The sequence below is a fragment of the Rhodoferax sp. GT1R46 genome, from assembly GCF_056521285.1.
This window is the reverse complement of sequence record NZ_JBWMBC010000001.1, coordinates 971,459-1,029,129: the sequence shown is the minus strand read 5'-3', so window position 1 is coordinate 1,029,129 and position 57,671 is coordinate 971,459. Positions and strand designations below refer to the sequence as shown.

General features: G+C 57.3%; 43 protein-coding genes and 1 pseudogene (2 of these 44 running past the window's edge). 20 read left to right on the top strand and 24 right to left on the bottom strand.

The features are described from left to right. The 12 genes from AC097W_RS04805 to moeA all read left to right on the top strand — a co-directional run. Positions 1 to 325 carry the end of an NADPH:quinone oxidoreductase family protein gene (locus AC097W_RS04805; protein WP_479601159.1) on the top strand. 653 nt of this gene lie to the left of the window's left edge, so 325 of the gene's 978 nt are visible here — the last part of the coding sequence; the start codon falls outside the window, past its left edge; it ends in the stop codon at positions 323 to 325. Between the two features lie 28 nt (positions 326 to 353). Then, positions 354 to 1,298 carry a LysR family transcriptional regulator gene (locus tag AC097W_RS04800; protein WP_479601158.1) on the top strand — a complete coding sequence of 315 codons (945 nt, stop codon included), beginning with the start codon at positions 354 to 356 and terminating at the stop codon, positions 1,296 to 1,298. Between the two features lie 138 nt (positions 1,299 to 1,436). Further along, a complete protein-coding gene (locus AC097W_RS04795) occupies positions 1,437 to 2,981 on the top strand; it encodes a methyl-accepting chemotaxis protein (RefSeq protein ID WP_479601157.1) in 1,545 nt (514 codons plus the stop codon). A gap of 184 nt (positions 2,982 to 3,165) precedes the next feature. Continuing rightward, on the top strand, positions 3,166 to 4,809 hold the full coding sequence (locus tag AC097W_RS04790; protein ID WP_479601156.1) for an OFA family MFS transporter: 1,644 nt from the start codon (positions 3,166 to 3,168) through the stop codon (positions 4,807 to 4,809). 60 nt (positions 4,810 to 4,869) lie between these two features. After that, positions 4,870 to 6,693 (top strand): NADH-ubiquinone oxidoreductase-F iron-sulfur binding region domain-containing protein, encoded by a 1,824-nt coding sequence (locus AC097W_RS04785; protein WP_479601155.1) that lies wholly within the window; start codon positions 4,870 to 4,872, stop codon positions 6,691 to 6,693. Beyond that, positions 6,690 to 9,566, top strand: coding sequence for a formate dehydrogenase subunit alpha (gene fdhF, locus AC097W_RS04780; RefSeq protein ID WP_479601154.1), 2,877 nt, complete (start codon positions 6,690 to 6,692; stop codon positions 9,564 to 9,566). Before AC097W_RS04785 ends, fdhF begins: the two co-directional genes overlap by 4 nt. A gap of 118 nt (positions 9,567 to 9,684) precedes the next feature. Next, a complete protein-coding gene (locus AC097W_RS04775; protein ID WP_479601153.1) occupies positions 9,685 to 10,917 on the top strand; it encodes an ABC transporter substrate-binding protein in 1,233 nt (410 codons plus the stop codon). A 102-nt stretch (positions 10,918 to 11,019) separates the two neighbouring features. Further along, positions 11,020 to 11,895, top strand: a complete 876-nt coding sequence (locus AC097W_RS04770; RefSeq protein WP_479601152.1) for a branched-chain amino acid ABC transporter permease — start codon at positions 11,020 to 11,022, stop codon at positions 11,893 to 11,895. Between the two features lie 2 nt (positions 11,896 to 11,897). Beyond that, positions 11,898 to 13,841, top strand: a complete 1,944-nt coding sequence (locus AC097W_RS04765) for a branched-chain amino acid ABC transporter ATP-binding protein/permease (RefSeq protein ID WP_479601151.1) — start codon at positions 11,898 to 11,900, stop codon at positions 13,839 to 13,841. 20 nt (positions 13,842 to 13,861) lie between these two features. Then, the gene (locus AC097W_RS04760; RefSeq protein WP_479601150.1) at positions 13,862 to 14,581 is read left to right on the top strand and encodes an ABC transporter ATP-binding protein; all 720 of its coding nucleotides are present in this window, start codon (positions 13,862 to 13,864) and stop codon (positions 14,579 to 14,581) included. Positions 14,582 to 14,589: 8 nt separating this feature from the next. Further along, complete coding sequence (mobA, locus tag AC097W_RS04755; RefSeq protein ID WP_479601149.1) at positions 14,590 to 15,174, top strand: molybdenum cofactor guanylyltransferase MobA; 585 nt, start codon at positions 14,590 to 14,592, stop codon at positions 15,172 to 15,174. Positions 15,175 to 15,183: 9 nt separating this feature from the next. Beyond that, positions 15,184 to 16,470 (top strand): molybdopterin molybdotransferase MoeA, encoded by a 1,287-nt coding sequence (gene moeA / locus AC097W_RS04750; RefSeq protein ID WP_479601148.1) that lies wholly within the window; start codon positions 15,184 to 15,186, stop codon positions 16,468 to 16,470. Positions 16,471 to 16,485: 15 nt separating this feature from the next. Here moeA and soxB read toward each other — a convergent pair whose 3' ends face one another. From soxB to AC097W_RS04700, 10 genes are all read right to left on the bottom strand, one after another. After that, the gene (gene soxB / locus AC097W_RS04745) at positions 16,486 to 18,222 is read right to left on the bottom strand and encodes a thiosulfohydrolase SoxB (RefSeq protein ID WP_479601147.1); all 1,737 of its coding nucleotides are present in this window, start codon (positions 18,220 to 18,222) and stop codon (positions 16,486 to 16,488) included. A gap of 64 nt (positions 18,223 to 18,286) precedes the next feature. Next, a complete protein-coding gene (soxX, locus tag AC097W_RS04740; RefSeq protein WP_479601146.1) occupies positions 18,287 to 18,940 on the bottom strand; it encodes a sulfur oxidation c-type cytochrome SoxX in 654 nt (217 codons plus the stop codon). A gap of 17 nt (positions 18,941 to 18,957) precedes the next feature. Continuing rightward, the gene (gene soxA / locus AC097W_RS04735) at positions 18,958 to 19,755 is read right to left on the bottom strand and encodes a sulfur oxidation c-type cytochrome SoxA (RefSeq protein WP_479601145.1); all 798 of its coding nucleotides are present in this window, start codon (positions 19,753 to 19,755) and stop codon (positions 18,958 to 18,960) included. A gap of 81 nt (positions 19,756 to 19,836) precedes the next feature. Next, on the bottom strand, positions 19,837 to 20,148 hold the full coding sequence (gene soxZ / locus AC097W_RS04730) for a thiosulfate oxidation carrier complex protein SoxZ (RefSeq protein ID WP_479601144.1): 312 nt from the start codon (positions 20,146 to 20,148) through the stop codon (positions 19,837 to 19,839). A gap of 47 nt (positions 20,149 to 20,195) precedes the next feature. Next, positions 20,196 to 20,654, bottom strand: coding sequence for a thiosulfate oxidation carrier protein SoxY (gene soxY / locus AC097W_RS04725; RefSeq protein WP_479601143.1), 459 nt, complete (start codon positions 20,652 to 20,654; stop codon positions 20,196 to 20,198). A 69-nt stretch (positions 20,655 to 20,723) separates the two neighbouring features. Next, entirely contained in the window at positions 20,724 to 21,851 is a 1,128-nt protein-coding gene (locus AC097W_RS04720; RefSeq protein WP_479601142.1) for a c-type cytochrome, read from the bottom strand. Then, on the bottom strand, positions 21,835 to 23,187 hold the full coding sequence (soxC, locus tag AC097W_RS04715; RefSeq protein ID WP_479601306.1) for a sulfite dehydrogenase: 1,353 nt from the start codon (positions 23,185 to 23,187) through the stop codon (positions 21,835 to 21,837). The genes AC097W_RS04720 and soxC overlap by 17 nt, the downstream gene beginning before the upstream one ends. 140 nt (positions 23,188 to 23,327) lie before the next feature. Continuing rightward, the gene (locus tag AC097W_RS04710) at positions 23,328 to 23,597 is read right to left on the bottom strand and encodes a hypothetical protein (RefSeq protein ID WP_479601141.1); all 270 of its coding nucleotides are present in this window, start codon (positions 23,595 to 23,597) and stop codon (positions 23,328 to 23,330) included. A 73-nt stretch (positions 23,598 to 23,670) separates the two neighbouring features. After that, the gene (locus AC097W_RS04705) at positions 23,671 to 25,005 is read right to left on the bottom strand and encodes an OmpP1/FadL family transporter (RefSeq protein ID WP_479601140.1); all 1,335 of its coding nucleotides are present in this window, start codon (positions 25,003 to 25,005) and stop codon (positions 23,671 to 23,673) included. A gap of 42 nt (positions 25,006 to 25,047) precedes the next feature. Next, entirely contained in the window at positions 25,048 to 25,620 is a 573-nt protein-coding gene (locus AC097W_RS04700) for a DUF302 domain-containing protein (protein WP_479601139.1), read from the bottom strand. Between the two features lie 219 nt (positions 25,621 to 25,839). Between AC097W_RS04700 and AC097W_RS04695 the strand changes: the two genes are divergently transcribed. After that, positions 25,840 to 26,160, top strand: a complete 321-nt coding sequence (locus AC097W_RS04695) for a metal-sensitive transcriptional regulator (protein WP_479601138.1) — start codon at positions 25,840 to 25,842, stop codon at positions 26,158 to 26,160. Positions 26,161 to 26,209: 49 nt separating this feature from the next. Here AC097W_RS04695 and AC097W_RS04690 read toward each other — a convergent pair whose 3' ends face one another. The 10 genes from AC097W_RS04690 to AC097W_RS04645 form a co-directional block, all read right to left on the bottom strand. Continuing rightward, entirely contained in the window at positions 26,210 to 26,518 is a 309-nt protein-coding gene (locus AC097W_RS04690) for a c-type cytochrome (RefSeq protein WP_479601137.1), read from the bottom strand. Between the two features lie 40 nt (positions 26,519 to 26,558). Continuing rightward, positions 26,559 to 27,596: a class II fructose-bisphosphate aldolase gene (fba, locus tag AC097W_RS04685; protein ID WP_479601136.1), complete on the bottom strand. Its 1,038-nt coding sequence runs from the start codon at positions 27,594 to 27,596 to the stop codon at positions 26,559 to 26,561. A gap of 103 nt (positions 27,597 to 27,699) precedes the next feature. After that, positions 27,700 to 28,914, bottom strand: coding sequence for a phosphoglycerate kinase (locus tag AC097W_RS04680; protein ID WP_479601135.1), 1,215 nt, complete (start codon positions 28,912 to 28,914; stop codon positions 27,700 to 27,702). After that, positions 28,911 to 29,918 carry a type I glyceraldehyde-3-phosphate dehydrogenase gene (gene gap / locus AC097W_RS04675; RefSeq protein WP_479601134.1) on the bottom strand — a complete coding sequence of 336 codons (1,008 nt, stop codon included), beginning with the start codon at positions 29,916 to 29,918 and terminating at the stop codon, positions 28,911 to 28,913. Before gap ends, AC097W_RS04680 begins: the two co-directional genes overlap by 4 nt. A gap of 58 nt (positions 29,919 to 29,976) precedes the next feature. Then, a complete protein-coding gene (locus AC097W_RS04670; protein WP_479601133.1) occupies positions 29,977 to 30,648 on the bottom strand; it encodes an HAD-IA family hydrolase in 672 nt (223 codons plus the stop codon). 9 nt (positions 30,649 to 30,657) lie between these two features. Next, complete coding sequence (tkt, locus tag AC097W_RS04665) at positions 30,658 to 32,739, bottom strand: transketolase (protein WP_479601132.1); 2,082 nt, start codon at positions 32,737 to 32,739, stop codon at positions 30,658 to 30,660. A 20-nt stretch (positions 32,740 to 32,759) separates the two neighbouring features. Further along, on the bottom strand, positions 32,760 to 33,635 hold the full coding sequence (locus tag AC097W_RS04660; RefSeq protein WP_479601131.1) for a phosphoribulokinase: 876 nt from the start codon (positions 33,633 to 33,635) through the stop codon (positions 32,760 to 32,762). Positions 33,636 to 33,655: 20 nt separating this feature from the next. Beyond that, on the bottom strand, positions 33,656 to 34,759 hold the full coding sequence (locus AC097W_RS04655) for a class 1 fructose-bisphosphatase (RefSeq protein WP_479601130.1): 1,104 nt from the start codon (positions 34,757 to 34,759) through the stop codon (positions 33,656 to 33,658). Between the two features lie 31 nt (positions 34,760 to 34,790). Further along, positions 34,791 to 35,492: a ribulose-phosphate 3-epimerase gene (gene rpe / locus AC097W_RS04650; RefSeq protein ID WP_479601129.1), complete on the bottom strand. Its 702-nt coding sequence runs from the start codon at positions 35,490 to 35,492 to the stop codon at positions 34,791 to 34,793. Between the two features lie 9 nt (positions 35,493 to 35,501). Then, positions 35,502 to 36,251 (bottom strand): HAD-IA family hydrolase, encoded by a 750-nt coding sequence (locus AC097W_RS04645; protein WP_479601305.1) that lies wholly within the window; start codon positions 36,249 to 36,251, stop codon positions 35,502 to 35,504. A gap of 134 nt (positions 36,252 to 36,385) precedes the next feature. On the opposite strand from AC097W_RS04645, the gene AC097W_RS04640 reads away from it, so the two are divergent. From AC097W_RS04640 to AC097W_RS04620, 5 genes are all read left to right on the top strand, one after another. Then, positions 36,386 to 37,297 carry a LysR family transcriptional regulator gene (locus AC097W_RS04640; RefSeq protein ID WP_479601128.1) on the top strand — a complete coding sequence of 304 codons (912 nt, stop codon included), beginning with the start codon at positions 36,386 to 36,388 and terminating at the stop codon, positions 37,295 to 37,297. A 170-nt stretch (positions 37,298 to 37,467) separates the two neighbouring features. Further along, the gene (locus tag AC097W_RS04635) at positions 37,468 to 38,847 is read left to right on the top strand and encodes a ribulose-bisphosphate carboxylase (protein ID WP_479601127.1); all 1,380 of its coding nucleotides are present in this window, start codon (positions 37,468 to 37,470) and stop codon (positions 38,845 to 38,847) included. Then, positions 38,847 to 39,623 (top strand): AAA family ATPase, encoded by a 777-nt coding sequence (locus tag AC097W_RS04630; RefSeq protein WP_479601126.1) that lies wholly within the window; start codon positions 38,847 to 38,849, stop codon positions 39,621 to 39,623. Before AC097W_RS04635 ends, AC097W_RS04630 begins: the two co-directional genes overlap by 1 nt. A gap of 12 nt (positions 39,624 to 39,635) precedes the next feature. Beyond that, a complete protein-coding gene (locus AC097W_RS04625) occupies positions 39,636 to 41,948 on the top strand; it encodes a nitric oxide reductase activation protein NorD (RefSeq protein ID WP_479601125.1) in 2,313 nt (770 codons plus the stop codon). 256 nt (positions 41,949 to 42,204) lie between these two features. Then, positions 42,205 to 45,582: an alkaline phosphatase family protein gene (locus AC097W_RS04620; RefSeq protein WP_479601124.1), complete on the top strand. Its 3,378-nt coding sequence runs from the start codon at positions 42,205 to 42,207 to the stop codon at positions 45,580 to 45,582. 436 nt (positions 45,583 to 46,018) lie between these two features. Here the strand turns inward: AC097W_RS04620 and AC097W_RS04615 are convergent, their stop codons facing one another. The 3 genes and pseudogenes from AC097W_RS04615 to AC097W_RS04605 form a co-directional block, all read right to left on the bottom strand. Continuing rightward, positions 46,019 to 51,667 carry a beta strand repeat-containing protein gene (locus AC097W_RS04615; RefSeq protein WP_479601304.1) on the bottom strand — a complete coding sequence of 1,883 codons (5,649 nt, stop codon included), beginning with the start codon at positions 51,665 to 51,667 and terminating at the stop codon, positions 46,019 to 46,021. 411 nt (positions 51,668 to 52,078) lie between these two features. Next, positions 52,079 to 52,987 (bottom strand): annotated as a pseudogene (locus AC097W_RS04610) (two-partner secretion domain-containing protein); the annotation flags it as partial. Between the two features lie 8 nt (positions 52,988 to 52,995). After that, positions 52,996 to 54,726, bottom strand: a complete 1,731-nt coding sequence (locus AC097W_RS04605) for a ShlB/FhaC/HecB family hemolysin secretion/activation protein (protein ID WP_479601123.1) — start codon at positions 54,724 to 54,726, stop codon at positions 52,996 to 52,998. A 254-nt stretch (positions 54,727 to 54,980) separates the two neighbouring features. Here AC097W_RS04605 and AC097W_RS04600 point away from each other — a divergent pair, with 254 nt between their 5' ends. Beyond that, positions 54,981 to 55,670 (top strand): response regulator, encoded by a 690-nt coding sequence (locus AC097W_RS04600; protein ID WP_479601122.1) that lies wholly within the window; start codon positions 54,981 to 54,983, stop codon positions 55,668 to 55,670. Next, complete coding sequence (locus tag AC097W_RS04595; protein ID WP_479601121.1) at positions 55,663 to 57,573, top strand: sensor histidine kinase; 1,911 nt, start codon at positions 55,663 to 55,665, stop codon at positions 57,571 to 57,573. The genes AC097W_RS04600 and AC097W_RS04595 overlap by 8 nt, the downstream gene beginning before the upstream one ends. Here the strand turns inward: AC097W_RS04595 and AC097W_RS04590 are convergent. Next, on the bottom strand, positions 57,551 to 57,671 hold the end of the coding sequence (locus AC097W_RS04590; protein WP_479601120.1) for a hypothetical protein. It continues 428 nt past the right edge of the window; only the last 121 of its 549 coding nucleotides appear in the window; the start codon falls outside the window, past its right edge — the gene reads right to left on this strand; it ends in the stop codon at positions 57,551 to 57,553. The genes AC097W_RS04595 and AC097W_RS04590 overlap by 23 nt on opposite strands.

Below are 57,671 nucleotides of genomic sequence, written 5' to 3'. Positions count from 1 at the left end.
CGACTTCGCCGAGCCTGCGTTCCGCTCCATTGCCTGGCGTGGCCGTTATCTGGTGGTGGGATTTGCCTCAGGCCCCATCCCGGCGCTGCCTTTCAATCTGGCGCTGCTCAAGGGCGCATCCATCGTCGGCGTGTTCTGGGGCGACTTTGCCAAGCGCGAACCCAAAGCCAATGCGGCCATGATGATGGAGCTGGCGCAGTGGTACGGCCAAGGCAAGATCAAGCCCGTGATTGACCGGACCATGCCGATGGCGGAACTCAAGGCCGCCTTCGCCCACATGGGCTCGCGGGGCGTCATGGGCAAACTGGTCATGGTCAACGAATAGACTTGGGGTTCTTTACTGGAACCCTTACATGAACCTGTTGTCGTCGCTGCGCTACTTAGTGGCGCTCAATGAGCACCGCCATTTCGGTCGCGCAGCCAAGGCTTGCCACATCACACAACCCGCGCTCTCCAATGCGTTGCGGGCGCTGGAGAGTGAATTCAACGTCGTGATTGTTAAGCGGGACCGAACCTTTGCCGGCCTGACACCCGAGGGCGAGCGGGTGTTGGTTACCGCGCAGGTCATGCTGCATGAAGAAGCGCTGTTGCAACAAGAACTGCACAGCGAAACCCATTTACCAAGAGGCGGCGTTCGCATCGGCGCGGTTCCAACGGCAATGCCGATTGTGGCGCGTTTCGCAGCCATGTTGCAGGCGCGCCATCCAGGCATATTGCCCACGGTGCTATCACTTAGTTCTGCGGCTCTTGAGAAGGGTCTCGAGGATCTTTCGCTTGACCTCGCGTTGGGCTACACCGAGCGAATGGGGCTGCATGACACGCGGTTGGCAGCTTGGCCCCAATACACAGAGCACTATTTTTTGCTGCGTCGTGCCGCCAAACCGCACCCCGATTATCTTCAAATTGGTCCCAGCGTACGTTGGGAGGAAGCCGCCCACCTGCCCTTGTGCCTGCTGACACCTGACATGCACAACCGCTCCATCGTGGATGCCGCATTCACCATGGCAGGCACTCCCGTCAAGCCGGCGATAGAGACCAACTCTATTCTGACGATGGCTCTCAGCGTGGTGGCAGGCAGCGTCTGCAGTGTCATGCCAGGTGCGCTGGTGGGTGCGGTGCGGGGCTATCGGGAGCTGGAGGCCTTGCCTTTGACAGGCCCGGATGTCCGTACGCCCATCGGGTTCATGTCCCATGCTTCAGTCCGACCGTCACGGGCACTGGAAGCTGCGCTGGCCCTGGCGCAGGACGGCGCCTGGCTGCGCCATGCCGCCGCACACAGTGGACTGCTTTCCGCCTGACGAGCAGGCGCCCTGCTGCGCTGCCGCATTTATTTTTTGAATAGTCCGATTACTTCACGCAATTAGACGGACTACCGTTTGCACCGGATACTGACTGCTCATCCAGAGGTAGCAGTATGAAGAAGCAAAGGACAACCCGTGGATTTTTTTAGATTGCAGTCTCGCAAGCAGCGCATTGCGACAAGCGCCGGGATTTTGGCGAAGACCATGGCCCAGCCGTTTTCAATCGATTTGGCACAGCGCGTGGACATCGAAGGCAGCAACACGCCGACATTGCGCAACGGAAACAGGGTGCTGAACCTGGATTTCTCTATCCCTGATGATTTCACCGACCGCACGGGTCTGTTGGCCACCATCTTCGTTCGCATGGATGACGATTTCACCCGCATTACGACGTCGGTGCGCAAGCAGAACGGCCAAAGGGCGATTGGCACCCATCTGGATCGGTCCCAACCAGCCTACCGATGCGCGTTGGAGGGGAAACCCTACGTCGGCTACGCGACGATTTTTGGCAAGCAATGCATTACCCGCTACGACCCGGTGCGGGACCGGTCCGGCCACGTTGTGGGCATCCTGTTTGTCGGCCTTGATGTGAGTAGCAATCCCGCGATGAGCATGGCCGCGGCCATGGCATGGAAGCTATCCATCTTCAATGCAACCCTTTGCACACTATTCTCCTTGCTGACAAGTCGACTGACAGATCCAGCCCAATGGGCATTTGCAGGACTCTCCACCGTTTCTATCGGAATCATCACCTATATCCTGATGAAGCACCAAGTGATGCAACCGGTCATGCAGGGCCGCCACGCCGCGCTGCGGCTGGCTGCTGGTGACTTGACCAACCAGGTTCATGTGCATGAAGGGGACGACATCGGCCAGATGTTGCTTGCCATCAACGGCATCAGCGTGGGCTTGACGGGTCTGGTGGGAAATGTCCGCCAGGCGGCCTCGATGGTGACTGATGGAACACGTGAGATCGCCGATGGGAATATGGATCTCGCCAACCGCACCGAGCAGCAGGCCGGCGAGGTCAACGCGGCTGCGTCAGCCATGCATGAATTAACCATCAAGGTGAGCCAAAACGCGGACAGGGCCAACCAGCTCAACGGTCTGGTGGCGTCTGTATCAGAGCTGGCCATGACAGGCGGCGCCGTCGTGGGACAGGTGGTGGACACCATGGGGCAAATCAAATCCAGCGCGCAACGGATCAACGACATCATTGGCCTGATTGATGGCATCGCGTTTCAAACCAATATTCTGGCGCTGAACGCGGCGGTGGAAGCAGCCCGCGCAGGTGAACAAGGCCGCGGATTTGCCGTAGTCGCCACTGAAGTGCGTAGTTTGGCGCAGCGCAGCGCAAGCGCTGCTCGTGAAATAAAAGTCCTGATCGACACGTCAGTTCATACCGCCAACGCCGGCAGTAACCTGGTCGAAAAAGCCAGTTTGGCCATGACACAGATCACACAATCGGTGCAGGAGGTCGTTGGTTTCATCGACAGCATCGCGCTGTCCAGCAACGAACAACGCGCAGGTATTGAGAGCGTGAATCACAGCGTAGGGCAAATTGATCAAATGACCCAGCAAAACGCAGCACTGGTAGAGCAGTCGGCAGCAGCGGCCATGAAAATGCGCGATCAGGCGACGCAACTTGAATCGGCAGTGGACATTTTTAAAACCCCCTGAAATAGTGCAAGAAAGGACTAACCGACGCAGACATAGAGAACCACCCGAAATGCTGCAATGCCGCATTTAATTTTCGAATCAACCCATATTTCGATTCAATTGGACACACCCATCCAATCAACCTGATACTGCGACGCCGTTGGACCAGGTTCATGGCAGACATCAAATAATTAAGGAGACAACAATGTCGGACTCAAACGCTGGATTTTTGGACAAGGAGCGGATCATCGCCGGTCCGGGCTTCAACCGATGGCTGGTACCGCCCGCGGCACTGGCCATCCACCTCTGTATCGGTATGGCCTATGGATTTTCCGTCTTCTGGCTCCCACTGTCCAAAGCTCTGGGCATCAAGGAAGCCATCAAGTGCGGACCTGAAGTCGGATTTTTCGGGCAATTGTTCACGACCACTTGTGACTGGCAGATCTCCACCCTGGGATGGATGTACACCCTGTTCTTTGTGTTGCTCGGCTCATCCGCGGCCATCTGGGGTGGCTGGCTGGAACGCGTTGGCCCCCGCAAGGCAGGCGTCGTCTCTGCACTGTGCTGGTGTGGTGGCATGCTGCTGTCCGCCTTGGGGGTCTACCTGCACCAGTTCTGGCTGATGATTCTGGGTTCCGGCGTCATCGGTGGTATCGGACTGGGTCTGGGTTACATCTCGCCTGTGTCGACGCTGATCAAATGGTTCCCGGACCGTCGTGGCATGGCAACCGGCATGGCGATCATGGGCTTCGGTGGTGGCGCCATGATTGGCTCACCCATGGCTGCTGACCTGATGAAATACTTTGCGACCCCAACCAGCGTGGGCGTGATGCAAACATTCGTGGTGATGGCCATCGTCTATTTCGTTTTCATGATGGCAGGCGCCCTGACCTACCGTGTCCCTGAAACCGGCTGGAAGCCAGCCGGCTGGACGCCCCCTGCCGCCCAAGTGAACAACGCGATGATTACCCAGCGCCACGTTCACGTCAAAAAGGTCTGGGGCATTCCCCAATTCTGGCTCATCTGGATGGTGCTGTGCATGAACGTGAGTGCTGGTATTGGCGTGATCGGCATGGCCTCTCCCATGTTGCAGGAAGTCTTTGGTGGATCCCTGATTGGTGTGTCCCAAAAATTTGGTGAGCTTGACAAGATCCAACTGGCAGCCATTGCGTCTGTGGCTGCGGGCTTCACTGCGCTCTTGAGCCTGTTCAACATCGGTGGCCGCTTCTTCTGGGCAAGTCTGTCAGACAAACTCGGTCGCAAGATGACCTATGTTGTGTTTTTCGTGCTGGGCGGCGTGCTGTATTTCAGTGTGCCAGGCAGTGCGGCAGCGGGCAGCATTGTGCTGTTTGTGAGCGCCTTCTGCATTATCCTGAGCATGTATGGCGGTGGTTTCGCAACGGTGCCAGCCTACCTCGCAGACTTGTTTGGCACTCAAATGGTGGGCGCCATCCACGGCCGACTGCTCACCGCCTGGGCCACAGCCGGGGTGCTCGGCCCTGTGGTGGTGAACTACATGCGTGAGTACCAGCTGGGCCTTGGAATTCCGCGTGAGCAGGTCTATAACCAGACCATGTACATCCTGACGGGCATGCTGGTTGTCGGTTTAATCTGCAATCTGATGGTGCGCCCATTGGCCGATAAATGGTTCATGACGGACTCCGAGCTGGCGGAAGAAAAACGACTGGCCCATGAGAAAGCATCTGCTGCGACTCTGCAAAGAAGCGGTGCAGGTGGTGCTGACTCGGTGAGCCCGGTGTTGGTTGCCGCAGCGTGGCTGGCCGTTGGCCTTCCACTGGCGTGGGGCGTTTACCGCACCTTGCAGAGCGTTGCCAAGTTTTTCAACTAAACCTTCCCATCCAAAAGACTGTGGGTCGTGCCATTCACGGCACGCCCGCAGGATGACCACATGACACTTTCTGCACATTCCAGCGACATAAAAGCCGTAGCCATTGCAACGGTGGATGAAATGCGTGAGCGCATCCGAAAAAAGAGCCGGCTCAAAGGCCGACAGGCGGATGACGCATCCCTGCAGCAAGTGCGCGCATTGGTCGGTATGGCTCCGCATCGGCGCGACCTGCTGATAGAGCACCTGCACAAGCTCAATGATGCTTACCGCTGCCTGCACGACCGCCATTTGGTGGCGCTGGCCAAAGAGATGAATATTCCCATGGCCGAGGTGTACGAAGTGGCCACTTTCTACCACCACTTTGAGGTGGTGCGGGCTGATGGAAACAACGACGGGAAGGCCCCTGGCCTGACGGTGCGGGTGTGCGATGGGTTGTCATGCGAGATGGCTGGAGCGAAAGACTTGCTTGCCCGCTTGCCTTCCCTGCTGGGTAATCAAGACGTGCGGGTGATTTCGGCACCCTGCATTGGCCGCTGTGAGCAGGCACCCGCAGCATTGGTGCACCAGCACCCGGTACCTTTTGCCACGACAGAGGCCATCGTTTCACTGATAAATCAGGCTGTAGCCCTCCACCCTGCTGCGCAGGCAGCTACTGATTTCATAGCATCCGACTATTCGGAAAAGAGTATTTCGCCTCTAGAGCACCTGCACCATGTGGCCCCTGCATATGTCGGCTATGAAGCCTACCGGGCCAATGGCGGCTATGCACTGGCAGCATCCGTGCACACAGACGACGCCAGCACCGAGCCCACCATTCAGGCGATGGAAGACTCCGGTCTGCGCGGTTTGGGCGGTGCCGGGTTTCCGGCTGGCCGCAAGTGGCGCATCGTGCGTGATCAACCAGCCCCTCGCCTGATGGCCGTGAACATTGACGAAGGCGAGCCGGGTACTTTCAAGGACCGCACCTATCTGGAACGCGATCCGCATCGCTTTCTGGAGGGGCTCCTGGTGGCAGCGCGCGTGGTGGGCATCGACGCCTGCTACATCTATCTGCGTGACGAATACCATGGCTGCCGTGCAATTCTGGAAACGGAGATTGCAAAGCTTCAAGCAAATCCACCCTGCCCTTTGCCACACATTGAGTTGCGGCGGGGTGCCGGTGCCTATATTTGCGGCGAAGAGTCCGCCATGATTGAAAGCATTGAGGGCAAGCGTGGAGAACCGCGTATGCGCCCACCTTACATCGCACAGGTGGGCCTGTTTGGTCGCCCCACGCTGGAGCACAATTTCGAGACCCTTTACTGGGTGCGTGACATTATCGAAAAAGGCCCGCAGTGGTTCAGCGGCTTTGGTCGCAATGGCCGCAAAGGGCTGCGCAGTTTCAGCGTCAGCGGTCGTGTCAAGCACCCGGGCGTGAAGTTGGCGCCTGCAGGCATCAGCGTGCGGGAGTTGATTGATGAGTATTGCGGCGGCATGCTGGATGGCCACACCCTCTACGCCTACCTCCCCGGCGGCGCTTCGGGTGGCATCTTGCCAGCCAGCCTCAAGGACGTTCCGCTGGACTTCGACACCTTGCAGCCGCATGGAAGTTTTATTGGTTCAGCGGCAGTCATCGTTCTGGGGCAGAACGATCGGGCACGGGACGCCGCATTGAACATGATGCGCTTCTTCGAGCATGAAAGCTGCGGCCAATGCACGCCTTGCCGCGTAGGTACGGCGAAAGCCGCGAAACTGATGCAGTCCGAAAAGTGGGATAACGAGACACTGGAAGATCTCAACCAAGTCATGACCGATGCGTCCATCTGCGGGCTGGGGCAAGCGGCTCCCAACCCGATACGCTGCGTCCAGAAATACTTTCCACACGAAATTGGAGGCAACGCATGAACGCCCCGACAAAACAGGTGGAAGTGACGCCACAAATCATTCATTTCACGCTCGATGGCAATGCCATCCAGGCGTTCGACGGAGAAACAATCTTCAAGGCAGCGCAGCGCCACGGCGTTGATCTCCCTCATCTTTGCTACAAAGACGGTTACCGGGCTGATGGCAATTGCCGCGCCTGCGTGGTCGAGATCAAGGGCGAGCGAACCCTCGCCCCCAGCTGCTGTCGCAATGTGACCGCGGGCATGGAAGTGCAAGCCACCAGTGAGCGCGCCGTCAAGAGCCAAAAGATGGTTCTTGAGATGCTGCTCTCCGACATGCCGGATACCGGCTACAAGTGGAATGAGGCTGACGAATCGCTGCAGCATGGCGAGCTGAGCGAATGGGCGTCCCGCATGAACGTCCGGGTGCGCCCCGAACTCAAGGCGCTGCGCCGTGAACAACCCAAAGCGGACTTCTCCCACCCTGCCATGGCGGTGAATCTTGACGCCTGCATTCAGTGCAACCGCTGCGTGCGGGCGTGCCGCGAGGAACAGGTCAACGACGTCATTGGCTACGCCATGCGCGGGTCCCACAGTGAGATCGTCTTCGACCTGAAAGACCCGATGGGTGACAGCACCTGTGTGGCCTGCGGCGAATGCGTGCAAGCCTGCCCAACCGGGGCACTCATGCCAAAAACACAGATCGGCTCACAGGTTGTGGACAAGAAGGTCGATTCGGTTTGCCCGTTCTGCGGCGTCGGCTGCCTGTTGACCTACAACGTGAAGGACAACGTCATTGTCAGCGTGGATGGCCGTGATGGACCTGCCAACCACAACCGCCTGTGCGTCAAAGGACGATTTGGCTTTGACTATGCCCACAGTCCCCAGCGCCTGACCATGCCACTGATCCGCAAAGCCGGAGTCCCCAAGGACCCGCAGGCACTGGAACACCTCAATCGTGACTCCGCCGATTGGTCCTCGGTTTTCCGGGAAGCCACGTGGGAAGAGGCCCTGGAACTGGCGTCCGGCAAGCTCAAGCACTTGCGTGACACGAAAGGAAAGAAATCACTGGCCGGCTTTGGCTCTGCCAAGGGCAGCAACGAGGAAGCATATTTGTTCCAGAAATTGGTGCGAACGGGTTTTGGCTCCAATAACGTGGACCACTGCACGCGCCTGTGCCATGCATCCAGCGTAGCGGCGCTACTGGAAGGCGTAGGCTCTGGTGCGGTGAGCAACCAGGTCAATGACGTCGAACATTCAGACCTGATTTTTGTCATCGGTTCCAACCCTACGTCCAATCATCCGGTGGCCGCGACCTGGATGAAAAACGCAGCCAAAAATGGCGCGAAGATCGTTTTGGCTGATCCGCGCGTTACAGACATTGGCAAGCACGCTTGGCGCACTCTGCAATTCAAGGCCGATACCGATGTGGCCATGCTCAACGCGTTGATTCACACCATCATTGAAGAAGGTCTGACCGACCTGGACTTCATCAGCCGGCGCGCTAACAACTTTGAAGCGTTGCGTGAAAATGTCAAGGGTTACAGCCCAGAGGCCATGGAACCCATCTGCGGAATTCCCGCAGAAACACTGCGCGAAGTGGCACGGGCTTATGCCAAGGCAAAAGGCGCGATGATTCTGTGGGGCATGGGTGTAAGCCAGCACGTGCATGGCACCGACAATGCACGCTGCCTGATCGCGCTGGCAACCGTGGCAGGGCAGATTGGAAAACCAGGTTCTGGTCTGCACCCTTTGCGTGGGCAGAACAACGTGCAGGGCGCGAGCGATGCGGGCCTGATCCCCATGATGTATCCCAACTACCAGCGCGTGACCAACAAGGCGGCACATGACTGGTTCGAGAACTTCTGGGGAATGAAGCTGGATGATCAGCCCGGTTACACCGTGGTGGAGATCATGCACAAGGCGCTGGCACCCGACACCGATCCGCATAAAGTGCGTGGCATGTACATCATGGGCGAGAACCCCGCGATGAGTGACCCCGATCTGAATCACGCACGCCATGCACTGGCCAGCCTGGAGCATTTGGTGGTGCAGGACATCTTCATGACCGAAACCGCCTGGCTTGCCGACGTGGTTTTTCCCGCTACGGCGTGGCCAGAAAAAACCGGCACTGTCAGCAACACCGACCGCATGGTTCAGCTGGGCAAACAGGCCATCACACCGCCGGGCGATGCCAGGGCGGACCTCTGGATCATCCAGCAACTGGCGACAGGTCTTGGCCTGAACTGGAATTACGAAGGCGACCACCACGGTGTGGCTGCCGTGTATGAAGAGATGCGACAGGCCATGCATGCGGCCATTTCAGGCATCACATGGGAACGTCTGGAGCGCGAATCGAGCGTGACCTACCCGTGCCTGAGTGCCGATGATCCCGGTGCACCTACGGTATTCATGGACCACTTTGCCACCGACGACGGACGTGTGCATCTGGTTCCTGCAGATATTATTCCGGCAAACGAACGGCCCGACGCCGAGTTTCCCTTTGTCTTGATTACGGGCCGACAGCTCGAACACTGGCACACTGGCAGCATGACACGCCGGGCGACCGTGCTCGACAGCATCGAACCCATGGCCACAGCATCGCTTTGCGGTGACGACCTCGCAGTGCTGGGATTGGAAACGGGTGACGTGATTACGGTGCAGTCACGCAGAGGTGAAGTAGCCATTCGCGTGCGCCGGGACGACGGTACACCCCGCGGTGCGGTGTTCATTCCATTTGCGTACTATGAAGCAGCAGCCAACCTGATGACCAACGCTGCATTGGACCCTTTCGGAAAAATACCTGAATTCAAATACTGCGCCGTTGCCATCCGTCGCGGTGGCAATCTGGCCGCAGCCACTGGCTACGGAACCGGCGTGGGAAGCAGTCAGTGATTTGACAGGAAAAAGTGTGTTGAAGAGGGTTATGCCTGATGACAACCCGAAAGACATGCTCTACATTAATTTGGTCGTTTATAAGTAATCAGCAATATTTACAACAGGAGACATTGAAATGAATTTGAAATCAAAGTTGACAGCCGTGGCCCTCGTGTGGACCACATTGGGTGCGATCGCGGCAGACCCCATCAAGATTGGCGTATCTGGACCCTTCACCGGAGGCTCTTCATCGATGGGCGTCAGCATGCGTGATGGCGTTCGAATGGCTGCAGACGAAATCAACAAATCCGGCGGCGTGCTGGGTCGCCAGCTTCTCTTGGTCGAACGGGACGATGAGGCTAAAAATGAGCGCGGTGTGCAGATTGCACAGGAAATGATCAACAAAGAAAAAGTCGCCGCAACGGTGGGCTTCATCAACAGCGGTGTCGCACTGGCCGCAACGCGCTTCTACCAGGATGCCAAAATTCCGGTCATGAACAACGTGGCAACAGCCACCATCATCACGCGCCAGTTTGATGATCAGCCTGAAAACTATATCTTCCGCAATGCAGCTGCTGACAGCATTCAGGCAAAGATGATCGTCGAGGAAGCTGTGTTGCGTCGCGGCTACAAGAAAGTGGCGATCTTGTCCGACTCCACCAACTACGGCCAACTGGGTCGCGACGACCTCGAAAAAGCATTGGCGGCAAAGAGCGTAAAAGCCGTTGCAGTTGAAAAATTCAACATCAAGGATGTGGATATGACTGCGCAACTATTGAAGGCAAAGGAAGCCGGTGCCGAAGTTATTTTGACCTACGCAATTGGCCCTGAACTCGCGCAAATAGCCAATGGAATGACCAAGCTGGGCTGGAAAGTTCCAATGATTGGTAGCTGGACCCTGTCTATGGCCAACTTCATTGACAACGCAGGCCCTGGTGGTGAAGGTGCGCGCATGCCCCAGACCTTCGTTCAGGAGCCAACGACACCCAAACGTCAGGCCTTCATCATTAACTACCTGAAGACCTTTAGCCCAAAAAATGCACGCATTGACTCTCCAGTTTCTGCTGCACAAGGTTATGACTCCATCTATCTGCTTACAGCAGCCATGAAGCAGGCCGGCAGCACGGAGGGGCCTAAGGTTAAGGCAGCACTTGAAGACCTGAAGACTCCGGTCGAAGGCGTTGTGACCACTTACAACAAGCCTTTTACCAAGTCTGATCACGAAGCCATTACGGCCAACATGCCCGTTTTTGGAGAAGTCAAGGGACAACGCGTGGTTTATGCCTATCCCGATGACCAGAAAAAAGCGTCGGAAGTTCGCTTGAAGGACACCAGCGCCAAGCCTGTGGCGGCACCGGTAAAAAAATAAGCCTTTCGGTTTTAAAAACGCCACATGGACGTCGGTTCGTGTGGCGTCTTGTTTGGTGCACCGCACTTTGCGTGAAGGTGCCGTTAGCGCATAAAGGACTGTATGCAAATATTTACACAACTGGTGTTCAGTGGCATCGCACTGGGCATGATTTACGCGGTGATCGCGTTCGGCTACCAGCTGACGTTTGCCACCTCTGACACCCTGAATTTTGGACAGGGCGATGCACTGATGCTGGGCGCACTGGTGGGTTTGTCGCTGGTCAGTTGGGGAGTCAATTATTGGCTCATGATTCCACTGGTTTGCATCTTCGGTGCGGCGCAAGGGGCCTTGGTAGAACGCGTTGGTGTGCGTCCCGCCATCAAGATCAAAAGCGAATTTGGTTGGATCATGTCCACCATCGCTCTGGGCATTATTTTCAAGAATGTGGCCGAGAACGTCTGGGGCCGTGACGACCTGAAGTTCCCTTCGCCACTGCCAGAGTCTCCCATGCACTTTTTGGGTGCCAACATTCTTCCGATGGAAATTTTGGTGGTGGGCGGTGCTTTGCTGATGATGGCCATTGTTGAAATTTTCAACCGCAAATCGATTTACGGAAAAGCCGTTGTGGCCACCTTCAATGACCGCGATGCGGCCAAGCTGATGGGCATCAACACCGCACTGGTCATCACTTTCTCGTACGCGCTGTCGTCAATCACCGCTGCAGTAGCGGGTATCTTGATTGCACCTCTGACGCTGACCGGTGCCACCATGGGCTCGGTGCTGGGATTGAAGGCATTTGCCGTCGCAATCATTGGTGGCTTGACCAGCGGCATGGGCATTATTGTCGGCGGCATCATTTTGGGAATCGCCGAAACCACTACAGGCTTTTACCTTTCAACCGGCTACAAGGACGTTCCCGGACTGGTATTGCTCCTGATCGTACTGGCATGGAAGCCAGCTGGGCTGTTTGGTAAGAACGCCATCAAGAAAGTTTAATCATGAAGCGTTCACAACTGTTTTTTGCTGCCATCGGCATCCTGCTCCTCGCAGTATTCCCCGTGGTTTCGGGTAACCCGTATTACATCCACCTGGTCGAGACCATCATGATCTTCGCGATCCTGTTGTTTGGACTTGATATTGTGGTGGGCTACACCGGCCAGGTGTCACTGGGCCATGCGGGTCTGTTTGGCATCGGCGCATACACGGCTGGCGTTTTGGTGCTGAAGCTTGCTGCGCCACTGTGGGTCGTCCTGCCGGCCTCGATCGCAGTTACAGCGGTCTTCGGCGCGTTACTGGCCCTGCCCGCCTTGCGGGTCACCGGACCCTACCTCGCCATGGTGACATTGGCGTTTGGCACGATCATCCAGATTCTCATCAATGAGATGACTTTTTTGACGGAAGGTCCCTTGGGCATCAAGGTCGACAAACCCAGCATTTTTGGCCACAAATTGGACGAGCACGAGTTCTACTGGCTGGTGTGTGTGCTGTTGATTGTCTCCTTGATCTTTGTACACCGGGTACTGCGCTCCCAACTGGGCCGTGCCTTCGAGGCGCTTCGGGGTAGCCCGGTTGCTTCAGATTGCATGGGCGTTTCGGTCTATCGCTACAAGGTTTATGCGTTCGTGATTAGCGCGGGTCTGGCTGGCTTGGCGGGATCGTTGTATGCCTTCTCTGAACAGTACATCTCGCCCAACACTTATAACTTCGAGATGACCGTGTTCTTCCTGCTGGCCATCATCATGGGCGGTCGCAAAACGCGTACCGGAGCCATCCTGGGTGCGGCCATTATCGTGATGCTGCCAAAACTGCTTGACGACATTGCGCTGTTCCGGATCGTATCGGTCATATTTGCTGCGCTTATCGTCGCTGGCAGCGTTTACCTGATTGCCCGCGGTAAATCGACCGTGCAAAAGGTCGCGATTCCGGTGGCCTCGGGTGTCGGTCTGGCTGGCATTTCGTTTGTCCTGACCACCATGGCGGATTGGCGCCTGTCGATCTTTGGATTGATCACCCTGTTTGTCGTGTACTTCCTGCAAGACGGCATTGTCGGCTTTGTGCGAAACGCACTTAATCTGCATGGCCATGCACGTACCGATGCAGAAGCCACGCGCTCCATTGCATCAGACGAGAAGGCCCTGCAGCACCCGCATGGCGGCAAGTCGGATGACATTTTGATTGCCTCGAATGTTCTGATGCAATTTGGCGGTCTCAAGGCGATCAACAACGTGGATTTGCGTGTCAAGCGCGGCACCATCCATGGCCTGATCGGACCTAACGGATCTGGCAAGAGCACCATGATGAACGTGCTGACGGGTATATACGTTCCCACCGCTGGCACCATCGCTTTCGAAGACCGCTCGGTCGTGGGTCGTACGTCCTCCGATATTGCCCTGTCGGGCATCGCACGAACCTTCCAGAATGTGCAGCTCTTTGGCGAGATGACTGCACTGCAGAACGTACTGGTGGGTTTGCACCATACGTTTGACAGCAACCTGTTGGATGTGGCCTTCCAGTCGGGCAAGTACATCAAGGAACGCAACAGCAGCACCGCGCGCGGTCACGCCCTGCTCCGCTTGGTGGGCTTGAGTGATTTGGCGGGTGAAGAGGCCCGTAACCTGCCCTACGGCAAACAGCGACTGCTGGAGATTGCCCGAGCACTGGCACTGAACCCGCAGCTTCTGCTGCTGGACGAGCCAGCCGCCGGACTGACGGCCCCCGACATCAAGGAACTGGTCACCATCATTCAGAAGATCCGTGGCGAAGGCATAACGGTCATATTGATCGAACACCACATGGATGTGGTGATGTCCGTCTGCGATCAAGTCACAGTGCTTGACTTTGGTCAGAAGATTGCTGAGGGTGTGCCCTCCGTGGTGAAGTCAGATCCGAAGGTCATTGAGGCTTACCTTGGTGGCGAAGTTGAACCCGCTGCTGCAGCCTGAGCGACAAACAGGAATAAACGATGCTTAAGATTTCAAACCTCCATGCAGGCTACGGCAAGATCGAAGTGCTACATGGAATCAACCTTGAAGTGCCTAAAGGCCGTGTTGTCACACTGATTGGCAGTAACGGCGCAGGCAAGACGACCACCATGCGCGCCATCTCCGGAATGATTGCGCCCAGTACGGGTTCCATTACTCTGGGTACACACGAAATTGCCGGACGTGAGTCATACGACATCGCCAAATTGGGACTTGCGCACTCGCCTGAAGGCCGGCGCGTCTTTGCGACGATGACCGTCAATGACAACCTTTTGTTGGGAGCGTTCCCCCGCTTCACAGGATCCCGACCCAAAGGTGACATCAACGCCGATTTGGAGAAGGCGATGGAATATTTCCCCCGCCTCAAAGAGCGGCGCCTTCAGCTGGCGGGCACCTTGTCGGGCGGTGAGCAGCAAATGCTGGCAATGGCCCGTGCCATGATGATGAACCCGGAGGTTGTCTTGCTGGATGAACCTTCCATGGGCCTCGCTCCGATCCTCGTGGAAGAAGTGTTCCGCATCATCGCTCGCTGGCGCAAAGAGGGTGTCACCATGTTGTTGGTGGAGCAATTCGCTGCCGCCGCTCTCAATGTGGCGGACTACGGTTATGTTCTGGAAAATGGACGCATTGCAGTGCATGGTCCGGCAGACAAGCTGAAAAACGACCCCGCCGTGAAGGCCGCCTACCTGGGCGGGCATTAGACGCTGGTATGGAAATTACAGGGCTCATCCTTGCCGGAGGCAGGGGCTCCCGCATGGGTACCGTAGACAAAGGTCTGCAACCCTTTCGTGGTGCACCGATGGTTTCACATGTGGTGGAGCGGCTGACACCGCAAGTTCGAAGTCTGCTCATCAATGCAAACCAGAATCAGGCAAGCTATGAGGCTTTCGGATGGCCCGTCTGGCCCGATGCGATGCCGGACTTTGCGGGCCCGCTGGCGGGCCTGCAAACCGGCTTGATGCATTGCGACAGTCCTTATCTGGTGACCGCGCCCTGTGATTCGCCGTTTTTGCCCGCTGATTTGGTTGAACGCCTGACTCGTGGGTTATTGGACGTAGGCGCTGATCTTGCCGTGGCGGTCACCGGTGACGAAAAAACGAGGCAGATCCACCCGGTATTTTGCTTGGTGAGTGTGTCTGTGCTACCGCATCTCACTGTGTTTCTTCAAAAAGGCGGGCGTAAAGTTGACGCGTGGTTTGCATCGCTCAAGGTGGCTGAGGTTCATTTTTCCGACGAAGCGGCATTTCAAAACATCAATACACTGGAGGAGTTGAAAAAACTCGATACCCATTGAAATTGAACCATGAGCGCCCCTACCCTTTCAGACATCGCTAGCGAACTCACAGGCTACGACTCCAACGCCCTTCCGGTTTCGCAAGCCCAACGCATCATTCGGGAATTTGTCACGCCCAACCATACGGCAGAAGTCGTTTCCATCCGCAACGCCCTGGACAGGGTTTTGGCGGCAGATATCGTATCCCCCATCAGTGTGCCTTCGCATGACAATTCTGCAATGGATGGTTATGCGGTGCGCGGAAGTGATGTGCAAGGTGAAGCCGACGTTACCTTGCACATCATCGGTACGGCCTATGCAGGACGCAGTTTTACCGAAGCAGTGGGGCCAGGCCAGTGCGTGCGCATCATGACCGGGGCGGTTATGCCCATCGCTTGCGACACCGTAGTGCCGCAAGAACTTACGCGGGATGCGTCAGACGTTTACGTGATGGTCCCAAACGGAGTGGTCAAGACCGGAGATAACCGCAGGCTGCTTGGTGAGGACCTCCAGGCAGGTAAGGCGGCACTGCACCAGGGAAAAGTCCTGCGTCCGGCCGATTTGGGTTTGATTGCTTCGCTGGGCATCGCCGAGGTGTCCGTACAAAAGCGATTACGTGTCGCCTTCTTTTCAACGGGTGACGAACTGCGTTCTCTGGGTGAGCCGCTGGACACGGGGTGCGTGTATGACTCCAATCGTTACACCATCTTTGGCATGTTGACCCGTTTGGGCTGTGAGCCCATCGACATGGGCATTGTCAAAGACGATCCGGAGTCTCTGGAGAATGCCCTGCGATCCGCTTGTGAAAATGCCGACGCAGTGATTACATCCGGCGGCGTATCGGTCGGAGCGGCCGACTACACGAAGCAGGTCATGGCCAAACTGGGAGATGTGATGTTCTGGAAGATCGGCATGCGCCCCGGCAGACCCATGGCCTTTGGGAGAATTACATCCCACGGCAACTCGGCGTACCTGTTCGGACTGCCGGGCAATCCGGTGGCGGTGGCCATTACGTTCTATTTCTTTGCTCGGGATGCGCTATTGCACCTGATGGGGTCAACCAGTGCACCACTGCCACTCACGCGCGTAGTATCTGAATCTCCCATCCGGAAAAAGCCAGGTCGCACCGAATACCAAAGGGGAATCCTGTCAACCGACACCAATGGCAAGCAAACCGTGCGAATCACCGGGTCTCAGGGCTCCGGGATTCTGAGCTCCATGTCAGAAGCCAACTGCATTGTCGTGCTGCACCACGAACAAGGCTGCGTCGCCCAAGGCGACGCTGTTGACGTAGTGTTATTCGACGGATTGTTGTGATTCAATCACTGCAGATCACCCTTCGATGTATCCCGGGTTAGGCTTTACGCCTGACAACTTGGGTGCGTTGAGTTTGCGCGCCGATACCTTGCCACCCTTGGATTTAAGCCAGGTTTCCACGACATCCCAGACCATCTTGTTGCCCTGGGTTTTTGCCTCTTCAGCCACGGGAGCCCAACCTGCAACTTTGTATTTTTTGCCGGCCTCAATGGGTTTCCCGCCAAGGCGCATGTCGTCGATGCGCTTACCCATTGTTGCGTTGGGATCACAGCTGTACTGCAGGCCACCCACACGCACCATATCGCCACCCTGCTGGTAGTAGGGGTCGGGGTTGAACAGGTTATCGCAGACGTCTTCCAGCACGGTCTTGATGGTTTCACCCGTCATCTCCGTTACCGTGGCATAGGAATAGGTCGTGGCCGTCATGTCCATCAGCCATTCGCGCGTGATGGCCTGCCCCGGCAGCAAGGTAGTACCCCAGCGGAAGCCAGGCGAGAATGCAATTTCTGCACCCTGCACGTCCATCAACGCATCGACCAGCAACTGGTCACCGGTGCCATTGAAGTTGCCGCGACGGTACAGCGTACCCTCCGTAACCGCCAGTTTTTCAGCCAACTTGGCTTCATACGGCGCGCGAATTTTGGTGATGAGTGCATCCATGTCGTGATCGGCCGGCAACATGTTGGCGAACACAGGTAGCAGTTTGTAACGGAAGTCCATGACCCGCTTGTTCTGCACATTGAAGTCCAGTACGCCGAGAAACTTGCTATTCGAACCCGCATTGGTAACGATGGTTTTGCCGCCCTTATTGGAAACCAGCGAGGCCACCGGCATGCCATCGTGTGTGTGGCCGCCCATGATGGCGTCAATGCCAATAACCCGGCTGGCCATCTTCAAATCCACATCCATGCCGTTGTGGCTCAGCACAACCACTACCTGTGCACCCTTGGCCCGCACCTCGTCCACCATCTTCTGCATGTTCTCGTCCTGGATGCCAAAGGACCAGTCGGCAACCATGTAACGCGGGTTTGCAATGGGTGTATACGGAAACGCCTGCCCGATAATGGCGCAAGGCACGCCATTGATCTCACGAATCACATAGGGCTTGAACACTGGGTCACCAAAGTCGGCCGTCTTGACGTTCTGGGCGACAAAATCAACTTTTCCAGCGAAGTCCTTTTCAATGATTTCCTTCACACGCTCCATACCCAGCGTGAATTCCCAGTGACCTGTCATCACATCCACAGTGAGAAGTTTGCACGCGTCCACCATATCCTGGCCGTTGGTCCACAAAGCCGTACCTGATCCCTGCCAGGTGTCGCCACCATCCAGCAGCAACGCACCGGGCCGGCTGGCTTTCATACGCTTGACCAGTGTAGCCAAGTGCGCGAAACCACCCACTTTGCCGTAGCGTTTAGCGGCCTTCTCGTAGTCCAGACAAGTCAGCGCGTGGGCCTCTGCCGTCCCGGGTCGAATATTGGACACCTTGAGCAGATGCTCGCCAACCAGATGCGGCAAGTTGCCCTTCATGGTTCCCAGGCCAATATTGATACTGGGCTCCCGGAAATAAATCGGCTTGAGCTGGGCGTGGCAATCCGTCATGTGCAAAAAGGACACATTGCCGAACTTGGGTATGTCGTACAAGCCGCTAGCTGCCGTAGCAGCATCTGCTTCGGCATAGGCTCCCAACCCCATACCCGCCATGGTGCCGGCACCCAACACCTGAAAGAACTCACGCTTGGTTAAATTCATAAATACGCAATCACAAAATTAACAGAAACAAAAATACCCGAACACGCGTCGGGTACGGAAAAATTTATTGATTGACCGGGGACTTCGGATCAAGCAGCAACGCCAGAACATCCGCCACCTGAGATTCGGTCAGAATGCCCATATGCCCCGCGCGCGGCATGTTCGAACACGCGTTGTAGGCCTTGCTGTTCCACACCTTGCCCCAGGTGTACTCAACGATAGGCTTGGCATCAGGACTGGCCGGGTCTGCAACCCCGCGCAACTTGCCGTAGTTGTAAAGGCTCGGGCCAATGGTGCCGAAAGAAATCTCTTTCTTGTCGATCTGGTGGCAGTTGTAGCAATTGCCGCCATTGGGTGTTTTGGCATCATCCGTCCACGTCAGGCCACGACCGCTTTGGGCAATTTTTTCACCTTCTTTCCAGTCGCCTAGAAACTTGCCATTGGAGGGCCATTTCACGGATTTGAGGTTGCTGGCCTCAATGGCTTTGGCGGAAGCGTCATCCAGCGGCTGACCGGCAACATCTGCAGCACTGCACACTCGATTGGTCTCGTCAGTATCGAGAACAGCTGCTTTGACGATCCCTTCATCCCTGAAAGATGCCTTGACGATTTTGGTCGTTAGCTGATCCAGATCGGCTGAGGCAGGAAGCGCGGTACATCCAGCGACCACGGCAGCAGCGGCCATTGCAGACAAAAAAATCCTGTGTTGTTTCTTCATTATTTTTCTCCGTCTTTTCAGCGCTTGATGGCTGGCGCAACAGAAGCTGAGCCCTGACTGTTAACCCCGAGATACACCCCGAGCGCAACCGTGGCATCGCTACCGAAACCCGGATAAGGAAAGCGTTGTTGCCGGTAGCAATCGTTCAGACGCTGTTGCATACCCCACATCTGCCCGTTGGAAACGCGGTAGGCCGGCCAAGCGGCAAAGCCAACGCCATCACCGGGATTCTTGGTGAGGTTAGGCAAGTCCTGGAGACGGATACGGGTATTGTCTTGTCCGTGGCACGACGCACAGGAAAAATCGTGTGGTCCGCCGCGCTGAAAGAACAGCCGCTTACCCACTTCATAAAACGTCTTTTCCTGTACGTGGTTTTGAGACAGGTTGAATCGCAACCCCTTGGATTCAGAAGCAATCCAGGTGGCCAGCGCCGTGATGTTGTTTTGTTCACCCTTACCAAATGGGGTTTTGGCAATGTCAGCGGAATTGAAACCCTGCAACGTTTCCATGCAGGTCAAGAGGCGGGACTCCAGATCCTGAACCCGGTTGGTATCCGCAAAATACCGGGGTAACTCAACAAAAGCGCCCTTGACAACGCCGGGGCCCTTACCCAGATCACACTGCTGAAGCGACACGTTCTTGGGACCGCGCTTCTGTGCCCAAAGGCCTTCGCCTTTGGCTTCAAACAAGTCTGACGGGTTTCCATCCTGCAACATGGCCCGGTACTCCTCAATCGACTGCACCGCCGATTTCTGGGCCATGGCCCCCGTACTCGCCAAGCACGCAAGAGCGATCAGCGTCAGTTTTTTTGTCATCCTCTTGTCCAATCTGCTTTTTAATTTTTACAAGGTAGACAGGGGAAGTAAAACTTCCCCTGGGCAAAACATCAAACCAAATCAGGACACCGTCGCTTCGTCACTGCGGGTGTCACCCCGGTTGTCTTTCCAATTCACGCCGATTTTGTCACCAGCCTTGGCACCTTTAACCACGAATTGCAGGAAAGGATTTTTGGAAACAGCCGGTCCCCATTCGGCGGTTAAAACGGTCTTGCCGTTATGGGTTGCTGTGACTTCCTGGATGTACCAGGCTGGGACGATCTTGCCGGCTGCGTCTTTGCGCTGGCCGCCCTCCATCTCATGCGCCATCAGAACGCGAACGGTTGTTTTGTCACCAGCTGCCTGGGCGCGAATGCGCATTGGATCTGCCATTTTTAGCTCCTAAATCAAAAATAAAAATTTGGTTGGTTACTGCGCAATCAACCGCCGCAACCGCCGAGGGTGACTTTGACTTCCTTCTTGGCAAACAAAACCTTGCCATCGTTCATGACAGCAACGGCGTACACATCCGAAGACTGGCCCATCTTGACGCGTGCAGAAAATGCGGCGTCGACGCTGTCAGTCATATGGAACATGGCCGTCAAGGTTGCGGGGTTCTTTTCAACCATGATGAGCATGCTTTTCACACCCGTCAACGTAGTCGCAACGGCGACTGGCACCACAGAGCCATTCTCGGCAATGTCAGGGGCGGTGATTGAAACGTCCTTGCTTTCGGTCGGGGCGCCAGCGCCCAGTGCCTTGAGTGCGTCGGCAACGGATTTGGCTTCAAAAGCGTCCTTGCTGAAGGCGGCGAGGGCGAACTGGGGGAACAGGCCCGTGGTGGCCAAAAGGCCAGCCACAACGGCGGTTTTCTTGAGCGCTTGTCTGCGTGATTGCATGTAGTTTCTCCTGGTTAAACAAATGATAGTCAAGTAATAAAAAAGTCGTGACGGTGATTTCCCTGATGCCTACCTGGCAGCACCTGCAGCGAGCCAGGCCGCAATAGCTTTGGCATCCGCATCAGGCAGCGATTGGGATGGCATCGGAATGGGACCCCATACGCCTGAGCCGCCTGACTTGATCTTGGCCGCAAGATAGTCCGCTTTACCGGCATGTTTCTTGGCGATGTCAGCAAAACTGGGGCCCACGATCTTCTTGTCAACCCCGTGGCAAGCAACACAATTGTTTTTCTGCAGCAATGCCAGCGCCGCTTTGGAATCTGCGCCGCCCGCTGGTGCTGGCGTGCTGACTTTAGGAGCCTCGGCCACCTTCACCGGTGCGGCTGCTTGTGCCACCACCACGGCGGTTACTGCCGCACCAGGAGTTGGAACCTTGCCTTCAGGTTTGGTCGTATCAACACCGTGCTGCGCGCCAATCGGACGGTTCTGCTCAGCCAGATTGCCATGTGCGTTGCGCGCAAAGTCTGGCAGAAAGGAAGCAACGGTCGGTTCAATCGCACAATCCTTCATGCAGGCGATGTTCTTGACATCTGGCGCTTGGGTACCCTTGAACTCGTTGCCTGGCCACATGGCGTGCTCGGTTGTCATGCCATTGCGGTTGGGCATGCGGGCTTGCACCTCGGCAATGTTTTTGTCAGACAACGTGAAGTTGTCGGGCACAACACCACTGAGATTCAACAAGAAGGCCGTCACCGCATAGACTTCTTCCGTCGTCAGCGACTTGGGTTGCGTCCACGGCATGGCGCGGTTGATGTAATCCCAGATGGTGGAGAGCGTAGCTACCTTCATGAACGTGGTACGACCGGCTGTCGAGTCCTTGAGCTTGGCCACATGACCGGTCTTAACGTCCTCAGCGGTGGTGCCGCCAACCAGCGGGCTGAAAACCTCGCCAGAGTCACCGAATACACCGTGGCAGTGAGAGCACTTGGTCTCCCAAACGTCCTGCCCCTTGGAGACGGAACCCGACCCTGCGGGCAAGCCCTTGAAGTCTGGACGCACGTCGATATCCCATGCAGCCACTTCTTTGGGTGTCGCCGCTCGGCCAACGCCAGGATATTGCGCGCCGGTCTGCGCTAGCGCACAGCCGGCCACGACCATCACCGCTGCTGCGACTGCTGCATTACGAAAGCTGAACATTTTTCACCTCGCCATTTTCCTGTATCAGCCATGATTGAATGGCGTTGTTGTGATAGATCGAGCGCGTGCCGCGCACAGCACGCAGTTGCTTGTAAGTGGGCTGCACATAGCCAGTTTCGTCAGAAGCACGGCTCTGGACAATGGCTGGCTTGCCATCCCAAATCCAGTCAATATTGAAGCGGGTAAGTGCCTTGGAAAGCACGGGTGTTTCCAAGCGGGCCTGGCGCCAGTTGCGGCCGCCATCCACCGACACATCCACCTTCTTGACTTTGCCCCGGCCAGACCACGCCAGACCCGTGATGTTGTAGAAACCCTTGTCAAGCAGGACTTGGCCACCGGACGGCGTAGTCACCACGCTCTTGCATTCCTGAATGTTGGTGTACTGCCGCTGCAAACCGCTGGGCTGCAGATCGATGTAGTGCACGGCCTCGTCCTTGGTCGCATAAGGCTTGTCACCCACTTCAATGCGGCGCAGGTACTTGACCCAACTCACGCCTTGCACCCCCGGTACGATCAGGCGAAGCGGATAGCCGTTTTCGGGACGCAACATCTCGCCGTTCTGGCCATACGCCACGAAGACTTCGCCCGACTTGATCAAGCTCATCGGGATAGTGCGTGTCATGGACGAGCCATCGCCGCCCTCCGCCAGCACAAACTTGCCGTTGGTGAGGTCGGCACCCGCCAGTTCAAGCAAGGTGATCAGCGGCACGCCCGTGAACTCACTGCAGGAAACCATTCCGTGCGTGTACTGGGCGGTTGGCACAGCCACATTACCCCATTCAGCCGCCGTGTTGGCGCCGCACTCAATAAAGTGGAAGCGCGAAATGGAAGGCAAACGCATGATCTCGTCCATGGTGAACACCTTGGGCGTCTTCACCATGCCGTTGATCATGAAGCGGTGCTTGGACGGATCAATGTCCCACCAGCCCTGATGGTGGCGTTCAAAATGCAAGCCACTGGGTGTAACGATTCCAAACAGCGACTGCAAGGGCGCAAACGAGACGGACGCCTGCGTTGTCTGTGTCAAGCCAGGGCTCTGGCGACGCTGCACATTGGCTTCAAACTTGGATGGTTTGCCGTAACTTCCTTCGGAAGAAACGCCCTGCCCCAAACTGGTCGCGTGCTCCGGCAGATTCAAAATGTTCGGGTCACCACCCTCCGTGGGAACCGGGTTGCCCTGCGCCATCGCGATGGGAGCGGCTACACCTGCTGCGGCTGCAGCAAAGGCGTTGCGCAGAAAATCGCGACGCCCACTTTTCGCCTCGGCAAATACCGTCTTGATGCCTTCGCGGCTCAAAAAATTCTCAGGTGCCTTGATGATACGGCCTGAACCCATAACTTCTTGCTTCACATGTTCTCCTTCACTTGTTGGGCTTCCAACGACTCAACGTTTAAACAATATATTCGAATGCACTGATATATTATTGACAAAAGAAACTGACAAATTGATTACGCCTGGCCATAAATGACATCACGTCACTTGAACCGATAGTGATCGCGGTTCAACACTGCACTCACCGCTGTAACCTCTTCAGGAAACAACCCCAGATTCATCTCGGTGTTGCATTGCTCCACCATGCCCCGCAATATGCCTGGCGTGTTGACCCGCCCAGCCGGCCGGTAGATGGCCGAACCGTCGCCGCCAAATTTTTGCTGATGACAAGCCGCACATTTGTTGTCAACAATCAGCTTCTCGCCCAGTTTCAGGTCGGCACCCTGGAAAATGGACGGGATCTGGGCGTGCACGCTTCCGCAAAAAAACGTAAGTAAGCAAAGAAATTTATACATAACGTGCTGCCCTGGAGCGACCTCTGTCAAATTAAAAACGATGCGAATACATCAGCTGCAGGTTGGTCTGCTCATGCGTCGTCGTCACACCATTGGCGTTGGTCACCGTAGTTTTTGGCGCCATCGCTAACGAAAAATTGACAGCCCCAGCCTGTGTTACCTGGTATCCGAAACCAGCAGTTATATGACTTTTAATGGTGGCTGGGAAGAGAGGATTCACCAAGTCTTCCGGAATAGGGTTGTCTGCAAGATTGACACCCGCACGAAGAGTCAGCGCATCATTGGCGCGCCATGCAACCCCAACGCTCAATACAGTCTGATCTTTCCAGTTTTGTGGTAATGCAAAACTGACGCTACCTCCCATTCCGGCGCTGTCATAGCGCATCCGGAAGCTTTTCATCGTGTCAGCCCAACCGATTGACTTCAAATCTGCTGCAACCAATAGTGCAGGCGTCGCTTGCCAGCTTCCACCAACCGCCAAAACGGACGGCCACTGAAAATCGATAAGTGTGATGGTTCCGACGTCGTTAAACCCACCGGCTGCAGTAATGCTCGCAGAACCCACTGCAGTTTTCATGTCATCCAGTTTGGATTTGAACTGGTAAGAGCCGCCCACATTCACGTCTTTGCTGACCTTGTAGACCGCACCCAACTTGGCACTGTAGCCGGTTCCCTTTGCGGCACCGGTGTTTTTGTCCCCGTCGGAGAAGTTGATACGCGCCCAAGGCGCACCACCCAACGCAGGAAGTGCCGCCGCAAGATTGCCGCCGCTGGCAGTCACCATGCCACCCAGCTGCGCACCCGACGCAGCCATCAACAGGTCCATACCAGCCCACATGAAATCAAACGTAGCCCCCAACGTCAATTCGGGACTGGCCTGGTAGGCGATAGGAATGATGATTTTTCCGACGCCCAGCTCTGAACGCACATCGGCACCCGAACCACCAGCCATAAAGGTATTTGCGCCGTACTCAGTTCCCATGCCACCTTGCGCAAACATACCAAAACCGTACGTGAGTGAACCACTGCGGCGCGCATAGCCCAGAGCAGGCATGACATAAGAGGTACCACCAGAATCCGCGGTAGGCATACCAGTCATGGAAGCCGAGATCTTGGGGCCAAGCAGTCCTACAGCCACATCCAGCCGAGCACCTTCCGTCATCAGGCCCAAGGTTGCCGGATTTTGTGCCATCGCCGCTGTACCGTTGTCAAAGCTTTGCGATGCACCACCCATACCTGTCGAGATCGGACCGTAGCCTTCCATATTCATGCCGTTCGTAGCAAACGCCGAGGTGATGCAACCACCAAGAATCAAAGCCACCGCCAGCGGCCGAAGCCGGGTTGTTGTTGTGCGTGATGAGGTCAATGCCTGTCTCCGGTTTAGTATTATTTAACGTGAACTACCAGCTTAAAACTCACCCTTGGAGGCGCGTTCCATCATTTCATACAGCGTGCTGCGCACAGCCCATGCGTGCTCTTTCAACGGCGAAGGCAACTTGCGACCCATCTTGACCATCATGTCCATGTTCAGGGTGTAGAGCCACAGGCCGTCTGCCTTTTCAACCACGGAGACACGGCAAGGCAGGTAGGCTGACATGGCCGGGCTGAAGTCCACCATCTCACGGGCGGTAGATGGGGTGCAGAACGAATACACCGTGAGCAGCTTTTGCTTCACGCCGGTACGGGCTTCCAGCTCTTTGGACAACGGCAGGATGCCCACTTCCTTCATGTTGCGCTCAGTTGCGACGCTGCGCAAAATTTGCTCGATGTCATCGCCTGTCACGCCGGCTTTGACTTTTCGCTCCCAGGTTGTTGCAACTGCAATGTCGCCATCGGCCTCTACCCAGCGGTCCCACATGCGACTGGCTTCAGCGCCCGCGCCATCTTCGAGCTTGCCAAGTGTGCCGATCGTGCCGCAGCCAGTCAAAAAGACTGCGCCCAGCAAAACCAGGGCGCGAAGAGAGGGTGACAACAAATTCATGAGTACTCCATATTTCGGGTTGAGGGAAGTCAGCGAGACCACATAAATGGTCATTTTCTGAAGCTGATGAATCATCTTGCAAATAGCAAAAGAAAGTAATTGGTAGATACCCTATACCCATCGGGGTATGGTATTTTTTTAAAATGTTACCACTGGAATTCACTTCCAGTTGACTATCTGGCACACTCAACTTGCCACTACATTTATTTGCAAAACACCATGACCAAGAAGATCACCGCAGTAGCGAAGCCAAAGTCCACGGCTTTGACGCAGGACTATCGCCAGGAGCATCAAAAAGATATGGTTAATCGCCTGCGCCGCATTGAAGGACAGGTGCGCGGAATCGTGGACATGATCGAGAAAGATCGCTCTTGTGAAGACGTGGCCACCCAGATGTCCGCCGCACGCAAAGCGATGGACAAAGCTTTCTACCGGATGATGACCTGCTCACTGATCGAAGCGGTCAACGAATCGGAAACCGATGCACAAGCCATCCAGGAGGTGGAGCGCTCTGCCCGCCTGATGGAAAAATTTGCGTAAAAAAACCCGCTAACGAGCGGGTTCCCGGACTTGACAACCAACGGATCGCTTACTTGGCGCCCGCCATGATCCAGTCAGCCAGCGTTTTGGTATCGGCATCACTCAAAGCCGCCTGAGCGGGCATGGGAATAGGCCCCCACTTGCCAGCGCCACCGGCTTTGATATTCTTGATCAGGGTCGCTTCGGCATCTTTCTGCCCGGCATACTTCTTGGCAACCTCGAGATAGGCAGGCCCAACGATCTTCTTGTCCACACCGTGGCAAGCCATACAGTTGTTCTTTTTGGCCAGATCCAGGCTGGCAAAAGCCGGCGCAGACACCAGCACCGCAGTGCCCACCAAAATTTTTACGAATTTCATTTTGTCTCCTCATTAATAATTAAAACCAACCGCCCAATGCTCATTTGTAGCGAGTGGCCATGACATCCAGGCTCACCGGCTTGATGCGACTGGCCATGCCGGCACAGCCAAACGCCTCGAAGCGCGCCTTGACGATGCCACGCGCCGCATTTTTGGCCGCTACCAGCGCCTTGCGGGGGTCAAACTCGCTGGGCTGCTGGGCAAAGACCTGGCGCATGGCACCGGTCATGGCCAGGCGGATGTCGGTGTCGATATTGATCTTGCGCACACCGCTCTTGATGCCCCGCTGGATTTCTTCCACCGGCACGCCATAGGTCTCCTTGATGTCGCCACCAAACTGGCGAATGATGGCAAGCCACTCCTGTGGCACGCTGCTCGATCCATGCATCACCAGATGGGTATTGGGGATCTGGGCGTGAATAGCCACGATGCGGTCCATGGCCAGAATATCGCCCGTGGGCTTGCGGGTGAACTTGTAGGCGCCGTGGCTGGTGCCAATGGCGATGGCCAGCGCGTCCACACCGGTCTCTTCCACAAAGTCTTTGGCCTGCACGGGGTCGGTCAGCATCATGTCGTGGGTGAGTTTTCCTTCGGCACCCACGCCGTCTTCTTCACCCGCTTCGCCGGTTTCCAGACTGCCCAGGCAACCCAGTTCGCCTTCCACCGACACGCCCACGGCGTGCGCCATTTCGCCCACACGACGTGTCACATCGACGTTGTATTCGTAGCTGGCCGGCGTCTTGCCATCGCCCATCAACGAGCCATCCATCATCACACTGGTAAAGCCCGAGCGAATGGACTGAATGCACACCGCCGGCGTGGTGCCGTGGTCCTGGTGCACCACCACGGGAACGTCCGGATGGCTCTCTACCGCCGCCATCATCATGTGGCGCAAGTAGGCTTCACCCGCGTATTTGCGGGCGCCTGCCGAGGCTTGCAAAATCACCGGGCTGTCGGTGGCCTGGGCGGCTTCCATAATGGCCTGGATCTGCTCCAGGTTATTGACATTGAAAGCGGGCACGCCGTAGCCGTGTTCGGCAGCGTGGTCCAGCATTTGGCGAAGGGAAACAAAAGCCATGAAAATCTCCAGAAGTTATAAACAAAATAGGCTTGTAGCCCTCGCAGAATCTGCGCAGGCAGCTACAGAATCGATAGCAAAAGAATAACGAAGTGATGTCGCGTCACAGGCCGCTCGCCTCCGCGCGCTTCTGCAAAATCTCGAAGGCCGGCAGCGTCTTACCCTCCAGCACCTCCAGAAAGGCACCGCCCCCGGTGGAGATGTAGCCCACCTGGTCTGCAATGCCGTATTTGGCGATGGCAGCCAGCGTGTCCCCGCCCCCGGCGATGCTGAAGCCGCTGGATTGGGCAATCGCTTTGGCAATCGTTTTAGTGCCGTTCTCGAACGCCGCAAATTCGAACACACCCACCGGGCCGTTCCAGACGATGGTGCCGGCGTGCTTGAGTTGTTCGGCCAGGCGCGCGGCGGTCTCGGGGCCGATGTCCAGAATCAGGTCATCGTCTTCTACGTCGGCGGCGCGCTTGATCGTGGCAACGGCGTCGGAGCTGAAGGTTTTGGCGGTCACTACATCGGTCGGGATTGGCACCTCGGCACCTCGGGCTTTCATGGCCGCAATGACGGCTTTGGCCTGGTCCAGCAAATCGGGCTCAGCCAGGCTTTTGCCAATGTTTAACCCCGCTGCCAGCATGAAGGTGTTGGCAATGCCGCCACCCACGATCAACTGGTCCACATTGCGGGCCAGGCTTTGCAAAATGGTGAGCTTGGAGCTGACCTTGGAGCCGCCCACAATGGCCACCAGCGGCCGCTTGGGGTTGGCCAGCGCGGTGTGGATGGCATCAATCTCCGCCGACAAGAGTGGCCCGGCGCAGGCAATCGGCGCATATTGGGCGATGCCGTAGGTCGTGCCTTCGGCCCGGTGGGCGGTACCAAAGGCGTCGTGCACAAATATGTCGCACAGGGCGGCGAGCTTGCGGGCCAGGGTCTCGCTGTTCTTCTTTTCGCCTACGTTGACGCGGCAGTTTTCCAACATGACGATTTGGCCTGGAGCCACGGTGACTCCATCGACCCAATCGGCAATCACCGGCACCTCACGGCCCAGCAACTCACCCAGACGTTTGGCCACGGGTGCCAGCGAATCTTCCGGTTTGAACGCACCCTCGGTAGGACGGCCCAGGTGGCTGGTGACCATCACTGCTGCACCGGCGTCCAGCGCCATCTGGATGCAGGGCACGGATGCGCGGATGCGCGTGTCCTCGGTGATGCACCCTTCCCCGCCGGCGCTGAAATCCAGCGGCACGTTCAGATCTGCGCGAATGAATACGCGCTTGTTCAAGGCGAACCCGCTTTTCACCACATCGGCAAAGCGCAAGACTTTCATTTGGAGCCTCCAGCCACCACGCGCACCATCTCCAGGCACTTGTTCGAGTAACCCCACTCGTTGTCGTACCAGCTGATCAGCTTCACAAACGTGCCGTCCAGTGCAATCGATGCATCGGCATCAAAGATGGAGGTACGGGTGTCACCGCGGAAGTCGGTGGCGACCACTTTGTCTTCGGTGTAACCCAGCACGCCCTTCATGGCGCCTTCGGACTGCGCCTTGATCTCGGCGCAAATTTCAGCCAGGGTGGCCGAGGTGTTCAGCTCCACGGTCAGGTCAACCACCGACACGTCGCTGGTGGGCACGCGGAAAGACATGCCGGTGAGCTTTTTGTTCAGTTCGGGAATGACCACGCCCACGGCCTTGGCCGCGCCCGTGCTGGAGGGGATGATGTTTTCCAGAATGCCGCGGCCGCCGCGCCAGTCTTTGTTGGACGGGCCGTCCACCGTCTTCTGCGTAGCAGTAGCGGCGTGCACGGTGGTCATCAGGCCGCGCTTGATACCAAACTTGTCGTTGATGACCTTGGCCAAGGGTGCCAGGCAGTTGGTGGTGCAGCTGGCGTTGCTGATGATGGCTTCGCCTTTGTAGGTGGCATGGTTCACCCCATAGACAAACATGGGAGTGTCGTCTTTGGAGGGGGCCGAGAAGATGACCTTCTTGGCGCCCGCAGTCAAATGCTTTTCACCACCCGCCTTGTCAAGGAAGATGCCGGTGGCCTCAATCACGATGTCGGCACCGACTTCGTTCCATTTCAGGTTGGCAGGGTCACGCTCTTGCGTCAAACGGATTTTCTTGCCATTGACGATGAGGGTGTTGCCATCGACCGAGACCTCGCCCTTGAAGCGGCCGTGCACGCTGTCGTATTGCAGCATGTAGGCCAGGTAATGGGGCTCCAGCAGGTCGTTGATGGCCACGACTTCGATGTCGCTGAAGTTTTGCAGGGCGGAGCGCAAGACGTTGCGTCCGATGCGGCCGAAGCCGTTGATGCCGATTTTGATAGTCATGGTAATTTCTTTAGATAAAAATGGCCTGTAGCCCCCGTCGCTATTGCGCAGGCAGCTATTAATTCAATAGCGCAGAGCAATCGGCAATGACCCGGTCTGGCCCGCACGCTTCAATGGGCTGGCCCATGTTGTAGCCGTAGGGCAGCGCCCACACCGCGACGCCCGCATTGCGTGCAGTGGCCACGTCAATCGACGAGTCACCCACAAACAGCGCGCGACTTGCCGTCACACCAAACTGCGCCATGCAGCTGTGGATGCCTGCCGGGTTGGGTTTTTTGGTGGGCAAGGTATCGCCACTGATGACGCAGTCCAGCAGGGGCATTAACTGGTGGGCATCCAGCACGGTTGCCGTGTAGCGGCCCTCCTTATTGGTGACCACTGCCGTTCTGACGCCCCGCTCGCGCAGCGCCACCAGTGTTTCACGCACCTGCGGGTACAGGTGGCTGCGCGTGCCACAACGGCTTTGGTAGTGCTTGTCAAACTCGGCCGCAATCGCGGCAAGGCTGTCGCTTGCACGCACAGAGGCCACGTCTGCTTTACCGGTAAAGGCCAAGGCCTGAATCAGCAGCTCGCGGGTGCCGTGACCGATCCAGTCATTCACCTGCTGCTGCGTGACCTCGGGCAGGTCAAAGTGGCGCAGGGTGTCGTTCACCGCATCCATGATTTCAGGCGCTGTCTCGATCAACGTGCCGTCCAGGTCAAACATGACCAAATCAAAAGTCGCTTGCATGCACACCCCTCAGTTGATTGAGCGAACAATGTGGTCGGACAAAGGCACCTCGCGCCGATGCGCCGCGCGGTGCGCCAGGGTGCGCGCCGCGTCCACCACGCGCTGCGCGGTGATGCCAAAGTAGGCATACAAGTCTTTGGCGGGGGCCGATTCGCCAAACGTGGGCATACCCACCACCACACCGGTGCGGCCCACGTATTTGCGCCAGAAGTCGGGGTGCGCAGCCTCAATGGCCACCGCGGGCAAGCTCAGCGGCAACACCGATTCCTGATACGCCTCACTCTGGCGATCAAAAACATTGGTGCAGGGCATGGACACCACGCGAGTAGCAACCCCCTCAGCGGCCAATGTGGCCTGTGCCTGCATAGCCAGTTCCAGCTCGGAACCGGTGGACACGATCACCGCTTGCGCGCCTTCCATATCGGACAGCACATAGCCACCGCGACGAATGGCGTCCACCATGCTCACCTCGGTAAGGCGTGGCAGATTCTGGCGCGACAGGCACAGCGCACTGGGGCCGTCATGGCGCTCCACCGCGCTGGCCCAGGCCACAGCCGTTTCCAGTCCATCAGCCGGGCGCCAGACGTCCAGACCGGGGATGATGCGCAAGGACGGAATATGCTCCACGCTCTGGTGTGTGGGGCCGTCTTCTCCCAGGCCAATGCTGTCGTGGGTAAACACATGAATGACGCGAATCTTCATGAGTGCCGCCATGCGAATGGCATTGCGGCTGTAGTCGCTGAAGGTGAGGAAGGTGCCGCCGTAAGGGATGTAGCCGCCGTGCAGCGCCATGCCGTTCATCATCGCAGCCATGCCGAATTCACGCACGCCGTAGCTCAGGTGGTTGCCCCATTTGTCGCGGCCGGCCTTGACGCAGCCCTTGAAGTTGGTCAGGTTGGAGCCTGTCAAATCCGCACTGCCACCAAAAAATTCGGGTAGCAGGGGGGCCAGCACATCGAGTGCGTTCTGGCTGGATTTACGGGTGGCAAACGCTGTGGGCTGCGCGGCAATGGCGGCCAGCAGTTCGGGCAGCTTGTCGGCAAATGCGGGCAGCAGCTCGCCCGCCATCCGGCGCTCAAACTCGGCCGCCTCCAGCGGGTACAGGGCGCGATAGGCTTCAAACCGCGTACGCCAGGCCCGCTCAGCGGCCTGACCGCGCTCCACCGCGTTCCAGGCGTTGGCAATATCTGCCGGAATCTCGAACGGCGCAGCCGTCCAGCCCAGGGCCTCGCGGGTCGCCGCTACTTCAGCCGCGCCAAGGGCTGCACCATGCACGTCGTGCGTGCCCGCCTTGTTGGGCGAGCCCATGCCGATCACGGTTTTGCAGCAGATCAGGGTCGGCTTGCCGTCGGGCAAAACGGCCTGCGCTTTGGCGGCCTTTATGGCCGCATCAATGGCGGCGGGGTTGTGGCCATCGACATTGGCAATTACGTTCCAGCCATAGGCCTCAAAGCGCTTGGGCGTGTCGTCGGTAAACCAGCCTTCGACATGGCCGTCGATGGAGATGCCGTTGTCGTCATACAGCCCAATCAGCTTGGACAGACGCAGTGTGCCGGCCAGCGAGCAGGCTTCGTGGCTGATGCCTTCCATCAGACAACCGTCACCCATGAAGGAGTAGGTGAAATGGTTGACGATGGCGTGTTCCACCCCACCCTCTTCACGGTTGAACTCGCTGGCCAGCAGCTTCTCGGCCAGCGCCATGCCCACGGCATTGGTAATGCCCTGCCCCAGTGGGCCGGTGGTGGTTTCCACGCCGGGTGTCACACCCACTTCCGGGTGGCCGGCGGTTATGCTGTGCAGCTGACGGAAGTTATTTAACTCCGACATCGGCAAGTCATAGCCGGTGAGATGCAAGAGCGCATAAATCAGCATGGAGCCGTGGCCGTTGCTCAGCACAAAACGGTCGCGATCCGGCCAATGCGGATTGGTCGGGTTGTGCTGCAGATGGCGGCTCCACAGCACTTCGGCAATATCGGCCATGCCCATGGGTGCGCCAGGGTGCCCCGACTTGGCTTTTTCAACCGCATCCACGGCGAGCATGCGGATGGCGTTGGCCATCTGGCGGGCAAATTCAGGTGTAGGAGTAGTCATGGTGTTTGTCCTGCTCAGTCTCAGGAAGCCTTCTTTTTGCGTTCCATCATTCGCCACACGAAGGGGGTGAAGATGAGCTGCATTGCCAGTTCCATCTTGCCGCCGGGCACCACGATGGTGTTGGCACGGCTCATGAAGCTGGAATCAATCATGTTGAGCAGATATTGAAAATCAATGCCCTTGGGCTTGGCAAAGCGAATCACCACCATGCTCTCGTCAGGCGACGGAATGTCGCGGGAGATAAAGGGGTTGGAGGTATCCACCATCGGCACGCGCTGGAAGTTGACGTGCGTGTGCATGAACTGCGGGCAGATGTAGTTCACATAGTCGGGCATGCGGCGCAGGATGGTGTCGGTCACCGCCTCGGTGCTGTAGCCGCGTTTGCTCTTGTCGCGCCAGAGTTTTTGAATCCACTCCAGGTTGATGACGGGCACCACGCCCACCAGCAAGTCCGGGTGCTGGGCGATGTTGACTTCGGGTGTGACCACCGCGCCGTGCAGGCCTTCGTAAAACAGTAAATCGGTATCGGCAGGTACGTCTTCCCAGGGCGTAAAGGTGCCGGGGTCCTGCTTGTAGGGCGCTGCTTCTTCCGTGTCGTGCAGGTATTTGCGGCGCTTGCCAGTGCCGGTTTTGGCGTAATCACGAAACAGCGCTTCGATCTCGGGGAACATATTGTTCTCAGGGCCAAAGTGGCTGAAGTTCTTGTTGCCGGCCTTCTCGGCTTCGTCAAGCTTGACCTTCATGGTCTTGCGGTCGTGGCGGTGAAAACTGTCGCCTTCGATGATGGCGGCGTTCACGCCTTCGCGGCGAAAGATGTTCTCGAACGTGCGGGTCACCGAAGTGGTGCCTGCACCGCTGGAACCGGTGATGGCAATGATGGGATGGCGTTCAGACATGGGTTCGTCCTCAATAGTTATTAGTTTCTAAACAGGCTGCGTTCGGCGAACAAGGGGTTGTCCAGTTTTGCTTCCACTGGCTCGGTGTGGTAGCGCTCAATGCGCTCCACCTCATTCTTGGAACCAAATACAAAGCCGATGCGCTGGTGCAACGACGTGGGTTGCACATTCATCATGGGCATCTCGCCGGTGGATGCGCGGCCACCCGCCTGCTCCATGATCATGCCGACCGGGTTGGCCTCGTACAGCAGGCGCAGGCGGCCGGGTTTGGACGCATCCTTGGTATCGCGCGGGTACAAAAACACACCACCGCGCATCAGAATGCGGTGTGCCTCGGCCACCATGGAGGCAATCCAGCGCATGTTGAAATCCTTGCCACGCGCGCCGGTTTTACCTGCCAGGCATTCGTCCACATAGCGCTTGATGGGGGCTTCCCAAAAACGCGCATTGGACGCATTGATGGCAAATTCTTGTGTATCCGCCGGAATCTGCATCTTGGGATGCGTCAGCATGAACTCGCCCAAATTGGGGTCCAGCGTGAAGCCATTGACGCCATCGCCCACGGTCAGCACCAGCATGGTGGTGGGGCCGTACAGGGCATAGCCCGCCGCCATCTGTTTGGTACCGGGCTGGAAAAAGTCGGCCTCCACCACATCACGGCCCGAATCAATCACCTCTTGCGGCGCCCGCAAAATGCTGAAGATGCTGCCCACCGACACGTTCACGTCAATATTACTGGAACCATCCAGCGGGTCGAACACGATCAGGTAGTTGCCACGCGGAAACTGCGCTGGAATCTGGTAGGGCAAGTCCATCTCTTCCGAGGCCATGCCTGCGAGATTGCCGGCCCATTCGGTACGCTGAATGAACACATCGTTGGATAGCACATCCAGCTTTTTCTGTGTCTCGCCCTGCACATTGACCGATCCACCGGCGTCCGCCGCATGGTTTCCCATGACGCCTGCCAGCTCACCGAAAGCCACCGCCTTGGCGATACCCTTGCAGGCCAGCGCCACATCCAGAATCAGGGCGTTGAAGTCACCACTGGCACCCGGGAAGCGACGGCGCTCCTCGATCAGGAACTGGGTGAGCGTGGAACGGTTGGAACGAAGCGTCAATGACATGGGGAAAATCTCCGGGTAATTCGAATAGGGTTCAGGCTGGGTGGGCTGCGCGGCGCAGCGCCTGCATGACATTGCGGTAGCCGCCATCGGCATCCGGGACGTTGAATATGGCGCTACCGGCCACAAAGGTGTCAGCACCAGCAGCGCAAATTTCGCCGATATTGTCGGTCTTCACGCCACCGTCCACTTCCAGCAGGATCGGCTGGCCACCCGCAGCGGTGTGGGCATCAATACGGCGACGGGCTTCACGCAGCTTCTTCAGCGTGGCGGGGATGAATGTCTGGCCACCAAAACCGGGGTTCACGCTCATCAGTAGCACGATGTCCAGGCGATCCATGACATGCACCATCCAGCTCAGCGGCGTGGCGGGGTTGATGGCAATGCCGGCTTTGCATCCGTGGTCGCGAATCAGCTGCAGCGTGCGATCCACGTGGCGCGTGGCCTCGGGGTGAAAGGTGATGAGATTGGCACCGGCCTTGGCAAACAGCGGAATGAGCGCATCCACCGGCTCCACCATCAAATGCACATCGATGCCTATCTTGACGTGCGGGCGAATCGCCTCGCACACCAGCGGGCCGATGGTGAGGTTGGGCACGTAGTGGTTGTCCATCACATCAAAGTGCACAAAGTCGGCACCGGCGGCCTCGATGGCCCGAACCTCTTCGCCCAGACGCGAAAAGTCGGCCGACAGGATGGAGGGGGCAATGCGGATAGGCGAGTGGGAAGTAGTCATGAAAGTCTCTCAGACAACACGTGAAACAGGGGAACCAGGACGACGGGCCGAAGCCTCGCCATGCCAAGCACGCAAATGGGCCATGGTGACACCCAGCAGATCGGGCAGGATGCGCAGGGCACCGGTGAAATAGTGGTCAGCGGTGAAACCATTGGGTGTGATGATGGTCGGCAGGCCCGCCTTGAGCGCTGCTTTCAGTCCGTTGGCGGAATCTTCAAAAGCAAGGCATTCGGCTGCCGGCAGTTGCAGGCGTTTGAGGGTTTGCAGATAGACCTGGGGATGCGGCTTTTTGATGGGTGCAGTGGATGCATCCTCGATCACCATGAAGTAGTGCGACCAGTCCGGGCCAATGGCGGCGCGCAATAGCGCCGAGATATTGACCGGCGATGTGGTGGTGGCAATGGCCAGACGCAGGCCATCCTGGTACGCCGACTCAATCAGACGCAGCACGCCGGGGCGCAATTGCACGGAGCCGTCCTGCACAGCGTGCTCGTAGGCGGCAGTCTTCAGGGCATGCATGCGGTCCACCGTATCTTGCACACCCGAGCCATTGACCTGGGTGATGTCGGGCTGAACCTGCTTCCAGTAATGCAGGATGCGCTCTTTGCCGCCCGAAATCTCCAGCAGCTTTTTGTAAGTGGCCTCGTCCCAGACCCAATCGCGCCCCACCTCGGCAAACGCGTGGTTAAACGCGGCGCGGTGGGCGCTTTCGGTGTCGGCAAGCGTTCCGTCGACATCAAAAATCAGGGCGCTGAGCATGGAGGACATCCTTTAAAGGGTTCAAATGAGTGACAAATATAGGTCACCGCGGATTTACTTTATCCGGCAATACACATAAACTCCAATCATGTTTATTGTAATTTTCATCAGAAATATCTGATGAATATATCGCCATGCGCAACTACACCCTCAAACAAATCCATACCTTCATCGAGGTCGCGCGGGAACGGTCGGTATCCAAGGCCGCAGAGCGCCTGTTCGTCACCCAGCCGGCCGTCTCCATGCAACTGCGGCAACTCGAAGATGCGTTTGGAATTGCGCTGGTGGAATCCGCCGGGCGCAACATCCAGTTGACACAGGCGGGGGAAGATTTCCTGACCCACGCCATAGCTGCCATGGGCCAGCTCAAGGACCTGGAAGCTGTCATGGCCGAGCATGTGGGCATGAAAAAAGGCCACATTAACCTGGCAGTGGTGAGCACCGCCAAGTACTTTGTGCCCATGCTGCTGGTGCAGTTTGGCAAGCTCTACCCCGGTGTGGATATCACCCTGCGCATCGATAACCGTGAAAACATTCTGGGCATGATGGCCCGCAATGAGGCCGACCTGGTGGTCATGGGGCGCGCGCCCAACACCCTGGATTGCGAGGCCACCCCATTTGCAACCAATCCGCTGTCGATTGTGTCAGCCCCCGATCACCCACTCTCGCGGCGCAAACACCTGCCATTCAGTGCACTCGGGGAATACGGCTTTGTGGTGCGCGAACAGGGCTCCGGCACCCGGGCGGCCATGCAGCGCCTGTTTGCGCAAAACGAGGTGGAACTCAAGGTGGTCATGGAAATGCCCAGCAACGAAACCATCAAGCAGGCGGTGATGGCCGGTATGGGGCTCAGTTTTCTGTCCATGCGCACGGTTCGCCATGAGTTGGCCAGCGGCCATATTGCGCTGGTAGATGTGGTGGGCATGCCCATGGTGGGCAACTGGTACATCACCCACCTGCGCCAGAAGCGACTGGCCCCGGCAGCCAAGGCTTTCAAGGCTTTTTTGATTGAGCAAGGCGGGCCGCTGATTGATTCCTGGGCTTGAACGCCTCATTCCCCGTGGTTTTTCCAAATAAGTTTTACCTTATGTAAAAATTATTAAAATTTACTTTTTCTTATGAACATATTTTTTTATAGTCTGCACCACCACCGCTGATGGCTTGCCGATTTCGTGCAGTCCAGAGGTGCCCTTATTCAAACCACTGGAGACTTCGCATGGACCAAAGCAACCGTTACGCAGACCTGAGCCTCAAGGAACAAGACCTGATCAAGAATGGCAAACACGTTCTTGTCGCCTACAAAATGAAGCCCAAGGCCGGGCACGGTTACCTGGAAGCCGCAGCCCACTTTGCGGCCGAGTCGTCTACCGGCACCAACGTCGAGGTGTCCACCACCGACGATTTCACCAAGGGCCTGGACGCACTGGTGTACTACATCGACGAAGCCACGGAAGACATGCGCATCGCGTATCCGATGGACCTGTTCGACCGCAACATGACCGACGGCCGCATGATGATGGTGTCTATCCTGACGCTGATCATTGGCAACAACCAGGGCATGGGCGATATCGAGCACGGCAAGATTCACGACATTTACTTCCCCGAGCGCGCCATTCAGTTGTTTGATGGCCCTTCCAAAGACATCACCGACCTGTGGCGCATTCTCGGTCGCCCGATGAAGGACGGTGGCTACATTGCCGGCACCATCATCAAGCCCAAGCTGGGCCTGCGCCCAGAGCCGTTTGCAGCGGCGGCCTACCAATTCTGGCTGGGTGGCGACTTCATCAAAAACGACGAACCCCAAGGCAACCAGGTGTTCTGCCCGGCCAAAAAGGTGTACCCGCTGGTGTATGACGCGATGAAGCGCGCCATGGACGAAACCGGTGAGGCCAAAATTTTCTCCGCCAACATCACCGCCGACGACCACTATGAAATGCTGGCCCGCGCCGACTTCATCCTGGAAGCCTTTGGCCCGGATGCCGACAAGGTCGCCTTCCTGGTGGATGGCTTTGTAGGAGGCCCCGGCATGATCACCACGGCCCGCCGCCAGTACCCCAACCAGTACCTGCACTACCACCGCGCTGGCCACGGCATGATCACTTCGCCATCGGCCAAGCGGGGTTACACCGCCTTTGTGCTTGCCAAGATTTCCCGCCTGCAAGGAGCCTCAGGCATCCACGTCGGCACCATGGGCTACGGCAAGATGGAAGGCGAAAACTCGGACAAAAACATCGCCTACATGATTGAACGTGACGAAGCACAAGGCCCGGTCTACTTCCAGAAGTGGTACGGCATGAAGCCCACCACTCCGATCATCTCGGGCGGCATGAATGCGCTGCGCCTGCCAGGCTTCTTCGAGAATCTGGGCCACGGCAACGTTATCAACACATCCGGGGGCGGCGCCTATGGCCACATCGACAGCCCCGCTGCCGGTGCCATATCGCTGCGCCAATCGTACGAATGCTGGAAGGCCGGCGCCGACCCGATTGAGTACGCGAAAGAGCACAAGGAGTTTGCCCGCGCGTTTGACTCCTTCCCCGGCGACGCCGACAAGCTGTTCCCCGGCTGGCGCGAAAAAATTGGTGCACACCGGTGATGGCTGCGCCCTTTTACCAGCCGCAAGGCAATGAAGTGGCGCTGTTCGAGGCAGCCTATGCGGCCCGTTTGCCCGTGATGGTGAAAGGGCCCACGGGCTGTGGCAAGTCACGCTTCATCGAACACATGGCGCACCGGCTGGGAAGGCCGCTCATTACGGTGGCCTGTAACGAAGACATGACCGCCTCTGACCTAGTGGGGCGCTATTTGCTGGATGCGGGTGGTACGCGGTGGCAAGACGGGCCACTGACGGTGGCCGCCCGCACCGGCGCCATTTGCTATCTGGACGAAATCGTCGAAGCACGGCAAGACACCACGGTGGTGATTCACCCCCTCACTGACCACCGCCGCCAGCTTCCGCTGGACAAAAAGGGCGAGACAGTGCACGCGCACCCCGACTTTCAGCTGGTCATCTCCTACAACCCGGGTTATCAGAGCCTGCTCAAAGACCTCAAGCCTTCCACCAAGCAGCGCTTTGCGGCGTTTGAGTTTGACTACCCCAGCGCCGAGCTGGAAGCACAAATCGTCAGCACCGAGACCGGGCTGGATACCTCGCGTGCGGAGCAGTTGGTACGCATTGCCCATGCCGCCCGCCAGCTCAAGGGCCATGGCCTGACCGAGGGCATCTCGACCCGGCTGCTGGTGTATGCCGCGCTGCTGATCCGCCAAGGCGTCGCGCCCGCAGACGCCTGCCGCATGGCGCTGGTACGCCCGATCACCGACGACGCCGACATCCGCCAGACGCTGGACCACACCATCGACGCTGTGTTCGTCTGAGGGCACATCAACATGCTGCCCTCGCCCGAGCAACTGGACGCCTGGCGCAGCCAGCTGGATTGCAGCTTTCCCGCTGTGCAGGCCGTATTTGCCGACTGCATGCTGGAGGCTGCCCGCGTGCTCAGCCCTACAGGATTGGACGCATACCTCAACTGCGCCCGGTCACTGGGCAAAATGGGCCGCGGCCCCGAGCCGGTACTGGCGCTCTTGCAAGAGTGGCCACAAGTGGCCACCACGGTGGGTGAAGACACGCTGGCCGATGTGGATGCATTGCTGTTTGCCATGCAAAAGTCGCCCAACAGCGCAGCCATGGCCCCCCTGCTGAACACGCTGGCTGCGGTGGCGCGGCGCCTGCAGGGCCCGGACCCGCTACGCCACTATTTGCGCGTGGTGCGCGAGGTCATGACCCGCACCAGCGTGTCCATTCACGGGCATCACACCACCTTTGCCAGCCCCGGATTGAGCGTGCTGCTGGAGCACGCACCCCGGCTGCTGGGCGTACTGTCTGTGGCGGGCTTATCCAGATGGGCCGACTACGGCGCGCGCCACTACCAGCACCACCCCGACAACCAGCGCGCCTACTTTGCCTGCGCCCTGCCCGACAGCCGCGCCGTGTTGCAACGCGAACGCCACGGCACGCTCCTGGCCGATGTAGAAAACCAGCTGAGCCTGACCCTGCGCGCGCTATGGAACACCAGCGTCCCCCTGCAAGCCTACGCCACCGGATTGCAGGATGAAATCGGCTTGAATGGCAGGTCCATGCCCTGGAGCACCCACCGCCCTGGCGACACGACGGTGGAAGGCACAGGCGCCATCTGCCTGCCCGATGTCTACGACGATTTTTCTGAAGCGTCCACAGGCACGCCAGCCATCAGCGGCCTGGACTGCTACCGCGTGGCGCTGGCACACATCGCTGCGCACCGCCGCTGGAGCGCGTCGATGGTGGCCGACAACCTGAGCCCCCTGCAGCGCATGACCACCGAATGCCTGGAAGACGCCCGCATCGACCACCTGTTGCTGCGCCACTACCCTGGCCTGCGTCCAATCTTGCTGACGCTGCACCCGCGCCCCATCGAAGGTGCTTGCGACCCGGCAGTGGCCAGTTGCCTGCGCCACCGGCTGGCCCTGCTCTCACGCGCCCTGCTCGACCCTAACCACGACTACGTTGATCCCGACCTGAACAACTGCGTGGCCGCCTTCCATGCCCTGCTGAACGGCAACGAATCCAGCACCCAAGCCATGCAAACCCTGGCTTTGCAACACGGCGCCCGCACCCGCCGCCAAAGCGACCAGCAGGCGCGTGTGTTTTTTGAAGACACAGTTATCAGCTACCGGGACGACAACCGCCATCTGTGGACCTTTATCGAGGCCGGTGACGAAGAAGACAGCTTCACCCAGGCACGCCCGCCCAAGGCCCAAGAGCTCACCGGCCTGCCACCGCGCCATTACCCGGAGTGGGATGCGGCTAGCCAAAGCTACCGCCCGGATTGGGTCAGCGTCTATGAAGCCCTGCACCCCAGTGGGGACGCCCACCGCATCGACGCCCTGCTGGCCCAGCATGCCGGTCTGGCGCGCCAGCTGGAAAAGCTGCTGGACCTGCTCAAACCCCAAAACCGCGTGCGCATCCGCTTCCAGGAAGAAGGCAGCGAGCTCGATCTGGACGTGGCCATCCGCTCACTCATCGACTGGCGCGCTGGCGCCCAGCCCGACCCGCGCATCCTGATGAGCCACCGCCCTGACAGCCGCAGCATTGCGGTGATGGTGCTGCTGGATTTGTCGCAATCCCTGAATGATGTGGTGCCAGGCACCACCCAAACCCGCCTCGCCCTGAGTACGGAAGCGGTAGCCGTGCTGGCCTGGGCCATTGACCGCCTGGGCGACCCGTTTGCGCTGGCAGGCTTTCACTCCAACACCCGGCACGACGTGCGCTACCAGCACATCAAGGGCTTTGGCGAAGCCTGGGGTGAGGCACCCAAAGCCCGACTTGCGACCCTACAAGGCCAGTACTCCACCCGCATGGGCGCGGCCCTGCGCCATGCGGCCCACTACCTGGGCGCGCAAACGGCCGACAAAAAACTACTGCTGGTGCTGACCGACGGCAGGCCGTCAGACGTGGATGTGAGCGACGACCAGGCGCTGGTGCAAGACACACGCCAGGCCGTGCAAGAGATAGCGCAGCAAGGCATACACAGCCACTGCATCAGCCTGGATCCGCAGGCCGACGCCTACGTGCACGACATTTTCGGCCAGCACGCCACCGTGGTGGACCGCATCGAACAGTTACCGGAGCGGCTGACGCGGCTGTTTGTCAGCTTGACGCGGTGAAGCGGTTCCGTGATTCGCTGACCTGGATATTCTGAAAAAAATAAGGCTGTAGCTCCCGAACGGGCTGTGTAAGGCATCTACCAGTCAATTGTCTCGAAAATGCGCGAGTGTTGCGTTGATTCTCGATTTGCAGGAAAATTTTCAATTGACCAAGCATTTCCCTTTCGCTGCTACAGCCATTTGCGCGGCAAGCGCACCCCCAGAAGCACAAGCAGCCAAACATGGGTCAAAGGTAAGTCCATCCAAAGGAGAGACCATGCCATTCACTCTGCAGCACACTCTGGTGTCCGAACCTCTGTATCCCGAGACGATCGCCAGTGGATCGAGTGTTTCGTTTCGAGTCTCCGCGCAGGGGCGTTTTCACGTTCTCTATCCAGGCAAGTTGCAACCAAACATCAACGCGACGGTGCGCCACAGCATGCGCATCGATACGCCGGACACTCAGCCACCGCCACTTCCCGGTGGAATCGATTCTCCTGGCCATCCAACATTTCCCCATCAACCAGGGCCTCCGCAGCCGCTCCACAACGGCGTCCAAGTCATGGTCGAGGCCATCCCGCTCGACGTTCGACTCTATGAACCAAACGGACAACTCTTCACGCGCGGCGAAGTCACGCTTGCCGACCTCAAAAAGTACCGCGATCTGCGCGGGTCGCCCCTTGGCGATTGGTCCTACTCCATTTCGGGGCAGAGTCGCACGTACACACCGGGCGGGGCGTTCAACGAATCGGTCACCGACCCGCGGGGTGTAATCGACCTCAGCGTCCTCGAAACCGTTCCCTCGACAAGCGCTGCACCGCTGGTCCCACGAACCCAACTCGTGCTTCCCGTGCAGAGATTCACGTTCGATCTCAACCGCGTGGGCCATTTCGTCGCGACAGTCGTCAACTCCGGCATCTTTGGCCTCGCGTTCAATGGCCGCCTCAAAATGCGACTCCTTGACCCCGACGGCCTTCAGGTCGCCGCATCGACGTCGCGAACCATGCGCTGCCCGATTGCTTTGTCCCAACTGGGTAAATCGCGCGACGCCGCCGGGCATCCGCGACTCTGGACACTGGAGGTCTCGCATGATCAATTGCCAACCCCGTTGGGCGCCCCCAGCGTGACTGCGACGGTGCTCGGTGAAGGCCGCATCGGTACAGCGGTGCTGCAGGCTCGCATCCAGAAGGTGCTCGGTCCGCACCTCTTTCCGTTCATCAAGCTCGTGGGCGAGAATCGCGCCGGAGGCGCAGCGGCCGTTTTAACGATCACCGACGTGGTAGCCGCTGAGACCATCGATATGCACGGCTTGCTTGACTCGCGCCTTCGCGCCGAAGGCCAGTCGGTAGACATTCAGGCCAATGTGCCCATGGTGCTCTACCACGTCGATCCGCTTGATTACGGCTTGTCGCTCGACGTGAGCAATGCGAGGCTGACGTCGATCGACGCCACGCTTGCACCCGGCCAGGGACTTGGAGCCACAACGCCTGCTTTCCGGCTCGTCCTGACGATGGCCGGTGGCGTGAACCTGAAATGGAGGGGGCTCACCGTCGCGGATGCACGGCTGAGCAACGGATCGCTGGCGATTGAAGTCGGGGTGCGCATTGACCCCGATGGCACCCCGCGGATCGTGCAGTGGGTGCCCGGCGCGGCCTTTGACATTGATTTCAGCGCGGCCACCATCACGGCGATGCTCCTCGTGCTGAGTCCCCTTTTGGGCGGAATCACCGCCGGGGTGATTCACCACTATGTCGAAGAATTCGTGAACACCCGTTTCACGAAGGCTATCGCAAAGCTCTTCGATGATCCCTCCATGGGACCACGCATCATGATGACGCTGTTTGGAACCCACCTGACGTACTTGCCTCCGCGATTTGAAGGCAATGACATCCTGTTTGAACACATCGCTCCCCTTGAACCCGACCTTCAGCCGCGTGCCGACTACCGCGGCGCCATCGGACGAACGGTTGTGCACGAGGCCCTAGGTCACCCCACGTTCCTACCCAGAATGATGGGCGATACCTGGGCTGCCACCAATCTCAAGAAGATCGATCACATCGTGGTCGTGATGATGGAAAACAGATCGTACGATCACGTCCTTGGGTATCGTGCGCAGGCGCCGACGAACGATGGGAAAGATGGTCTTACGAACGAGCTCATGGCAGCGGTCACTGCTTCGCTCACCACTCCAATTTTCCAACCCACGGTCGCCTTGGCCGAAAGCAATCAAGTGGGCATCGTCCACCCGCTTCGCAAATCGGGATTTGCGCTGAACGCCGTGAATCTGCGCACGCGGCTGCCGAAAAGTGTTGGTCACGAACTCGACGACGTGAAACAGCAGCTCTCCGGACAAATCGATGGCCCCGGCGGTCGACGCATCAACGATCCGAATGGCTTCGTGAATAGCTTTCGCGACAAAAATCTGGGTGGGAACGTCAATGGCGTCGACGGCGTCGTTCCGTTCGACGTGCTCGGTTACTACGAGAGCAACCCGACCGTGGTCGATCCCAACACGAAAAAACCCGTCAACGATCTTCCGATCTACGCATTTTTGGCGCAGCGTTTTACCTATTCCGACAGGTACTTCAGCTCACATCCTGGGCCAACGCTTCCAAACCGCATGTTTTCGCTCACCGGCGACGTGCAATACGATCGCCTGGGGACGCCCATCCTGGACAACAACCACGGCGACAACTTTCTGCTGTCGCGCGCGCCAACCATCTACGACATCCTCTCGCGCAACGGGATAAGCTGGCGTGTTTACGAATCCAACCCATCGGTCACCATGCTCCGCATGTTCGCGCGGTACGCTACCGACAACGTGAACATTCGGCCGTTTATCGAACTGGCTCGCGATGCGGCCGCAGGAACCCTTCCGGCCCTCACGGTCGTAGAGCCCGCGATGCATCATCATCCCGAGGATGACGATCACCCTGACGCCGACATGTACCGCGGACAGATATTCATCCGAAAGGTCTACCAGGCGCTGCGCTCGAACCAAGCGGCATGGCAGAAGACGCTTTTGCTCATTACATACGATGAACACGGCGGATTCTATGACCATGTCGTCCCTCCAATCGCCGACGTTCTGAGCCCGCCACGCCCTGATCTGGCTGAAGGGGGTGTCGCAGTCGCCGTCGCGGGAACGCTTCAACCCACGGTCGCTACCGGAGGGGCCAGTGCAGCGGTGGGCCACGGTCACTTTTCGCCCCAAGCGCTTGACGTGCTTCTTGGTGCGCACGAGGGATTTCCTGCGGCGACGCCGACCGATCGAACCATTGAAATCCCCTACGGCGTGCGGGTACCGACGTTTGTGATTTCACCCTGGGTGACTCCGGGTCCCGCTCCCGCGATCACGCTCGATCATTGCTCGATTCTTAAAACGATTCTTGCGCGCTTCTGCGGCGACAAGAAGCCGTTTCTAAGCGATCGAGTCCGCGCTTCACAATCCTTCGAAGCGTTCCTCTCGGCACCGACTCCGAGGATGGACGTTGGGATGCCCCCGACTTTGCGTGCCCTTCCCATCAACGCCCGAAGCAGGGTATCGGGGTCGAGCGCGATCACCACGGCACCCCTGTTCCGCAAGCGACTTCGCGAAGAGCAGGTCGACTTCCACGAAGTCTCGGGGCGACTCGCCCGCATGCTCGGTCGCTAGCTGACCATGCGGCCCACTACCTGGACCTGGGCGCGCAAACGGCTGACAAAAAACGGCCACTGACTTGACTCTGTGAAGGGACTTGGTGATCCTTTACCCGGAACTTTTTTGAATCCAATCAGGCTGTAGCCCCGGAATGGATTGCGTAATACGCTATCTAAATAGGAGCAAACAGACAGTGCACACCAGCATGTACCGAATCCGCTCGTGCACATGATCGAGCAAGCGGGCAGACTGTAGTGGAGGCGCACTGGGTGGTTCTGTCGTGGCAGACATCGATGCGCTGTTCAAATCAAGCCGTAGTGCCCAGTGGAAAACCGTGTGAGCGCAGCGGTTGGCCAGGCCCTGAACGGGCCTGGTTATTCGCTATTATTTTAGCTGTACCCAACCATCCAACGGGCCGACAGCGGGGTGTGGCAGCCGCCACCTGACGCGCTCAAGGCGTTTGTAAAGCGGGGTTAAGTTCAGCTTTCGGCTGGCGCAGCAAGGCATCCAGATTAGCACCTGGCGGAATGAGGATGCCAGCTTTGGTCAAAATTTCGCGTTTGACGCTGTCCGGAATCGCTGCCTGTGAACCATACTGTGCCAACGGTGCTGCCAGATCTGCAGTTACTTGCACCGCAGCCTTCACCACAGGCTGGGTTAAAACATTGGCGACCTGTGGCAATTTGCTGACATTGGCTGCAGCACCCTCACGAATATCCACACCTATCGTCGTTCGATTTGAACTGTCGGACTTCAATGCGGCAGCGATCGGAAAACTTGAAGTATTCTTTTTCTGCTTGGCTGCATCTTTAGCGGAGACGACCGCCGTGACCGCTTTTTTGCCATAGGTCTTCACTGTCTCTAGCACTGAGGGCTTCGCAACCGGTGTGGGTGCTTCCGTAACCGCATTACTGCGCGGGCGCGTCGGCGAATTGTCCGCAGGTGCAGCTTCTCCTTTTTTGCGATCCTTACCCACCTGGACCATTGCATAAACTTTGAGTCCAGACGAGCTACTTTCGTTGACCGCATCCGTTTTGACCACACCACCCGCAGCATCCAGCTTGGCACTCCCGCCTGCATCTGCCTGCGTACCCTGCATCGTCGTCAGCCCACCGGAGCGAATATTCAGGTCACCCCCCACTGCGACGCTGGATCCGGTCTGGGTGGTGGAATCCGATTTCGCCAAAACCACACCAACTGTTGCTCCTGCATGACGAGATTTAGCATCCTGGCTGGCTGATACACCGGCAGAAATCGACTTGCTGTCCGTTGAAACGGTGCTGGTCGCCGCCAGCATCTTGACGTCACCCACTGCTGAGATTGACGCGTCTTTCCCAGCGCCAATGTCTGTGCCCTCAAATGTCACATCTTTGCCAGCACGTATGGTCAGGTTATTTCCCGCACCGACACTTCCGATGACTGCGTCAGAACTATTGGCGCGTGAACTTTCGTCTGTCACCCCCACCGATGCGCCTTTGCTGCCGCCCTTGCTGGCGCTCACGCCAACGGTCAAACTTTTGTTGGATGATGATGAGTCGCTCGTGTCTTTGGCAGCTTTCATGGTGACGCTGCCGCCGGCTGCAATGCTGGCGTCCTTAGCCGCATTGAGCGTGGTGCCTTCGAAACTGGCATCCCGCGCGGCCTTAATGGTCAGATTGCCACCAGAGAGAATGGAACCAGTAACCGCCTGACTGGCGGAGCTTTGATCCTGATTGGTGGCATATGTTCCGGACAGTGAACCACCTGGTTTGCCGGAAGCACCGACATCGCCTCTGGCCGCAACCGTGACGGTATTGCCATTGTTGCTGCTACTTTGGGTATTCGCTGCGGCTTTGACAACCAAATCCTGCGCAACGATGGTGGTGTCGCCCTTACTGATCAGGTTGGTGCCCTGCAGTGTCGTTGCACCACTCGAGGTGCTGTTGATGCTGCCGCCCGCGGTGACGTTACCGACCACAGCCGTGGTGGAGCCGCTGCGCGATGTGTTGTTGTTACGCGTGTATTCGCCATCAACGCCGATGGTCGGACCGCTGGCCAAGCCGATCAGCCCTCTTGGATCACCACCCTTCAGATCCTTGATCGCTTTGACGGGTTCGAAATTGACGCTGACACCGATCGTGCCGGTATTGGTTACCTCAGTCGTCACATGGCTAGTCGTGTCGGTTGAGGCGAGCATATTGATTGTTTTAGCACTCTGGTTAAAGTCTCCCACCGCCGCGATCTGTGTGCCCTGGTCGTTGATGGCGTTACTCGCCGTGCGTGTCACGCTGGCGCCAGAATTGAAATTGCTAACCGTTCCTGTATTGCCGGTGTCTGTGGTGTTCGTCTGGGTGTTTTTGACCGTAGCCACCGTCACTCCGCCGCCGCCGCCCGAATACACGTTATCGGCAACTGCCTTGCGTGCAATGGCTGACGGATCAGCTGACAGGGACGCATTCATTCCAGTAGTGTTGCTCTCTGACGTGTAGCTGCTGGTATTTCGTGCAGCAACCATGTTGATGTCAGTAGCCGCGACGTTGATAGCGCCGCCCGCATTGACTTGTGCGCCTTCAAAGGTGGCAGTGTTTTTCGCTGTGACGTTGGTCTTGCCGCCCGAGGAGAAGGTCGACACCCGCGCGGTGCTGTTCGACTCTTCGGAGTGCGTGGTGGTAGTCGTCATGTTGACCCCAACCGACACCCCTTGCGCCCCGTAGGCTTGTGCAGCCAGTTTGGCGACATCGGCGGCTGAAGGCTTGTCACCCTTGACCATATCGATACCCTTGGTAACCGCACTGATATCCACCCCAACGGACAAGCCCACCACCGTGGTCTTGGTGTCTATGGTTTGATCAAACGTATTTTGTCCCGCGAGAACCTGGACATCCTTGGCAGTGACATCCAAGTCACGCGTCGCGGCAATGTCCGAGCCCTGCACGGTGAGCGTTTTACCCGCCTTAAGGCCCATGTCGCGACCCGCGGTGATGGACGAGCCGACACTGGTGCCTGTCGTGGTTTTCACGGTCTCCGTTTTGGTCGTGGTGTTCACACTGACGCTGCTGCCACTGGCGCCCACGCCGGTACTGGTTGACTTGTTGGTGGTGGTCACCTGATTCACATCCTGACGGTCAATCACGTTCAGGTTGTTGGCCGCATCCACCGTCACATCACCGCCAGCGGCAATCTTGCTGCCTGCCACGGTCACGTCGTTGCCACTGCGAAGGCTGACGTTGCCTCCAGCATCAAGACTGGAACCGATTTGCTTGCTGTTCACCTCGTTTTTGGACCAGCTGCTGCTGCTAAACGTGCTGCTACTAGAGCCCGCGGTGGTGACCGCGGTCTTGTCCTGAATCGTATCGAACACCACGTCATTGCCCGCGCTGATGCTGGCGTCGCCGCCCGCCTTGACAGCAGCACCGATGACCTTGACATCTTTGGCCGCATTGAGATTCAACTTGCCCGTGGCGGCAATCGTTGCAGTAGCGCCAATCACGGTTTGACCCGTGATGTCATTTCCAAAAAATTCTGCTGTAGTCTGATTGACGATGCTGCCATCGGTTGATTTCAGGCTGACATCGCCGCCCAGAATCTTGCCGCTGGTATTGGTAATGTCGCCGCGCGTGGTAATGGCCAGCGCATTGGTGGCCTGAATAGTACCGCCGGTATTGCTCAGGGTTTGTGCATTGATTGACACGTCGCGCGCGGCAATGACGCTGCCGCTGAGCACCGCGTTCCGTGTTGCCGCCGACAGGTAGACGACCGGCGCCAGCACGGTTTGCCCGTTCACCACGGTACTGACCATCCACACCATGTCCCGGCTGACCCGACTGGCCTGATCTGCCGTCAATGCGGTACCAAAGGTCAGGCCCAAATCGACATTCTGACTGGCCGCATGGTCCATCAACCCCTTCATCTGGTCTGCTTCTGTGGCGTAACCGTTCAAAACGAAGTTGTTGGTCTGCGAGATCAGCTGGTTGCGCACCAGTTGGGTTTCGTAATTGGCATCACCCAGTCTCTTTTGAATCGCGCTGGGGTCAAACCCCAATATTGCCGCCAGATAATTTGAACCTGTACCGCTGTTGGCGCCGTAGAGTGGATTGGATTCGACCAGGTAAGCAGAGTCCGGATTTTTTGACACGACATACAGACCATTCGGGCTGGTCGGCAAGATCAAGCTCAATCCCGGAAAGACAACGCCCTGACTGCTGACTGCAACCGACGAAGCGCCGCTCGGTGTTGGTGCATTGCCAGTGGGTGTCGGCGCCGGAGTTACCTTCGGACTAATGCTGGAACTCAGATTAACGCCAGAACCCACATAGGAAAAAGTACCGCTGGCATAAATACCCGCGCTGGTTGCGGGCTGGCCGGGCTTGGCTATGAAGCTGCTCAACTGGGCATAACCCGTTTCCATTAACGCTAATTCAACGGGGTTATCAGGATTCCCTGAACCGTCTCGCTGGGTTGGAAAATAAACACCAGGCTCCTCCGCACCGCTGTTATTTAGCCCTGCGTTGTATTGGGCGGCATCAATGGGGATGTAGTCGTATTGGCTATGCCCCGAACGAATCCACAGCAGGCGATGGTAGGTTAATCGCTTTAAGCCAATGTCATTATTTTCAAGATTCGATGATCCTGATCCTCCAACAATATGGATATCTTTTCCGGAAACCACCGACATAATGTTTTTTGCCGTGGTGGTGTAGTTAATGTCAATATTTCCGGTTGAGAGCAGTTGGGCCGGACCTCTTAACGCAAACGCATACGACTGATCGGAAGTAAAGGTATATTGGTATAAGCGGCTATGTGCGCAATCGTGGTACGAACCTGCTACGCCTGCGCAATTGAAATTGCCGCTGTCACCCACTTGAGAAATTTGGTTTGTGTACACCAGAGGGCCGTCTATCACGCTGGGCAAAATATCTCCAGCCTGATTGACAAAACTGCCTGTCGTGATGCTTAAATTACCTGCACTTTTGATGTAGTTGGCATTGAAAAAGCTACCGCTATTGCCGGCATTAAAGGTGATATTGCCGCTAGTACCCGCTAGCGACGTTATAGCTTCAATATTGCCCGTTTCGGTGTTGCGAATGGCATGTCCGCTTGCCGCCAGCGTCATGTTTCTGTTTGTAAATATCCAGCCGCTGTTGCTGATATCACTGGTAGAGGTAATGTTTAAATCGCCAGTATTCGAGGATATACCGCTGGTTGCAGAAGCGTTGACGTTGCCAGATTGAATCGTCAGTGCGCGATCAGCATGCAAAACGCCATCGTTTGTCAACTGCCCGGAGAGGTCCAACAGGACATCGTCACCACCATTTATCGTACTGAGTATGCGGGAGTTGCTGCCCGTATTATTCAGGGTGTTTCCGATAATAGATACGCTTTTCCCGATAATGTCTTTGGTGTTTGTCAAGTCGACTCTGTGCGATGAATCACCAAGTGCTAACGCCTGGGCACTTTGCAGCGTGCCGGAGTTGTTGAGCGCATTGGCCGAAAGGCTTGCCGAGCCCGCAGCGTCAATCGTGCCAGTGTTGCTTAGCAAGCCCGCCACCTGGATGCGCATAGCACTCGCGCTTCCTTGTGTTGGGGTAACGGTCTGAATGAGTCCGGTGTTGGTTAACGCATTGCCGGCATCCAGCGTGAGTTGGCCTGCCGATTCCAAGGCCCCTAAATTGTTGATGGAATCACTGGCGGTAATACTGAGGCCCGTGTCGCCTTGAATGACGCCGCCGCTTAGGTTCGTCAAATCTCGCGTCTTTGCACTCAGATGTCCCTCGGCTATCAACGTGCCGCTGTTAACAATAGCGTCGCTGATCACCCCGTTTTTGTCAGTGATGTCCAGCGTTTGGGCGGCATGCAATTTCCCGCTGTTGGTCACCGTGCCGTTCATGCGTGCGCTCACGTTGCCGGTTCGGGAAGACATCGTGCCAGCGTTCGCAAGGCCGTTACCGGCAGACAAGCGGAGGTCTCCGGCAGCGCTTTCGATACCCTGTGCGGCACCGGATTGGGTGCTGATCTGGCCCGCGTTGGCAGTGAGCGTCAGGTTGCCTGCCGATTGCAGTGTGGCGGTAGCCAGCCTGAGATCATTGGCAGCCTCAAGAGACAAGGTTGACCCGGCAAACATCGTGGCACCGTTGGCGCCAATGGCAAGGCTATCAAAGGCGCCCGACAGTGCACCCGTTGCACCCCAGACGCTGCCATCCACGCTGGCTGAGCCGGTGGTATTGAGTGTGGTGTCTGTTGCTGCGAACCGGGTATTGCCTGCGGATGAAACATCAACGAGCGTCGCTGCCGTCAGCGCGAGGTTTTTCGCCGCGTAGAGCGCGCCCCCGGTCAAAGCCGCCTGGCCACCCACCGCCGACAGGGACAGGTCACGGCCTGCGGTGAGTGCCGCACCGGTCAAAGCCAGGTCCTGCGTGCCGCTGCTGGCGGTGGTGGTGACGCTTATATCGCGCACAGCACTGAGGGCCGCGCGAAGTTCAACTTTGCCTGCGCTCGAGAGGGTGAAGTCGTCAGCGCTGCCTGCCGCTTCGCCAAGCATTCGGACGCCGACACCCGCTTCGGTCGCGATGATGCGGATTCGCCCCGCATACATGCCCCCCAGCACCGAGGAGTCAAACGCGTAGGATGGCGCTGGGCCGCTGCCGGCAACTGCGCCTGAGACAGTGCCATCGGCGTAGCGCCAGACGTTGTTGCCAGTGGTGATGCCAAGGCTGCCGGTGGCAGAAACGTTGATCTTGCCGGACACATTCACCGAACGCGCGACAATGTCAAAGGCTTGTTGCGCGCTGGCCACTGCCCCCAAGCCCTCGACGCGCACGTCACCCCGGTTGACTGTGAATCCGGTCAGGCTGCCATCGCTGGCAATATTGGCGCTGCCTGTGGTGAGGGTGGCGCGATCGGTATTGATGAATCCGCAACCATTGCAGGTAATGCCATTCGGATTGGCCACAATGACATCGGCTTTGCCACCCAACACCTCCGTGAACCCAGCCAGCACGCTGCGATTGGTCGACACAACCTCATTCAAAATGACTTTGGCTGCGTTGGCAAGATTGGGGTTGAACGGCACTTGGCCTGCCAACTGCGATTGGCGCATGAGCTGGCTGCTGTTGCCGTTGTTGAGCACCAAGCCGTTCTGCTCCACGTTGTAACTCGTGTAGGTATTGTGTGAAAGTCCGGCTGAATTGGCTTTCTCGATGTTCACCACAGGGACACCATTGGCCGATATATAAGCGGTCGCATTTCCACCGACAGGCACAACCGTCACCGCTGGCTGAACAGCCCTTGCGGCAGGGCCAGCCAAGCCGGATAGCATCAAAACAGCAAGCAATGCCTTTCTTGCGGCACGTGAACGCCCTTTGCCACAGCTGCGTGCAGTTTCAGGGATCGCAACCCAAGCACCCGCACATTCATTCCAGATGACACGATAGATATGGTTCACGGTATTCCTTAAAGTGCGTAGGCGACTCTGAACCAGGTCTGGCTCGATTCTTTGGTCATATTCCCAGGCAGGGTGAGAGGGCGCGTATTGAAAAAGTCCCAAGTGCCACCCCGCCAATTGACGGATATGCCTATCGCCATGCCACTGAGTTGACCTTGTGGAATATTTGGTGCGATGTTTCTGACTTCACCTGTGTCGTAACCCACATAGAAACGACCAGAAACAGTCTCGTTTCCAATATTGACCGCTTGACGCATGGATATTTCATTGCGCCAGTAGTAGCCGTCATCACCCGAGAGAACGTTGTTAACGAAACCACGCACCGAGTAAAGACCACCGATCTGGAACTGCTCTGATCCATACAACACATGATTGGTTGTTTGTCCGGACAGTTGGCTGGTAAAGGCAAAATTCTGACTTACGGCCCGGAATGGAAGGGTGGAGTTAAATCCGTACTTGAATTTTCCGAACTGGGCGCGTGGCGCAGAATCTGGCAGCTGATCAAGATCCTGCAGAGCGCCCATGGTGTTGAGCCCTTGTGCATAACCAAGATCGATCGAGATAACACCGCCTGCCAAATTGGTGCTTAGGTTGCCATCCAGATCCAGAATTGTTAGATTGCGGCTGCTGACGCCCAGATATTGCCCATCCAGGTAATTTCTTGACGATTTAGTCGTCAGGGTTGTTGCGAGCATGGCGCGAGTGGCTTGGCTGCGGTAGACAATGCGGTCAAGTCGCAGGTTATTGCTATCGCTATTGCCGCTGGATACGAGGCTCAGCCCGCTGGGAAGTGAAATTGTGTTGGCGTATTGGGAACGGCTGCTGCCCAGTGATAACGTGGTGTAACCAAAGGGAATGTTAAAACTCAGACTGTCACTGCCGGCATATTGGCGGCTTTGATCACCCGGCGTTGATTCGCGGTGTGTCATTGATAGAAAGTCATTGAAGCCGAGCAGGTCATCCACGCTGCCTGTGACACCAGTTTGTACTTTTCCCGTCGAATCTTGTCCCTGGTTATCCACGGACGCACTGATATGGAATCGTGATTGCGGCTGGTTGTGCACAAGCACCGTGCTCTCGCCCGGGTTTTCGCCAGGCTGGATATCGAGTCTGGCGTTATTTGAGCTGAGCCGGTTAATCTGATCGACGCCTTGCTCCAGATCACGTAAATTCAACAAGTCTCCTGCAACACCCGGGAATACATTTCCTATCGAGACGCTGCGACTGTTGCCATCCTCAATACTGATCTTTCCAACCTTGCCTTCAATGACAATAATTTCAAGTTTGCCTTGGCTTAAATCCTGTGTTGGCAAATAAGCGCGGGTGGTGATAAATCCGCGTTCAATATAGTATGTAGTAATGGTAGTCAAAACACCTTCAATATCACCGACATTGAGGCAGCGGCTTGAGAATTCATCGGTTATCTTTTGTCGCAGTACATCGGATAGCTGCGATCCGCCTGTGATGGTGATCACCGATATGTTCCGGCATGGCGAATCGGGATTGGGTAGTGTTATTTTTGGCACCAGCGGCTTGGTATCCATACCCTCGACGCGATCACTCTGTCGACGCGCGTCTTCCTGATCGCGTTGGATACGGCTTTGCTCCTGGCGCTGGAGTATCTCCGCTTGGCGTTGTGCCGCTTCAATATCAGCTGGTGTTTGTGCGGATGTTGTGAGTGGTATCAGCGCAATAAAGGTTAAATACAAGAAAAAACAAACACGAATAATTTTTATCATTAGCTACTTCGAAGTAAATGTGCGCGGATAACGCGGGTTTCGTTCGGCATGTTTGTATGTCTAAGCCAGACGAGTTTTCCAACAACCTGTATGACGCGCGCAAAAACTTTTCTGATAGGTCGAGGCTAGTGAGGAAAACGGCTTTTGTCTGTCACTCGTAATGGGGACAGACTGGGATCTGCGTTGGGCGTCTTGTGTGTCACACTCGATGGCCTTCTGTGCATCCTGCCAGGGGGTGTAGCCGCCCCCGCACCATGCCTGCATCAATCAGCACCTCTCCCATTCGTGTGGCATTCGTCGAGGATGATGTGGACTTCCAATTGGTGTTGCGCAACACCCTGGAACTGGCCCCAGACATGGTTCTGGTGTCGGCAGCCAGCACCCGGGCTGCGGGGCTAAATGCGCTCAACGGCGAACCAGTGGATGTGTTGTTAGTCGACTTGGGTTTGCCCGACGGCTCGGGCATCGATGTGATTCGCGCGGCCCACGCTACGTGGCCCAACTGCGCCATCATGGTCAGCACCGCCTTTGGCGATGAAATGCACGTCATGCAGTCATTGGAGGCGGGTGCTGCGGGCTACCTGCTCAAAGACAGTGCGCCAAAAAGCATGGTGACCGAGATTCGCAGCCTGTATCAGGGTGGCAGCCCAATCAGTCCACTCATCGCGCGTCAGATTCTGATGCGCTTTCGGGATCAACCCAAACATTTGCCCGCGATGCCGTTCCGTCCCCAGGACCGACCACGCACCGCCTTGTCTGCCCGTGAGCAAGAGGTTCTGGAATTCATCACCAAGGGCTTCACCTCGGAAGAGATTGCGGGTTTGATGGGGATCTCGCGCCACACCGTCTTGACCTTTATCCGGCGCATTTACAGCAAACTCGAGGTCAACTCCAAAACCGAGGCGATTTTCGAGGCTCGCTACCAAGGTCTGCTGGGTGATTGAGGCCTTCTCACGCTTCATTGGCCTGGGCTTGATGTGTGTGGCGTTGTGGCATCAAACGGTGCAGGCTGAAGTGCCGTTGCACATCACGACAGCCGAGTCACTGCTGATGCGCGCCCAAGGCTATGCGCCGCCGCCTTATGAAGCCAGGGTCCAGAATCTGCCGGGCAGCTGGCAGACTGTCACACTTCCTCACGCGCTCACTCGACCACTGGTGCCAGGTGCTGACAGCGGTGACGCCAATGAGCCGCCAACCCTTGTGACCTGGTACCGTTTGTCCGTACCTGGGATCAAACCGTCCTTCAATCCACGGTACATCTACATTCCGCGCTGGAAAACCGACGGACAGCTTGCGGTCTATAGCAACAGCCGCTTGATTTACCAATCCCACGCCAACATCCTCTGGAATGGCTGGAACATTCCCTTGTGGATCGCCTTGGACGAAACCGCCGACTCCGTTGCGCCGAGCGAGATTTTTCTCAGAATCGAGAGTCCCCGGGACTCAGGGGGAGGCATCTCATCGGTGTGGCTTGGGGACAGTGACAGTCTGAGCTGGCGTTACCGACTGCGCTACCTGATTCAAGTCCAATTGCCCTCGGCGAGCAGTGCAGCATTCCTTGCGGTTGGACTGTTTTCATTGTTCGTTTGGTTCAGGCTACGCACAGAAACTGAGTATTTGCTGCTTTTCTGCATCGCGGTGGCGTCGTTTTTGCGAACCCTGCATTTCTGCGTCGGCGAAAGCAAGCTGGCCATCAGCGATGCGTGGTTTACCTGGGTCACTATCAACTCCCTTTACTGGATGATGCTGATCACTCACTTTTTTCTGAACGACCTGCACTGTCGCCCCATACGTTGGTTGAATCGCCTTGTTACCGGCATCACGCTTGGCATCTGCATCCTGAGCTTGCCGGTGTTTGTGCAATCTCTTAATGCCTATGCGCTGTCGCCCTTGATTTATATCGCTTTGCTGTTCATGGGTTTTCTTGTTGCGGGCGTCGGCTTTCACCAGTCCAGGCTGGCCGGTTCGCGTGACGGTCTTCTTATCAGCAGCTGGGCGCTGGTCGGTATGCTGTTGGGCGGACACGACTGGTTGATGCAAAACAATTACATCGACATTGAAAGTATCTACCTGGGACCGTTCAGCAACATCGCGGCTTTTTTGCTGTTCATGCACATCATCTTTCGCCGCTATATCGCGGCGAATGCCGAAGTCAAAGTGGTCAATGCCAGCCTCCAATTGCGTTTGCAAGAACGTGAAGACGCTTTGCTATTGAGCCATCAGCGGCTACGTGACATCGCCCACCGCCAGACCCTCAGCGATGAGCGTCAGCGGTTGATGCAGGACATGCACGATGGCATGGGTTCGTCATTGCGCACGGCACTTCTGACGGTGGAGAAAGGTCAGATCAACGCCACCATGGTGGCAGAGGTGTTGAAAGACTGCATTGATGACCTGAAGCTGGCCATCGACTCCATGGAACCCGTGCAGGCCGACTTGTTGCTATTGTTGGCGACTTTGCGTTTCCGTTTGGGTCCGCGCCTGGAAAGCGCAGGCATTGTTTTGCGTTGGGAGGTTGAGAACGTTCCGCCGCTGGACTGGCTTGACCCGCGAAACGCGCTGCACATCCTGCGTATCCTGCAAGAGGCATTCACCAACATCATCAAGCACACCTGTGCCACGGAAATCCGTGTCATCACTGGCGTCGACAACAGCTGCGTCGTGGTCAAGATCATTGACAATGGCTCAGGATTTTCGGTTGCACAAGGGATGATCAATGCTGGCAAAGGGCTGGGGAATCAGCGTCGAAGAGCCGAATCCATCGGTGCAGAAATACGCTGGACGTCAAGCCAAGCAGGTACCTGTCTGGCTTTGCACCTGCCGATCAGACGGCTTGCCAGTGCTTGATCACGTCTTTAGCCCCAAACACTGATGGGATGCATATGTGCAGCTGCTTCAGGTGCCTGACTTTTTTAAAGCGATTTGCGGACTTTTGCCGAGTGATG

Bases quoted from the DNA above. Each gene is read 5' to 3' on its own strand.
- rpe (WP_479601129.1), bottom strand. From the start codon at position 35,492: ATGACTACTTCCCACTCGCCTATCCGCATTGCCCCCTCCATCCTGTCG.
- AC097W_RS04620 (WP_479601124.1), top strand. From the start codon at position 42,205: ATGCCATTCACTCTGCAGCACACTCTGGTGTCCGAACCTCTGTATCCC.
- moeA (WP_479601148.1), top strand. From the start codon at position 15,184: ATGAGCGCCCCTACCCTTTCAGACATCGCTAGCGAACTCACAGGCTAC.
- AC097W_RS04630 (WP_479601126.1), top strand. From the start codon at position 38,847: ATGGCTGCGCCCTTTTACCAGCCGCAAGGCAATGAAGTGGCGCTGTTC.
- AC097W_RS04615 (WP_479601304.1), bottom strand. From the start codon at position 51,667: ATGTTTGCCGGGTCAACCTTGTCTCTTGAGGCTGCCAATGATCTCAGG.
- soxC (WP_479601306.1), bottom strand. From the start codon at position 23,187: ATGGGTTCAGGCCGTATCATCAAGGCACCTGAGAATTTTTTGAGCCGC.
- AC097W_RS04785 (WP_479601155.1), top strand. From the start codon at position 4,870: ATGACACTTTCTGCACATTCCAGCGACATAAAAGCCGTAGCCATTGCA.
- AC097W_RS04760 (WP_479601150.1), top strand. From the start codon at position 13,862: ATGCTTAAGATTTCAAACCTCCATGCAGGCTACGGCAAGATCGAAGTG.
- AC097W_RS04660 (WP_479601131.1), bottom strand. From the start codon at position 33,635: ATGTCTGAACGCCATCCCATCATTGCCATCACCGGTTCCAGCGGTGCA.
- soxX (WP_479601146.1), bottom strand. From the start codon at position 18,940: ATGAAGAAACAACACAGGATTTTTTTGTCTGCAATGGCCGCTGCTGCC.
- soxA (WP_479601145.1), bottom strand. From the start codon at position 19,755: ATGACAAAAAAACTGACGCTGATCGCTCTTGCGTGCTTGGCGAGTACG.
- AC097W_RS04765 (WP_479601151.1), top strand. From the start codon at position 11,898: ATGAAGCGTTCACAACTGTTTTTTGCTGCCATCGGCATCCTGCTCCTC.
- AC097W_RS04690 (WP_479601137.1), bottom strand. From the start codon at position 26,518: ATGAAATTCGTAAAAATTTTGGTGGGCACTGCGGTGCTGGTGTCTGCG.
- AC097W_RS04775 (WP_479601153.1), top strand. From the start codon at position 9,685: ATGAATTTGAAATCAAAGTTGACAGCCGTGGCCCTCGTGTGGACCACA.
- soxB (WP_479601147.1), bottom strand. From the start codon at position 18,222: ATGAATTTAACCAAGCGTGAGTTCTTTCAGGTGTTGGGTGCCGGCACC.
- AC097W_RS04770 (WP_479601152.1), top strand. From the start codon at position 11,020: ATGCAAATATTTACACAACTGGTGTTCAGTGGCATCGCACTGGGCATG.
- fdhF (WP_479601154.1), top strand. From the start codon at position 6,690: ATGAACGCCCCGACAAAACAGGTGGAAGTGACGCCACAAATCATTCAT.
- tkt (WP_479601132.1), bottom strand. From the start codon at position 32,739: ATGACTACTCCTACACCTGAATTTGCCCGCCAGATGGCCAACGCCATC.
- AC097W_RS04640 (WP_479601128.1), top strand. From the start codon at position 36,386: ATGCGCAACTACACCCTCAAACAAATCCATACCTTCATCGAGGTCGCG.
- AC097W_RS04605 (WP_479601123.1), bottom strand. From the start codon at position 54,726: ATGATAAAAATTATTCGTGTTTGTTTTTTCTTGTATTTAACCTTTATT.
- fba (WP_479601136.1), bottom strand. From the start codon at position 27,596: ATGGCTTTTGTTTCCCTTCGCCAAATGCTGGACCACGCTGCCGAACAC.
- AC097W_RS04600 (WP_479601122.1), top strand. From the start codon at position 54,981: ATGCCTGCATCAATCAGCACCTCTCCCATTCGTGTGGCATTCGTCGAG.
- AC097W_RS04800 (WP_479601158.1), top strand. From the start codon at position 354: ATGAACCTGTTGTCGTCGCTGCGCTACTTAGTGGCGCTCAATGAGCAC.
- AC097W_RS04790 (WP_479601156.1), top strand. From the start codon at position 3,166: ATGTCGGACTCAAACGCTGGATTTTTGGACAAGGAGCGGATCATCGCC.
- AC097W_RS04720 (WP_479601142.1), bottom strand. From the start codon at position 21,851: ATGTTCAGCTTTCGTAATGCAGCAGTCGCAGCAGCGGTGATGGTCGTG.
- AC097W_RS04680 (WP_479601135.1), bottom strand. From the start codon at position 28,914: ATGAAAGTCTTGCGCTTTGCCGATGTGGTGAAAAGCGGGTTCGCCTTG.
- gap (WP_479601134.1), bottom strand. From the start codon at position 29,918: ATGACTATCAAAATCGGCATCAACGGCTTCGGCCGCATCGGACGCAAC.
- AC097W_RS04635 (WP_479601127.1), top strand. From the start codon at position 37,468: ATGGACCAAAGCAACCGTTACGCAGACCTGAGCCTCAAGGAACAAGAC.
- soxY (WP_479601143.1), bottom strand. From the start codon at position 20,654: ATGCAATCACGCAGACAAGCGCTCAAGAAAACCGCCGTTGTGGCTGGC.
- AC097W_RS04700 (WP_479601139.1), bottom strand. From the start codon at position 25,620: ATGAATTTGTTGTCACCCTCTCTTCGCGCCCTGGTTTTGCTGGGCGCA.
- AC097W_RS04645 (WP_479601305.1), bottom strand. From the start codon at position 36,251: ATGCTCAGCGCCCTGATTTTTGATGTCGACGGAACGCTTGCCGACACC.
- soxZ (WP_479601144.1), bottom strand. From the start codon at position 20,148: ATGGCAGATCCAATGCGCATTCGCGCCCAGGCAGCTGGTGACAAAACA.
- AC097W_RS04670 (WP_479601133.1), bottom strand. From the start codon at position 30,648: ATGCAAGCGACTTTTGATTTGGTCATGTTTGACCTGGACGGCACGTTG.
- AC097W_RS04695 (WP_479601138.1), top strand. From the start codon at position 25,840: ATGACCAAGAAGATCACCGCAGTAGCGAAGCCAAAGTCCACGGCTTTG.
- AC097W_RS04655 (WP_479601130.1), bottom strand. From the start codon at position 34,759: ATGTCATTGACGCTTCGTTCCAACCGTTCCACGCTCACCCAGTTCCTG.
- mobA (WP_479601149.1), top strand. From the start codon at position 14,590: ATGGAAATTACAGGGCTCATCCTTGCCGGAGGCAGGGGCTCCCGCATG.
- AC097W_RS04625 (WP_479601125.1), top strand. From the start codon at position 39,636: ATGCTGCCCTCGCCCGAGCAACTGGACGCCTGGCGCAGCCAGCTGGAT.